The organism is Streptomyces sp. AK010 (assembly GCF_014207295.1).
GTDB classification, from domain to species: Bacteria; Actinomycetota; Actinomycetes; order Streptomycetales; family Streptomycetaceae; genus Streptomyces; species Streptomyces massasporeus.
This window is the reverse complement of the sequence record NZ_JACHCX010000027.1, coordinates 1-57,671: the sequence shown is the minus strand read 5'-3', so window position 1 is coordinate 57,671 and position 57,671 is coordinate 1. Positions and strand designations below refer to the sequence as shown.

Here is a 57,671-nt window from a genome sequence, read left to right as displayed (position 1 = left end):
CCGATCGGGGCGCTCGTCCACCGCGCCGTCGACGGGGACGAGCAGGCGACGCACGACCTGCTCGCCCATGTCCACCCCCTGGCCCTGCGCTACTGCCGCACCCGTCTGTCCCGTCTTCCGGGCGACGCGCGGCACTTCGTGGAGGACCTCGCGCAGGAGGTCTGCGTGGCCGTGCTTCTCGCACTGCCCCGCTACCGGGACACCGGGCGTCCCTTCGAGGCGTTCGTCTTCGCCATTGCCGCGCACAAGGTCGCCGACCTGCAGCGCGCGGCGATGCGGCACCCCGGTTCGACGGCCGTCCCCTCCGACGAGATGCCCGAGCGCCCGGACGACTCCCTCGGTCCGGAGGAGCGCGCCCTGCTCAGCAGCGACGCGGAATGGGCCAAGAAACTCCTGGCCAACCTCCCCGAGAACCAGCGGGAACTGCTGCTGCTGCGCATCGCGGTGGGGCTCACGGCCGAGGAGACCGGCCAGATGTTGGGAATGTCACCCGGTGCGGTCCGGGTGGCTCAGCACAGGGCGCTGAGCCGGCTGCGGGCGCTGGCCGAGCAGTAGCCCTGCTTGAAGAACCCCTCAGTTGAACAGGCGGTGCGCCGCTTCCGTACGAAGATACGAAGCCCGGAGCGGGGCGGAACCGTGGAATGAGACAGCCGCGCTTCCCGTTAGCATGGACATCCGCACCGATCAAGGCCATTTGGGGAAGGTGTCATGACTGCCAACGTCGACGGAGTGCCCGGTAAATTCGCGACACTCGGGCTGACCTACGACGACGTGCTGCTGCTTCCGGGTGCATCCGAGGTGCTCCCCAACGCGGTCGACACCTCGTCCCGCATCTCCCGCAACGTCCGGGTCAACATCCCGCTGCTCTCCGCGGCGATGGACAAGGTGACCGAGTCCCGCATGGCGATCGCGATGGCCCGCCAGGGCGGCGTCGGCGTGCTGCACCGCAACCTGTCCATCGAGGACCAGGTCAACCAGGTCGACCTGGTGAAGCGCTCCGAGTCCGGCATGGTCACCGACCCGATCACGGTGCACCCCGACGCGACGCTGGCCGAGGCCGACGCCCTGTGCGCCAAGTTCCGCATCAGCGGCGTCCCGGTCACCGACGGCAGCAAGAAGCTGCTCGGCATCGTCACCAACCGCGACATGGCCTTCGAGACCGACCGCACCCGTCAGGTGCGCGAGGTCATGACACCGATGCCGCTGGTCACCGGCAAGGTCGGCATCTCCGGCGCCGACGCCATGGAGCTGCTGCGCCGCCACAAGATCGAGAAGCTTCCGCTGGTCGACGACGCGGGTGTCCTCAAGGGCCTCATCACGGTCAAGGACTTCGTCAAGGCCGAGCAGTATCCCAACGCGGCGAAGGACTCCGAGGGCCGGCTGCTCGTCGGTGCGGCCGTGGGCGCCAGCCCCGAGGCGCTGGAGCGCGCCCAGGCGCTCGCCGGTGCCGGTGTGGACTTCCTGGTCGTCGACACCTCGCACGGCCACAACAGCAACGCCCTCGGCTGGATGGCGAAGATCAAGTCGAGTGTGGGCGTCGACGTGATCGGCGGAAACGTCGCCACGCGTGACGGCGCCCAGGCGCTGATCGACGCCGGCGTCGACGGCATCAAGGTGGGCGTGGGCCCCGGCTCGATCTGCACCACCCGCGTGGTCGCCGGCATCGGCGTCCCGCAGGTCACGGCCATCTACGAGGCGTCCCTCGCGGCCCGTCCGGCGGGCATTCCGCTGATCGGCGACGGTGGCCTGCAGTACTCCGGCGACATCGGCAAGGCGCTGGCCGCCGGTGCCGACGCGGTGATGCTCGGCAGCCTCCTCGCGGGCTGTGAGGAGTCCCCGGGTGAGCTGCAGTTCATCAACGGAAAGCAGTTCAAGTCGTACCGCGGCATGGGCTCGCTCGGCGCGATGCAGTCCCGCGGCCAGGCCAAGTCGTACTCCAAGGACCGCTACTTCCAGGCCGAGGTCGGCTCCGACGACAAGCTCGTGCCCGAGGGCATCGAGGGCCAGGTGCCCTACCGCGGCCCGCTGGCCAACGTGCTGCACCAGCTCGTCGGCGGTCTGCGCCAGACCATGGGGTACGTGGGCGCCGCCTCCATCGACGAGATGGAGACCAAGGGCCGCTTCGTCCGGATCACCTCCGCGGGCCTCAAGGAGAGCCACCCGCACGACATCCAGATGACGGTCGAGGCGCCGAACTACAGCCGCAGCAAGTAGCGGCCCGGCCTTCCGAGGGCGGCCCTGGGCATCCGGGGCCGCCCTCGTCGTGCCCGTCGGCGATACTGGAAGACGCTGCAACGCATCAGGGAAAGGCCACAGACGTGACTGAGATCGAGATCGGGCGCGGCAAGCGCGGCCGCCGGGCGTACGCCTTCGACGACATCGCCGTCGTCCCCAGCCGCCGTACGCGGGACCCGAAGGAGGTCTCGATCGCCTGGCAGATCGACGCCTACCGCTTCGAGCTGCCGTTCCTGGCCGCCCCCATGGACTCGGTCGTCTCCCCGGCCACCGCCATCCGGATCGGCGAGCTCGGCGGCCTCGGCGTGCTGAACCTCGAGGGCCTGTGGACGCGCCACGAGGACCCGCAGCCGCTGCTCGACGAGATCGCCGGGCTGGACTCGCAGACCGCGACCCGCCGTCTGCAGGAGATCTACGCGGCCCCCATCAAGGAGGAGCTGATCGGGCAGCGCATCAAGGAGGTGCGCGACTCCGGCGTCGTCACCGCCGCCGCGCTCTCCCCGCAGCGCACCGCCCAGTTCTCCAAGGCCGTCGTGGACGCGGGCGTGGACATCTTCGTCATCCGCGGTACGACGGTCTCGGCGGAGCACGTCTCCGGGGCGTCCGAGCCGCTGAACCTGAAGCAGTTCATCTACGAGCTGGACGTCCCGGTGATCGTCGGCGGCTGCGCCACGTACACGGCGGCCCTGCACCTGATGCGCACCGGCGCGGCCGGCGTGCTGGTCGGCTTCGGCGGCGGCGCGGCGCACACCACGCGCAACGTCCTCGGCATCCAGGTCCCGATGGCCACGGCGGTCGCGGACGTGGCCGCCGCCCGCCGTGACTACATGGACGAGTCCGGCGGCCGGTACGTGCACGTGATCGCGGACGGCGGTGTCGGCTGGTCCGGCGACCTGCCCAAGGCGATCGCCTGCGGCGCCGACGCGGTCATGATGGGCTCCCCGCTGGCGCGCGCGACCGACGGTCCGGGCAAGGGGCACCACTGGGGCATGGAGGCCGTGAACGAGGAGCTGCCGCGCGGCAAGAAGGTCGACCTCGGCACGGTCGGGACCATCGAGGAGATCCTCACCGGCCCGTCCCACACCCCTGACGGCTCCATGAACCTCTTCGGTGCCCTGCGCCGCGCCATGGCCACGACCGGCTACAGCGAGCTGAAGGAGTTCCAGCGCGTCGAGGTGACGGTGGCGGACTCGCAGCACCGGCGGTAGTCCGCTTCAGCTTGAGAAGGGCCTGGTCACTCGGGGGAGTGGCTGGGCCCCTTCGCATGCCCAGGTGGGCGTGAAGGCGTGGGTTGCCGTTGGAGGGCGCACGGGTGCTTTCGGGTCGTTCGGCCCCGTTGAGGGTGGTTTCGAGGCACTGGTGTCCTTGATCGGCGCCCAGGTTCTTCTGGGTGCCCCCTTCCAAGGACACGGTCCGGACCCCGCCCTCGGGGCCCGGACCGAATTCCGACGTGCCGTCTACCGGGTCAATGGGCGGCGTCGTGGAAGGGGGCGCCGATGGGACGTCACCGCAAGCCCACGCGCTGGGACCGACTCCGTCTTCGGACGGTGCAGTGCCGGAGGAGGTGGATCTTGCGGGTTTTCGGATGGTGAGCGGCCGCCCCCAAGAGGAATAGGGGCGGACACTCCGTGATCCGTCCAGGAGCCTGCCGCAGTGACCGCTGCGGCGGGCTCCGCCTTGTTTCGGATGGGTGAGCGGCCGCCCCCAAAAGAACCAGGGGCGGACACTCCGTGACCCATCCAGGAGCCTGCCGCAGTGGCCACTGCGGTGGGCTCCACCCGTGTCCGTAAGGTACCCGCGCCGCGTGCCTCATGCCACCAGTCGCCTGGGCTCACGCACCCCGTGCGCCTTCTCTCACAACCGATGCGCCGCCCCTGTGGGCGCCGCCCCGCGCGTGTCGAGCAGCAGCTGCGCCTTCACCGACAGGCCCTGGAGGTCGTACGTGCGGTGCTGCTGGAGCAGGATGGTCAGGTCCGCGTCGGCTGCCGCCTCGTAGAGGGAGTCAGCGCGCGGGACCGGGTGGTCGTGCACGCTCCAGGACGGGACGTACGGGTCGTGGTAGCTGACCGCCGCGCCCAGCTCCCTCAGGCGCAGCGCGATCTCGCGGGCCGGGGTGCCCTGGAGGTCTGCGAGGTCGGGCTTGTAGGTGACGCCGAGGAGGAGCACGCGGGCGCCCCGTGCCGACTTGCCGTGTTCGTTGAGGAGCGTGGCGGCGCGCTGGACGACGTAGCCCGGCATGCGGTTGTTGACCTCCTGGGCCAGTTCCACCATGCGCAGGCCGCGGCCGCCTCCGGCGGTCAGGTCCTGGGGGACGGAGTGGCCGCCGACACCGGGGCCCGGGCGGAAGGCCTGGAAGCCGAACGGCTTGGTCTCCGCGCAGCGGATGACGTCCCACAGGTCGACGCCCAGGTCGTTGCAGAGGACGGCCATCTCGTTGACGAGGGCGATGTTCACGTGCCGGTAGTTGGTCTCCAGCAGCTGCACGGTCTCCGCTTCGCGGGGTCCACGCGCGCGTACCACCTTGTCGGTCAGCCGCCCGTGGAACGCGGCGGCCGACTCGGTGCAGGCCGGGGTGAGGCCGCCGATGACCTTGGGCGTGGTCGCCGGCGTGACGTCCCGGTTGCCGGGGTCGACGCGGCTGGGGGAGTACGCGAGGTGGAAGTCGCGGCCCGCGCGCAGCCCGGAGCCCTCTTCCAGGAGCGGACGCAGGAATTCCTCCGTGGTCCCCGGGTACACAGGTGACTCCAGGATCACCGTGGTGTGCGGGCGCAGGTGGGCGGCCAGGGTACGGGCGGCCGCCTCGAGCTGGCTCAGGTCGAGCCCGCCGTCCGCGCCCCGCGGGGTCGGCGCGCAGATGACCGCGGTGCGCACCCTGCCGAGCTCGGCCGGGTCGGTGGTCGGCCGGAAGCCCCCCGAGAGCATCCGGCGCAGTTCGGCGGGGCTGAGCGAGCCCGCCTCGGGTCCGGTCCGGTAGCCGAGGGTGGAGATGCCTGCACCGACGGCGGCCTGGGCCAGGGGCAGGCCGTACGCGCCGAGTCCGATGACGGCGAGATCTGCGGGCATGGCGTGGCCGTCCTTCCCGATAGCCGAAGTGGAACAGGTGCGCAAGCCCTGTGGACAGGACGGGCGAGCGCAATGTCAGACTAGGAGTAAATATGACCGATATGCGGGATTGGCTGGCCGAGTTTCGGTGAGTGTTCCGTGAGCGTTGTCCACAGGCTGAGGGTCCGTGGTGGCTGAAGTCGGGCAACCCGGTCAGAATCTGGGCAGGGGGATACGGGCGGGGTCTCACCCGACGGGTGCGGCCCGCGCGACCGATGAGCGGGAGGCAGTGGTGAGGACAGCGACACTCGGACCGGCGCAGCGCGCCGAGTCACTCGCATCTATGGCCGAGCGCGAGCTGGACGTGCTGGTCGTGGGTGCAGGCGTGGTCGGTGCGGGCACCGCGCTCGACGCCGTGACTCGGGGCCTGTCCACAGGTCTGGTCGAGGCGCGTGACTGGGCGTCCGGCACCTCCAGCCGGTCCAGCAAGCTCATCCATGGCGGCCTGCGCTATCTGGAGATGCTCGACTTCGCGCTCGTCCGCGAGGCCCTGAAGGAGCGCGGCCTGCTGCTGGAGCGGCTCGCCCCGCATCTGGTGAAGCCCGTGCCGTTCCTGTATCCGTTGCAGCACAAGGGCTGGGAGCGGCTGTACGCCGGTTCGGGCGTCGCCTTGTACGACGCCATGTCCATGGCCCGCGGTCACGGCCGGGGCCTGCCGATGCACCGCCACCTGACGCGCTCTCACGCCCTGCGCGTGGCCCCCTGCTTGAAGAAGGACGCCCTGGTCGGGGCGTTGCAGTACTACGACGCACAGATGGACGACGCCCGATATGTGATGAACCTGGTGCGTACGGCGGTGGCGTACGGCGCGAAGGCCGCCAACCGGGCGAGGGTGACGGGCTTCCTGCGCGAGGGCGAGCGGGTCGTCGGTGCCCGGGTGCAGGACGTCGAGGCGGGCGGTGAGTACGAGATCCGTGCCAAGCAGGTCGTCAACGCGACCGGCGTGTGGACGGACGACACCCAGGCGATGGTCGGGGAGCGCGGCCAGTTCCACGTCCGTGCGTCCAAGGGCATCCACCTGGTCGTGCCGCGCGACCGCATCCACTCCACGACCGGGCTGATCCTGCGCACGGAGAAGTCCGTGCTGTTCGTCATCCCCTGGGGCCGGCACTGGATCGTCGGCACCACGGACACCGACTGGGACCTGGACAAGGCCCACCCCGCCGCGTCCAGCGCGGACATCGACTACCTGCTGGACCATGTGAACTCGGTGCTGGCGGTGCCCCTCACCAGGGACGACGTCCAGGGCGTGTACGCGGGCCTGAGGCCGCTGCTCGCGGGTGAGTCCGACGCGACCAGCAAGCTGTCCCGCGAGCACACCGTGGCGCATCCGGTGCCCGGGCTGGTCGTCGTGGCGGGCGGCAAGTACACGACGTACCGGGTCATGGCCAAGGACGCGGTGGACGCGGCGGTGCACGGGCTCGACATGCGGGTCGCCGAGTGCGTCACCGAGGACGTGCCGCTGCTGGGCGCCGAGGGCTACCGGGCGCTGTGGAACGCGCGGGCGCGGATCGCCGCCCGGACCGGGCTCCACGTGGTGCGGGTCGAGCACCTGCTGAACCGCTACGGGGCGTTGACCGAGGAGCTCCTCGACCTCATCGCCGAGGACCCGTCGCTGGGCGAGCCCCTGGCGGCGGCCGACGACTATCTGCGCGCCGAGATCGTGTACGCGGCCTCCCACGAGGGGGCGCGGCATCTGGACGACGTGCTGACCCGGCGGACGCGCATCTCGATCGAGACCTTCGACCGGGGCGCCCGCAGCGCACGCGACGCCGCGCAGCTGATGGCGTCGGTGCTCGGCTGGGACAAGGGCCAGATCGAGCGCGAGGTCGAGCACTACCAGAAGCGGGTGGAGGCCGAGCGGGAGTCGCAGCGGCAGCCGGACGACCTGACGGCGGACGCGGCGCGGCTGGGGGCGCCGGACATCGTGCCGTTGTAGTCGGGCAGTGGCGCGGCAGGGGCTTTGGGTGGGCTTCGGAGGGCTTGGCAGGGGCCTGGTGGGCCCTGTCGGGTCGCCGGGCCCTGTCGGGTCGCCGGGTTCTGCGTGTTCCGGGGTTCTGCTGGTTCGGCGTTCTGCTGGTCCGGGGTTCTGCTGGTTCGGGGGTCTGCTGGGTCCCGGATTCTGCCGGATGTCACCCGAACGAGTGTCGGGGGGCGGGATCTTCGTTCGGGTGTGGGTCGTTCTACGAGGTGCGGGGGCAGAACTCGGCCGCGAGCATCGCGGGTTCGAGGCCGGGATCTGCGATCGCGTCCGTGTTCACGCGGAAGGTGAGGACCCGACGGCCGTCGACGGTGGCCGCGGTGCGCACGTAGCTGCCGGATATGTGCCCGTTGTGCCCCCACACCCGCGTGCCGCACGGAAGTTTCTCGGGGAACAGCCCCATGCCGTACGCGCCGTGTGCGGCACGGGTGTCGAGCATCTCGCGCAGCCAGTGCGGGGGCAGCAGCCGGCCGCCGAGCAGGGCCGCGTAGAAGCGGTCGAGGTCGGCGAGCGTGGACACCAACTCGCCCGCGGCTCCGGCCACCCGCGGGTCGAGTGCGGTGACGTCGGTTCCGTCGGCGGTGTAGGCGCGGCCGTGCGGTGAGGGCAGCGTGGATCGGGATCCGGGGAAGGAGGTGCCCGTCAGACGCAGGGGAGTGATGATGCGGCGCTCGGCCTCCGTGGCGTACGAGTGGCCGGTGACCTGCTCGATGACCAGGCCGAGCAGGACGTAGTTGGTGTTCGAGTAGGAGAAGTGGCCGCGTTCGGCCGGGGGGTGGGTGAGAGCGATGTTCAGGGCCTGACGGGGTGTGACGGGGGCGGCTCCGTCGGTGTCCGTGGTGAAGTCGGGCAGGCCGCTGGTGTGGGTGAGCAGGGAGCGCAGGGTCAGCGCGCGGCCGTCGTTGCCGGCTCCTCGCACCAGGCCCGGCAGGTGCTGCTCCACCGTGTCGGCCAGCGACAGCCGGTGCGCGGCGGCCAGTTGCAGCACGACCGTCGCGATGAACGTCTTCGTGATGCTTCCGGCACGGAAGTGGTCCGACCGGGCGATTCCCGGTCCATCGGCGGCATAGCGGGTGGTGGTGCCCTCCTGGGCGAGCAGGGCCGCGGCCGGGGCCCTGCCCTGCGTCACCAGGAGCGGCAGCACCGCGTCGACCGGCGGCATCGAGAGGGCCGACGAGTCGGCCGGGGGCAGAGCGAGGAGCGCGGCGGCTGCGGGCAGCGCCAGCAATGTCCGAAACGGCCGCATGCGGACTCCTCCCTGGTCAGGGCCCATCATGCAAGGCCGCGCGGGCCGCGCCGCACCCGGGTGTCCGGGGGCCGGGACCGCCGGGGCGCGCCAGGGGGCCCCTGGGCGCCGGGCACTTGTCGGGTGAGAGACAATGGAGGCTCTGTCAGGGCGGGTTGTATGAGGGGACGCATGTCGGAGGCGGAGCGGGCGGGCACATCTCGTCAGGACACTCGTCAGGACACCAGGGAGCGTCTCCTCGCGGGGCGTTACCGGCTGGGCAAGGTGCTCGGCCGCGGGGGCATGGGCACGGTGTGGCGCGCCGAGGACGAGATGCTGGGTCGGACGGTCGCCGTCAAGGAGCTGCGGTTCCCGACGAACATCGACCAGGAGGAGAAGCGGCGGCTGATCACGCGGACGCTGCGCGAGGCCAAGGCCATCGCGCGGATCCGCAACAACAGCGCCGTGACGGTCTTCGACGTCGTCCAGGAGGACGACCGGCCCTGGATCGTGATGGAACTCGTCGAGGGCAAGTCGCTCGCCGAGGTCATCCGGGAGGACGGCCTGCTCGAGCCCAAGCGTGCCGCCGAGGTCGGGCTCGCCGTCCTCGACGTGCTGCGGTCCGCCCACCGCGAGGGCATCCTGCACCGTGACGTGAAGCCGTCGAACGTCCTGATCTCCGACGACGGCCGGGTCGTGCTCACCGACTTCGGCATCGCCCAGGTCGAGGGCGACCCGTCCATCACCTCGACCGGCATGCTCGTCGGCGCGCCCTCCTACATCTCCCCGGAGCGGGCGCGCGGGCACAAGCCGGGACCGGCGGCCGACCTGTGGTCCCTCGGCGGGCTGCTGTACGCGGCGGTGGAAGGCGCGCCGCCGTACGACAAGGGGTCGGCCATAGCGACTCTCACGGCGGTGATGACCGAGCCGCTGGAGGAGCCGAAGAACGCGGGTCCGCTGAAGGACGTCATCCACGGGCTGCTCACCAAGGACCCCGCACAGCGGCTCGACGACGCGGGTGCCCGGGCGATGCTGAATTCGGTTCTGCACGCGCCCGAGACCCCCGAGCCGCGCCCGATGGACGCCACGAAGGTCGTGCCGTTGCCGGCGCAGCCCGACAGGTCCTCGCGCAAGGGGGGTTCGTCGGGGTCCGGCGGCAAGCGCGGCGAGGAGGCCGGGGAGCGGTTGCGCGGGGCGCTGCGCTCCGTGCGCAAGGCCGCCTCGGGATCGGCCGCCGCGGGCGCCGCCGCGTCGACCAAGTCCGGTGCCGCCGAGGCCTCTTCCGGGTCGGCCGGCACGGCCTCCTCCGCGTCGGACAGTGGCGCCGACCGGAGCGGGACCGCGGGTGCGTCGCCGGTGAAGCCGGGCTCGGGGGCGGACGCCGCCGGTGAGCGTGGTGCGGCGGAGACGAAGACGGCCTCCGGGGGGCGGAGTTCGGGATGGCCCGTGGTGCCGCCGCCGGACCTGCCGCCGAGGTCCGTGCCCCGGGCGCCGCTCACCGACGTGGTGCCGCGCCGGACCCTGATGATCATCGCGGTGATCGTGGCGCTCGCCGTGATCGGCACCGTGCTCGCCATCGCGCTCAGCGGTGACGACAAGGGCTCGAAGGGCGCCTCCGGCGAAGGCGGCGGGAAGTCCGTCGCCACGGCGTCGGACGGCGCCGACACCAAGGGCGACGAGAGCGACGGCACGCGCACCGACGGCGCCGCCCCGTCCGGGCCCGCCTCGAACAGCACACCCACCGGCCAGTCGGGCGGTTCCTCGGACGAGGGCGGGTCCGGCGGCGGGAAGGGCACCGCGGCGGAGTCGACTCACCAGGGGAACCAGGGGTACTCGATCGGTCTGCCCAAGGGCTGGAAGTACCAGTCCACGGCCACGGCGGGCGACCGCTTCACCGGGCCCGACGGGCAGAAGCTGCTCGTCGCCTGGACGTCCACGCCCAAGGGCGACCCGGTCGCGGACTGGAGGAACCAGGAGCGCTACATGGTGCGCTCGCAGTACAGGAAGATCCGTATAGAGAAGGTCGACTACCGCGGCTGGAACACCGCTGACTGGGAGTTCACCTACACGGACGGCGGCACCAAGTACCGCACCATCGACCGGGGTTTCGTGGTCGACGGCACGTACGGGTACGCGCTGATGTACACGGCCAAGGCGGCAGGCTGGGGCGGCGACTTGCGCAAGGAGACGTGGCGGACGCTCACGCAGACCTTCGAACCCAAGTCCTGAGCATGGGGCGCCCCGGGATTGGGGAGTGAGATCTGGCATCCCCGCATTGCGGGTTGCCTGCGGCACGTATCGTAAATGTTTGCGGACCGTGCGCAGCCGAAACGGACCGCGGGGCGAACGGATGTGACCGACGGGCTGCCGGGGGAGGCAACGTGGACGACTACGCGGGTCGGGTGCTGGCCGACCGCTACCGCCTGCCACTGCCGCCGTCCGACGAGTACGAACTCACCGAGACCCGGGCCTTCGACACCTACAGCGGACAGGAAGTCCTGGTCCGGCAGGTGCCGTTGCCCGAGGTGGTCGAGGCCGAGGTCCTCGACGCGGAGGGGCTGCCCGACGGCTTCACGGCACGTGACGGTGGTGCCCGGCGGTCCGGCACCCGGGCGGGCGCGGGCCCCCGGCGGCCCGCGGATCCGGTGGTGCGACGTGCGGTGGAGGCGGCGCAGGCCGCTGCGGCGATTCCCGACCACCCCCGACTCGACCAGGTCTTCGACGTGTTCGCCGAGGGCGGTTCGCTGTGGATCGTCAGCGAGCTGGTGGCCGCGCGCCCGCTGGCCGCGCTGCTCACCGAGAAGCCGCTGACGCCGTACCGGGCGGCCGAGGTGGCCTCCGACGTCCTGATGGCCCTTCGCGTGCTGCACGCGCACGGCTGGGTGCACCGGAACATCACCGCACGGACGGTGCTCGTCTGCGACGACGGCCGGGTGATGCTGACCGGGCTGGCGGTGGGCGCGGCCGAAGAGGCGCTGTGCGGGTACGACCCGGTGCCCGAACCGCCCTTCGAGGAGTCAGGGCAGGAGTCCGGGCCGGAGCCGGGGTCGCAGGGCGGCGGTGCCGGGCGGGCCCGTGGCGTCGGCGGCCCGGGCGGTTCCGGGCCGGGCGGCGGCATCGGCGGCGCGGGTGATCCCGAGGCGGCGCGGCGCGCGGCCATAGAGGCCCGGGAGGCCAGGGGAGTGCCCTCGGCCGGGGGCGAGACCGCGGGCGGCGGTTCGGTCGTACCGGTGCGTGGGCTGGTGGAGGGCGGCGGGGACCCGCGGGCGGCGCGTGCGGGAGCGATCGCGGCCTACCGGGCCGGTGCCCGGGCCGCCGCACGGGTGCAGGAGGCACAGCAGGGCGGGCGGGCGGCACTGCCCGGAGCCCGCACCGAGCCGGATGCCGGCGCAGGCGGTTCGGCGCAGTCGCCGTACATCCCCGGACAGGGCACCGCCCCCGGGGCCGTGCCGCCCGGGCGGATCGCCGACCCCTACAGCGTGGGCGGCCCTCCACGGACGACGGCCTGGCACGGTGCGGCGCCCCGCGGCACGGCCGGCGGGGCGACGGCGGCGCAGGGCCGCGAGCAGGCGGCGCTCCCTCCGGCCCCGGACACCGCGGCCCACGGCGAGCCCACCCGGTGGGACGACCTGGTCGCCGACCCCCCCGCACCCCGGCGCGGTCCGGCCACGGCGCTGGCCGCCGAGCGGGCGCGGCAGGCGCGGATGGCCGTGGTCGGGCCCGTGACCGAGCGCTGGGCGCCCGAGCAGGCGGGGCCGGTGCACGAGAACTGGCAGCTGGCCGCGCCGATCGGTCCCGCGACCGACCTGTGGGCGCTCGGCGCGCTGCTCTTCAGGGCCGTGCAGGGGCATGCGCCCTACCCGGAGGAGTCGACGGCCGAGCTGGTGCAGATGGTGTGCGCCGAGCCGCCCGCGTACGCCGAGGAGTGCGGGCCGCTGCGGCCGGTCGTGGAGTCGCTGCTGCGTCAGGACCCGACCGAGCGCCTCGACTTCGAGGAGGTGCGCGGCTGGCTGCGCTCGCTGGTGCGCTCGGCGCCCGAGCCGGAGGCCGGGATACACGTGGTCGCCGCGCCGCCCGTCGACGCCCGGCGGCTGCCCGTCGTCCGGCGCCGCGGTGAGCTCGTGCGCCGGCGGAAGGCGGGGCTGCCCGCGCACCACGGGCGGCACAAGCGGGCCAAGCAGGAATCCGGTTCGTCGCGCCGCCTGGGCCGCACCCTGCTGGTGCTGGTCCTGCTCGCGATGGCCGCGGCGATCGCCTACGCCATGCTCTTCATGCCCAAGGCGAAGAACGAGGGCGCGGACGGGGCCGACCGCACCGGAGCCGCCGGCGAGGTCAGCCAGGCGCCCGAGCCGGACGCCAGCAGCGAGCCCCGGCCCGACCAGACCTCGCCCGGCCGGGAGAAGAGCCCGTCGTCGTCGGCCGGCACCACCGAGACCCAGACCACCGGCCCGGGCGTCGCCGACGGCTTCACCCTGCGCAAGGACTCGGCGGGCTTCCAGGTCGCCGTCGCCAAGGGCTGGGACCGCACTCCACGCAACGGCAGCGGCCAGGTCGTCTACTCCAAGGGCGACTTCGAGCTCATCGTCGTGGCGGGCCGGGACAGCGCGTCGTCGTACGGCAGTGATCCGATGGACTACCAGCGGGAGAGGGAGCGCGAGTTGCAGCCGTACCGCGACTCCAGCTGGGCCACCTCCACCGGGCTGAAGACGATCGAGGTGGGCGGACGGACCATGGCCGAGGGGCAGTTCACCTGGACCGGCGGCGACGGGGGCGAGCTGTATGTGCGCAACCTGGCGATGCTGGTCGAGGGGCGCTACCACGTGGTCCAGGTGCGCGGCCCGGAATCCGAACGGGACGAGGTGACGCGGCTGTACGAGCAGGCGGCGGCGACGTACAAGGCCACGAAATGAGCGGCCGACGCGCCGCCTGTACGCCGCAGTTCACACTCTGGTTGCCTCACGTCCCGGCAGGCGACAACCGTCACAGTGCGGTCACCGTGGTACCCCGCTTGTTCCCTGGTTGAGGGCGGGTCCTTACGCTGACCCTGTCAAGACCATTGCGGGGCAACGTGAATCAGATGCAGGGCCTGCTCGTCGCGGGCCGCTACCGGCTGGCCGAATCCATCGGCAGTGGCGGCATGGGCCGGGTCTGGCGTGCACATGACGAGGTGCTGCACCGGTCCGTCGCCATCAAGGAGTTGACGGCCGCCCTCTACGTCTCGGAGAGCGAGCAGGCGATCCTGCTGGCGCGCACCCGGGCGGAGGCCAGGGCGGCGGCGCGCATCAACCACTCCGCGGTCGTCACGGTGCACGATGTGCTGGAGCACGACGGCCGCCCGTGGATCGTGATGGAGCTGGTCGAGGGCCGCTCCCTGGCCGACGCGGTCAAGGAGGAGGGGCGCGTCGAGCCGCGCGAGGCGGCGCGCATCGGCCTCTGGGTGCTGCGGGCCCTGCGTGCCGCGCACACCGCCGGCGTCCTGCACCGCGACATCAAGCCGGGCAACGTCCTCCTCGGCCGCGACGGACGCGTACTGCTCACGGACTTCGGCATCGCCCAGATCGAGGGCGACACGACCATCACGCGCACCGGAGAGGTCGTCGGGTCGGTCGACTACCTGGCGCCCGAGCGCGTACGCGGCCACGACCCGGGCCCGTCCTCCGACCTGTGGGCCCTGGGCGCGACGCTCTACACGGCGGTGGAGGGCCGGTCGCCGTTCCGCCGCACCACGCCGCTGACCACCATGCAGGCCGTGGTGGAGGAGGAGGCCGCCGAGCTCCAGCACGCCGGTCCGCTCACGCCCGTCATCATCTCCCTGCTGCGCAAGGACCCCAGCACCCGGCCCGATGCGTCCGAAGCGGAGCAGATGCTCGCCGAGGCGGCGGAGGGGCGGCGGCCGAACGGGGCGCAGGCGTACGTGCCCACGCAGTACGGCGGGCCGACGCCGTACCGGGACTCCCACAGCGGCACGGGGACGGCCGCCACCGGCACCGGCCCCGTCGGCACCGGCTCGGGTTCGCACACCCGGACACCGCTCCCGCCGCTGGCCGGCACCCCGGCCACCGGGACGTCCACCGCCGGCACTCCGCCGTACGGCCCCACCGGCCCCACCACGATCGGCCCGGCGGCGACGGGCCCGCAGCCGACCGGCACGGGCAGGCGCCGCAGGCTGCGCACCCTCGCCCTGGTCGTCGCGCTCGCGGCCATCATCGGCGGGGGCACGGCCGTGGTGCTCCAGCAGTGGCACCAGAACCGGCAGGGCGACTCCGGCGCGTCGGTCTCGACGACGAAGGGGCCGGGGGGATCGGTTCCGGACAGCTGGATCCGCTACGACGACCCCGCCGGGTTCAGCCTCCATCTGCCGAAGGGCTGGAAGCGCACGCCCTTCGGCCCGCAGGGCGAACTCAAGCAGATCGACTACTCACCGGACGGCGGACGGCACTTCGTCCGGATCGCCATCGACGCATCACCGGACTTCGCCGACCCCTACGCCCACCAGCTCGACCTGGAGCAGCAGCTTCAGCGGCTGGTCGACTACAAGAGGGTCACGCTGGAGCGCAACGTCTACCGGGACCGGGAGGGCGCCCGGTGGGAGTACACCTGGACCGCGCAGCCCAAGGACATCAAGTTCCCCGGCCCGCGCCGGGCCGTCGAGGAGACGTACGTGGCCCGCGACGGCACCGAGTACGCGCTCTACATGTCGTCCCCCGCCGCGGACTGGCCGACGGCGAGCAAGCAGTTCACCGCGTTGCTGCAGGGCTGGCAGGAGAAGACCTCCTGAGGCCCGGGCACTTCTGGCGAGGGCCGGTCCGGCGAGGGCCGGTCCGGCGAAGGCCGGCGTAGGCCGGTGAGGGGCTGTCTGTTTCGGCCACCGGCAGCTCACCGTCCCGGAGTGGTTCCGTCCGTTGGGGCATGATTGCCGCATGGGGACCGAGGGGCACAACAGGCGTGTCATCGCGGGCCGGTACCGGCTCGAGGAGAAACTCGGGCGCGGTGGCATGAGCGTGGTCTGGCGGGCGACCGACCGGTTGCTCGGCCGGAGCGTGGCCGTCAAGGAGCTCCCCTACGACGAGACGCTCTCCGCGGCGCAGGCCCGCCGGCAGCGGGACCGTACGCTGCGTGAGGCCCGGGCCGTCGCCCAGTTGAGCCACCCGCACATCATCGTCGTCCACGACGTCGTCGAGGACGACGAACGCCCCTACATCGTCATGGAGCTGATCGAGGGCGGCTCGCTCGCCGACCGGCTCGCCCACCGAGGTCCCGTCGACGCCGCCGAAGCGGCCCGCATCGGCATCGCCCTGCTCGGCGCGCTGGGCGCCGCGCACGCGGCCGGGGTGCTGCACCGTGACCTCAAGCCGGACAACGTGCTGCTGGAGACGGGTACCGACCGGGTCGTCCTCACCGACTTCGGCATCGCCCAGGTCGCGGGCACCCCCACGCTCACCGAGAACGGGTCCTTCGTCGGCTCGCCCGAGTACACCGCGCCCGAGCGGATGTCGGGATCCAGGACCGGGCCCGAGTCCGACCTGTGGTCCCTGGGCGCGCTGCTGTGCGCCGCTCTCAGCGGGGAATCGCCGTTCCACCGCGACTCGTTGGGCGGCATCCTGCACGCGGTCGTGGTGGGCGATATCCAGCCGCCCGCGCAGGCGGGGCCGCTCATGCCCGTCGTACGCGGTCTGCTGGAGCGCGATCCGGACCGGCGGCTGGACGCGGACCGGGCGGAACGGATGCTCCGGGCCTTCCGCGACACGGGCCGCACACCCATGTCGCCGCCGCCCGACTACCCGCCGACGGTGGGGGACGTGCCGCGGCGAAGGCCGCTGGATCGCATCGTCCGGCAACCGTCCGCGTCGCCGGTCGAGCCGTCCGGCCCGGCCCGGACGGAGGAACCCTTCCTCCGGCAGCCCACCCGGCGCGTGCTCATCGCGGCGCTGCTGGTCGCGGCGACGGCGGGAGCGGGGGTGTCCGCGGCGGCGCTGCTCGCGGGAGAGGGCGACGGTGACGGCGGCCCCGTGCCGACGAGTTCCGCACCGACGCCGCCGAAGACGCCGAAGGCGCCGACGACCCGGCCGGTCTCCCCGAGCGTGCCCGCGCCCACCCCGTGACGCGACGACCGAGCCCACCCTCGTGACGACGGCCGAGCCCCGCACCCCACCGCGACAAAGAGGGCGACAAGCCCCCTCCGACGTCACGGGTCGGTGACCGGCTCGCGTCCTTTGTGGATCCGCGGGCGGCTGGCACGGTATGGATGAACCCATGAGCAACAACGGGGGAGCCCGATCCGGGGCCGACGAGCCGACGAGTTTTGTACTGCAACCGCCGAACCAGCAGGGGCCGGTGCCGGGCAATCCCTACGCCACGCCGGCCGCGTCACCCACCCAGGTCGTGCCGCCCCAGGCGCCCCGTCGGCCCAGGCGGCCCGGATGCCCGAGGACCCCGGTGCGGGGCGGCTCATCGCCGGACGCTATCGGCTGCTGACCAGGCTCGGACACGGCGGCATGGGCACGGTGTGACGCCAAGGACGAGACGGTGGACCGCGAGGTCGCCGTCAGGGAACCTCGCGTCCCCGAGCATCTTCCCGAACGCGAACGCTCCAACGCCTCCAGGGCCCGCTCGCCGAGGCCGTCAACGGCCTGCTGCACAAGGACCCGGCCCGCCGCGTCGCTCGCCGTCCCCGCCGAGTACCAGCGGACGGTGCCCGACCGGAAGTCCGACCAAGAGCACTGGGTCACGTACACCGACTGGAGCGGCAGCATCTGGATCGGCCTGAGGCTGGAGAAGAAGGCCGAGGACACCGGCGGCAACATCGCGGGTTCCGCGGCCGCCGAGATGTACGACGACGACACCCGGTTCGGTTCAAGGAGAGCGGCAGCTACGAGCTCGACATGGACGAGGGGCCGAAGAAGTCGGACCCCAAGGTGACCACGTAGCGGGACAAGAAAGCCGCCCGGAACACCGTCTTCTTCAAGACCGACGACAGCGAGAACCCCCGCCCCCGGGAACTCCAGATCCTCTACTACCGGACCCCCGGCGGCGACATGTACAAGCTCACCGTGAGCTACCCGGGCAAGGGCGACTTCGTCGAGCGCGGACGCGAGGTGGCGAGCGCGGCCATCGCGAACCTGGACATCGACAAGACCTGATCCCGGTCCGTCCAACTGCCGTGAAAGCGACCCGCGTCGACAATCAGGCGCCGCGCGGGGTACTGATGGGGCATGAGCAACGACGGGGGCGGGACGGATGACGCCCGGGGCAGGCTGGTCGGCGGGCGGTACCGGCTGATCGAGCGCATCGGCTCCGGCGGCACCGGCACCGTCTGGCGGGCCCACGACGACCTCGCACAGCGTGAAGTCGCCGTCAGACAGCCCCGGTTGCCGGGCGGCCCGGACGACGAGGGCCACCGGCGCGCGGCCCACCGCCTTCACCGTGAGGCCCGGGCCGCAGCCCGTGTAGACCATCCCGCCGCCGTCACCATCCACGACGTGGTCGTCGAGGCGGAGCAGAGGGACGAACGCCCCGGTCCCACAGGCCCCGACGAACTCGACGCGGCCGAGGCGCTCGACGGTCTGCCGTGGATCGTCATGGAGTGGGTGCCCGGGGAGTCCCTGCGCGAGGCACTCCGACGCGGCCCGGTCGACGTGCGCGAGGCCGCCCGGATCGGTCTCGCCGTGCTCGGTGCCCTGCGCGCCGCGCACTCCGTCGGCATCGTGCACCGGGACGTGAAGCCCGCCCATGTGCTGCTCGGCCCGCACGGGCGGGTCGTCGTCACCGACTTCGGCATCGCCCACGTCCAGGGCGAGGGCCGCCTCACCGCGGGCGGGGAGTCAACCGCGGACTCGCTGGAGTTCGTCGCCCCCGAGAGGGCGTCCGGCCGCATCGCGGGGCCCGCGTCCGACCTGTGGTCGCTGGGTGCCCTGCTGTACACGGCAGTCGAGGGCTCGTCCCCGTTCCTGCGGGCCACGCCGGAGGCCACGCTCGCCGCGATCCTCGCGGCCGAGCCGCCCGAACCGACGCGGGCCGGCCTCCTCGGGCCGCTGATCGCACGACTGCTGGTGCCGGACCCCGAACAGCGGCCGGCCGCCGACGAGGTCGCGAAGGTCCTGGAGGCGGCGGCGGCACCGACCCCGGCACCGACCCCGGCATCGACACCGACCCCGACACCGACCCCGGCATCGGCACCGACCCCGGCCGAGCGGCCGCAGCCGGCCGAACCCATACGCACCCCTGACGCCCCGGTGTCCGCTGCGGTGCCCGCCGTTCACCCCGCCCCGGTGCCGGCTGCCGTGCCCTCCGGACAGCTCGACCCCGTGCCCGCTGCCGCGCCCTCCGAACAGCCGGAGGAGGAAGGCGCCTCGGTGTTCGAGGGGGCCCGGGCGCGGCTCGGCAGCGCCCCGGGATCGTAAAGGCCGAATCACCTCAACCGGTCACCGCACAACGTCCTGATCAGCGCGTTTGTTGCCAGCAGTCACTGGCGTCGTGTGTGCACTCGGTGAAGCCGTATTACCGACGGGTACCCAAAGCCTGCGTCGCGGCATACTCTGCGCCTCATGACGGACGCGCAGGCCGCCGAGAAGACGGCAGAGACCGGCAGGGCACAGACCGGCACGAACCCCCTCGCCCCCGCCCCGGAGGGCGCCCGCACCGCGGCGGACGTGGTCACGCCCGAGCTGGTCGCCCAGCTCACCAAGGGCGTCGCCGGCTCCGGCCGGACCGCCAACCACACGCCGTTCACCGGTGAGAAGCTGGCCGACCTCCCCGAGTCGACGCCCGAGGACGTGGCGAAGGCCTTCGAAGCGGCCCGGGCCGCCCAGGCCGTGTGGGCGCAGACCCCCGTACGGCAGCGCGCCGCAGTCCTGCTCCGCTTCCACGACCTGGTGCTGGAGCGCCAGGCCGAGGTGCTCGACCTCATCCAGCTGGAGACCGGCAAGGCCCGGCTGCACGCCCACGAGGAGGTCCAGGCCGTCGCGGTCGCCGCCCGGCACTACGGCCGCAAGGCCCCCGCCTACCTCCGGCCCAAGCGGCACGCAGGCGCCATGCCGACCCTGACGAAGGTCACCGAGCTGCGCCACCCGCGCGGTGTCGTCGGCCAGATCGCCCCCTGGAACTACCCGTTGGAGCTGTCGGTCGGCGATGCGCTCCCGGCCTTCGTCGCGGGCAACGCCGTCGTCATGAAGCCGGACACGGAGACCTGCCTGACCGCCCTGTGGGCCCGTGACCTGCTGATCGAGGCCGGACTGCCCGCCGACGTCTTCCAGATCGTCCTCGGCGACGGCCCGGTCGTCGGCCCCGAGGTCGTCCGGCACGCCGACTACGTCTCCTTCACCGGCTCCACCCGCACCGGCCGCGAGGTCGCCCAGGGCGCCGCGGCCCGGCTGGTGGGCGTCTCCCTCGAACTCGGCGGCAAGAACGCCATGCTGGTCCTTCAGGACGCCGACATCGAGAAGGCCGCGGCCGGCGCCGTCCGCGCCTGCTTCTCCTCCGCCGGCCAGCTCTGCATCTCCATCGAGCGGCTCTACGTCCACGAGTCCATCGCGGACGCCTTCCTGGAGCGCTTCGCCGCCCGCACGAAGGCCATGCGCCTCGGCACGTCCCTGGCGTACGGCGCCGACATGGGTTCCCTGGTCGGCGAGCGCCAGCTCGAGACGGTCACGCGGCACGTGGAGGAGGCCGTCGCCAAGGGCGCGAAGGTCGTCGCGGGCGGTGTGGCCCGCCCCGACATCGGCCCGTACTTCTTCGAGCCCACGATCCTGGACGGCGTCGTCACGGACATGTCCGTCTGCGGCGAGGAGACCTTCGGCCCGGTCGTCTCCGTCTACCGCTTCACGAGCGAGGACGAGGTGATCGAACGCGCCAACGCCACGGCGTACGGCCTCAACTCCTCGGTCTGGACGAAGAACGGCCGGCGCGGCCAGGAGGTCGCCGCCCGCCTGCGCACCGGCACGGTCAACATCAACGAGGGTTACGCCCCCGCCTACGGCAGCGTCCAGTCCCCGATGGGCGGCATGAAGGACTCCGGCCTCGGCCGCCGCCACGGCTCCGAGGGCATCCTCAAGTACACCGAGGCCCAGACGGTCGCCCACCAGCGCGTACTCCCCATGGCCCCCTCGCTGGGCATGGACGACGAGAAGTACGCCCGGTTCATGAGCAGGAGCCTGCGCCTGATGAAGGCGTTCCGGTTCCGGTAGACGACCCTCGCTTCAGCCACTCAAAGGGGAGACGGCACGTGCCTCAGGACGCTTACGACTACGACGTCATCGTCGTGGGTTCCGGCTTCGGCGGCTCGGTGAGCGCCCTGCGCCTCACGGAAAAGGGATACAAGGTCGGCGTCCTGGAAGCCGGCCGACGCTTCACCCGCGAGACCCTCCCGAAGAACTCCTGGGACCTCAGGAACTACCTCTGGGCCCCGAAGCTCGGCATGTACGGCATCCAGCGCATCCATCTGCTGGGCAACGTCATGGTCCTGGCCGGCGCGGGCGTCGGCGGCGGTTCCCTGAACTACGCCAACACCCTCTATGTCCCGCCGAAGCCGTTCTTCGAGGACCCCCAGTGGCGTGACATCACCGACTGGCAGGACGAGCTGGCGCCGTACTACAACCAGGCCCGGCGCATGCTGGGCGTACGGCTCAACCCGACCATGACACCCTCCGACGTGCACCTGAAGGCCGCCGCGGAGCGCATGGGGTGCGGCGACTCCTTCCACATGGCCCCGGTCGGCGTCTTCTTCGGCGACGGCGAGGACGCCGACGGCTCGGCCAAGGCCAAGCCGGGCCAGGAGGTGCCCGACCCGTACTTCGGCGGCGCGGGCCCGTCCCGCAAGGCGTGCTCGGAGTGCGGCGAGTGCATGACCGGCTGCCGCCACGGCGCCAAGAACACCCTCAACGAGAACTACCTGCACCTCGCCGAGAAGGCCGGCGCGGTCGTCCACCCCATGACCACGGTCGTGTCGGTCACCGACGACTCGCGCGGCGGCTACGCCGTCGCCACCCTGCCCACCGACGACCGCGGCAAGAAGAAGGGCCGCACCTACACGGCCCAGCGGGTGGTCCTCGCCGCCGGCACCTACGGCACCCAGACCCTGCTGCACCGCATGAAGGCCGGCGGCCAGCTGCCGTACCTCTCGGACAAGCTGGGTGAGCTGACCCGCACCAACTCCGAGGCCCTGGTCGGCGCCCAGACCGATGACCGGCGCTACCGCAAGGCGCACGGCGCGCCCAAGGCCGACTTCACCCGGGGCGTGGCCATCACGTCCTCCATCCACCCCGACGCCAACACCCACATCGAGCCGGTCCGCTACGGCAAGGGCTCCAACTCGATGGGCGGCCTGTCCATCCTCCAGGTGCCGTACGCGGGGACGGACTCGGGCAGCTCGCGGGTCCTGGGCTTCCTCGCCAACGCGGCGAAGCACCCGCTGCTGGTGCTGCGCTCGCTGTCGAACCGCCGCTGGTCGGAGCGGACCATCATCGGCCTGGTGATGCAGTCGCTGGACAACTCCCTGACGACCTACGTGAAACCGTCGGGTGTCGGCCGCGGCCTGCTCACCGCCCGCCAGGGCCACGGCGCCCCCAACCCCAAGCAGATCAGGGCCGCCACGGAGGGCGCATCGGCACTCGCCGCCGAGATCAACGGCTTCGCGGGCTCCAACGTCGGCGAACTGATGGGCACCCCGCTCACCGCCCACTTCCTGGGCGGCTGCCCGATCGGCGACTCCCGCGAGTCGGGCGTGATCGACCCGTACCACCGCCTCTACGGCCACCCCGGCATCTCGGTCGTCGACGGCGCCGCGGTCTCCGCCAACCTGGGCGTCAACCCGTCCCTCACCATCACCGCACAGGCCGAGCGGGCGATGTCCTACTGGCCCAACAAGGGCGAGGAGGACCCGCGCCCGCAGCAGGGCACCTACGAGCGTCTCCAACCCGTCGAGCCCAAGTCCCCGGCGGTCCCGGCGGAGGCGTTCGGCGCGCTGAAGCTGCCGTTCCTCGGCATGCCGGCCGTACCGCCGAAGAAGTAGCCGGACCCTTCACAAGGAAGCCGAAGAAGTAACCGGGACCCTCACCAGGAAGCCGGCACAGAAGAGGGACCTGCGCCCCCCTCCGAGCGCAGGTCCCTCTTCTGCTTGTGCAACGGCCTTTCGGCCGCCACGGCTTACGCCTGGACGCCGGCCTTGCGGCGACGGACCACGAAGATCGCGCCGGCACCCGCGACGACCGCGGCACCGCCGACGAGGCTGATCATCGGCAGGGCGGAGCTGGAGCCGGTCTCGGCGAGGTTGCCCTCGACCTCGATCGGCTTGGCCCCACCCTGCGGCTTGATGTCCTTCGGCGGCTTCTGGCCGGACGGCTTGGCGTCGCCCACGTCGCCGGGCTTCGAGCCCGGCTTGAGGATCTGGAACGGGTAGACGTCGCCGTTCTCGAAGCAGCCGCCATCGCTCGTGTCGTAGCCACCGGCGGCGATCGCCAGGCTGTCGCCCACGGGCGCGCCGGCGTCCATCTTCACCCGCAGGTCGATGCTGACCTTCTGGCCGGCGTCGAGCGGGAACTCACCGAAGAAGACCCCGTTGTTGATGCCCGTGTCCGCGAAGTCGTTGGTCCACTTGCCCGTGCTCGGGTTGCGGTACTCGAAGTGCGCGTACCTGTCGAAGAGCTGGTCCTCCTCGGAGTCCAGGTCCCCGAAGGAGAACGCGGTGGCCATGACCTGCAGGGACTCGATGTCCGTCGTGCTGGCGTTCTTGACGTTGAACTTGAACGTCTTCCAGCCGCTGCCCGCGACGATCTTCTCCGGGAAGCCGGACAGGCCTACGGAGATGTTCGCCTCCTCGCAGTCCGGGAACTCCTCGTCGTCACCGTCGCCGGGCTCGCTCGGAGAGGCGGAGGCGGACGCCGAGGGGCTGGCAGACGTCGACGCAGTGGCCGACGCGGACGCGGTGGCCTCGGGAGCCGACTCGCTCACGGACGCGCTCGGGCTCGGCGTCGTCTCGGCGGGCGTGGACTCGGTCGCAGACGGCGAGGGCGACGTCTCGGGAGCGGACTCGCTCACCGACGCGCTCGGCGCGGGTGTCGTTTCGTCGGTCGCGTACGCGACCGGTGCCGCGAGCAGTGCCACCGGGGCTATGACCGCCGTAGCGGCCGCTGCTGCCATGGCGCGGCGAAGCTTCATGAAGACCTCGGAGAGTCCGGGCGTACCGCAGATGCGATACGAACGTTGGGGGAGGCCTCCGCGTGTGGGGCGCGGGTGTGGCCCTTGGTTCGCCGTGTTTGATCAGTGAAACCTGTGAATGGTTGTGCTGGCATTCACAGAATTCTTATGTGGTCTGAGTCACACACGAGACCTTCTTGTGAAGGTGCTTACCAGCCGCTTAGATCTTTGCTTCGTGCCTGAAAAGCCGTCCGACGATCAGCCGCCGGCCTCGGAGATCCCCGACGACGTCTGGGAGCAGTTCACCCGCGACACCGAGCGGGACATCCGTTCCTCCGCCCCGAAGGAGCCGTCCGCGCGGGCCCGGATGGTGACCGAGCGGCTGCGTGAGCAGGACGCCCGGGGTGACGTGCCTCCCGGGTGGCGAACGGGCCCCGCGCGGCAGGAGATGAACGGGCGTGCCGCCCGGCGCCGCAAGCTGTGGGCCGTCCTCGGTATGACGGTCACCGCAGCCGTGGCGCTGGTGGCCCTGAAGCCGTCGCTGCTGCCCGGCGACCCCTTCGGCACCGGGGAGCCCGGGGCCGCTGAGGCCTCACCGCTGCCCGACGAGACGGCGGCCCCCACCGCCGCGCCCGGCGCGTCGGACGCCGAAACCCCCACCCTGGACCGGCCCTTCGCCGGCTCCCCGGCCGAGCGCTGGGCCGACGGCGAGGCCGGCATCGTCCTGCCGGAGGCGAAGGCCGTCGGCGCGCTCTCCGCGGACCGGGTGGAACAGGCGCTGAAACTGACGAAGAAGCTGCTGGTCGGGGCGAACCTCGACCCGAAGGCCGTACGCGGGGCCCGCCCCGAGGCCGCGCTCTCCGTGCTCGACCCCAAGCAGCCCGAGCTCCTCGACGACCTCGGCACCGGGCTGCGCTCCCCGAGCAGGAAGCACGACCCGGTGACGCTGTTCAGCCGCTTCGACCCCGACGAGGTGCGACCGGCCGGCGACGTGATCAAGACCCGAGGGCGCATGACGTTCGAGAAGGGCACACAAGGAGGCGTGGCGGTGCGCGCCGACTACACCTTCGTCTACCCCGTCGTCCGGGCGGACGGCCCCACCGAGGTCACCCGCACCATCGTGCGCCGCGTCCTCGACGTCGAAGTCGCCGACCCCGCCCGCTACCAGGTCACCCCCGGCCGCCTGCTCCTGATGAACTACGACCAGGAGATAGGCAACTCCTCCTGCTTCGCCTACGACGGCTACCTCCACCCGGAGTTCCCGTCGAGCAGGTCCGCGGACCCCGACCCGAGCGGCCCGGCGACGGACCCGTACGACCGGAGCAAGCCCATCGAGCACGGCGACGGCGGCGACTGCGGCACGGTGAGCCGCACCTGAGCAGCGTGGCGCCCGGCGTCTGGGCAGAGCGAAGGGCCCTGCGGGGTGGAGCCGCAGGGCCCTTCTTCTCGTCAGCACCGACGTCAGGGCAGCGCCGGTGCGTGGAAGCGGCGCCGGGGGGTAGCGCCGCTGGTCCGTACCTTTGGCAATGTGGGCAATGCGGGTGTCCGCGGGGGGACTTGGGCTGTGTACGCATCGTGCTGGATGAACGCGGCGCCCGCAACCGTTTGACCCAGACTTGTGCATTTATGCAAGGTCCGCCGGCCGGCCCCGGGCGTCCCCGGAGCCGACCGTTCTCTTGGGTGACCGGGCTGCTGTCCCCTGCCGTCCGGTCACTTCCCTGGAGCGAGGTCCCACGACGCACGGCACGATCCGTGCGTCTCATCGCCCCAGTGAGCCACGCGTGGTTCTCTCGGGCCCGCGCCTGGCTGGCACGGACACCGGGACCAACGAAAGGGTCCGGGGGCGGTCACGCGCCGTACGGGTGAGAGGGATGCGCACGTCTGTCCCGGGAACACGCTTCACCGGTCCGTCGGCCCTGCCGGGCTCGACCGGGCCGCTTCAGATCTTGCCGCGGCACAGCTCCAGCAGGGTCATCGCGAGCGCGGTGCCCGGCTTGCCCAGTGCCTCCCTGTAGTGGCCGAGGACGTCCATCTCGCGGGAGAGGTTCACGCGCCGGCCGCCGGAGGCGATCCGCGCCTCCTGGATGACGGCGGACACGGCCACCCGTTCCTGGATCAGGCCGATGATCCTGTCGTCGAGCGCGTCGATCCGCTCGCGCGCTCCGCTGATCACGCCGGCGGCCTCGGGGGTACGGGCGCCGGTCACGTCGATGGTGGTCACAGGGGGCTCCTCGTGATGTGAGGCTGCCCCGGGGCGGCCGGGCCCGGACGACGACAGGCGCCCCGGGCCTTGTCGGCCCGGGGCGCCTGGGAAGTCGCTTGTCAGTTGCTCAAGCAGCACGACCATGGCGTCCGGCGGGCCGGATGCCATAGGTAAAGACCAACGTCTGCTGCGTGAACACGGGGGCAAGTATGCACCGCCTCCGGGGGCCGTCCAAGCCGGTTCGCATCCTGAGACGGGGTGGTCGCCCGGTGCACGGAAGGAGCCCGGCGGCCCCCCGGTAGAATCGGGTGGCACAAGACCCCCGCCCCACCGCCGGAAGGCACCCCGTGTCATCAGCGACTCCCGCTGCCACCGCCGCCGACACCGTCCTGGTCGTCGACTTCGGCGCGCAGTACGCCCAGCTCATCGCCCGTCGTGTCCGCGAGGCGCGGGTCTACAGCGAGATCGTGCCGAGCACCATGCCGGTTCAGGAGATGCTCGCCAAGAACCCCGCGGCGATCATCCTCTCCGGCGGCCCCTCGTCGGTCTACGCGGAGGGCGCGCCCAGCCTGGACCGCGAGATCTTCGAGGCCGGCGTCCCCGTCTTCGGCATGTGCTACGGCTTCCAGCTGATGGCGAGCGCCCTCGGCGGCACCGTCGACAACACCGGCGCCCGCGAGTACGGCCGCACCGACCTGCACGTCTCCAAGGTGTCCTCCACCCTCTTCGAGGGCACCCCCGCCGAGCAGCCCGTCTGGATGTCGCACGGCGACGCCTGCTCCGCCGCCCCCGAGGGCTTCTCCGTCACCGCCTCCACGGACGTCGTGCCGGTCGCCGCCTTCGAGAACGACGAGAAGAGGCTCTACGGCGTCCAGTACCACCCCGAGGTGATGCACTCCACGCACGGACAGCAGGTGCTGGAGCACTTCCTGTACCGCGGCGCCGGGCTCACGCCGAACTGGACGACCGGCAACGTCATCGAGGAGCAGGTCGCCGCCATCCGCGAGCAGGTCGGCGACCGGCGCGCCATCTGCGGCCTGTCCGGCGGCGTGGACTCCGCGGTCGCCGCGGCCCTGGTCCAGAAGGCCATCGGCTCCCAGCTGACCTGCGTGTACGTCGACCACGGCCTGATGCGCAAGGGCGAGACCGAGCAGGTCGAGAAGGACTTCGTGGCCGCGACCGGCGTCCAGCTGAAGGTCGTGGACGCCGAAGAGCGGTTCCTCAAGGCGCTGGCCGGGGTCTCCGACCCCGAGGAGAAGCGGAAGATCATCGGCCGCGAGTTCATCCGGGTCTTCGAGCAGGCCCAGGCCGAGATCATCGCGGACGAGGGCCCGGCCGTGGAGTTCCTGGTCCAGGGCACGCTCTACCCGGACGTCGTCGAGTCCGGCGGCGGCACCGGTACGGCCAACATCAAGTCCCACCACAACGTGGGCGGCCTGCCCGAGGACCTCGAGTTCCAGCTGATCGAGCCGCTGCGCAAGCTGTTCAAGGACGAGGTCCGCATGGTCGGGCAGGAGCTCGGCCTGCCGGAGGAGATCGTCCAGCGCCAGCCGTTCCCCGGCCCCGGCCTCGGCATCCGGATCGTCGGAGAGGTCACCAAGGAGCGCCTGGACCTGCTGCGCGAGGCCGACGCCATCGCCCGCGAGGAGCTGACCGCGGCCGGCCTCGACCGCGACATCTGGCAGTGCCCGGTGGTCCTGCTCGCCGACGTCCGCAGCGTCGGCGTCCAGGGCGACGGCCGCACCTACGGCCACCCCATCGTCCTGCGCCCCGTCTCGTCCGAGGACGCCATGACGGCCGACTGGTCGCGCCTGCCGTACGAGGTCCTCGCCCGGATCTCCACGCGGATCACCAACGAGGTGAAGGACGTCAACCGCGTCGTCCTCGACGTGACCTCGAAGCCGCCGGGCACCATCGAGTGGGAGTGATCCCCCAGCTGACTCCTAAGGGGTCCTTTCACTATGCCCGTCCGGGTCGCGCGGCCTGGCACCGCACCTCGCCGCGTTGCCGAAAAGCCCTAGTAGCTCCGCTACGAGGGCTTCCCGGCGCCTTGCGACGCACGGCACCAGACCACGCGCCCTGATCGGACGCTCATAGTGAAAGGACCCCTAAGTGCGCTTGATCGTGCGCAGCGGAGTGCCGGGCGTCCAGATCTGGACGACGAGATACGTCTCGTCCTCGACGTAGGTCCTCACGACCTCCGTCAGCTCGGTGCGGAAGAGGTGGAACGGCTCCGGCGGTTCCACCTCTTCGACGTATCCGGCCTTGGTCTCCACGTCGTCGACCTCGACCGCCCGGCCGCTGATCCGGACGTCGCCGCCGCCCATGCCCGTGCCCTCCCCGGGGTTCGCCTGGAGCGCGAAGCGCGGGTCGCGGCGCAGGTCGAGGGCCTTGAGCGAGTCCGGCATCATGCCGAGCCACAGTTCGCCGTTCAGGAACCGCACCTCCAGGCCGCTGGTGCGGGGCGAACCGTCCTTGCGGAGGGTAGCGAGGATGTGGTGGGTGTAGGTGCCGAAACGCTTCTCGACGGTGCCGGCCAGATCCGGTTCGGCGGTGACGAAAGCCGCCCAGTTCGCTGTCATGACACGAGTGTCGCGCCGAAACCCGACATCTTCTGTCGGCTATTCGTGGGGTCGGGGAGCCAGGGGGCACACGAGTGGGCACAGGGTGCTCCAAGGGGCGCTCGTGTCATCTTCACGATTCGCTTCTGTTCTTCCCGGCCTCACGGACGGTAATTTCCGCCCGTACGAAGAACCAGTGCTGGAGGACCTATGAGCGGGCCCACCCCGCCCCTGCCGCTGCCCACCGACCGGTTGCGGTTCGCCATGCCGCCGATGCACGAGTCGGTCGAGGACGAGCGCCGGCACCGCAAGGAACGGCTCGCGGGCGCCCTGCGGATCTTCGGCCGGCTCGGCTTCGAGGACGGCGTCTCCGGGCACATCACCGCCCGCGACCCGGAATTCACCGACTGCTTCTGGGTCAACCCCTTCGGGATGCCCTTCCGGCACGTCACCGTGAGCGACCTCGTGCTCGCCAACCAGGACGGCCAGGTCGTCGAGGGCGGCTACCACGTCAACCAGGCGGCCTTCACCGTGCACGCCCAGGTGCACGCCGCCCGGCCCGACGTGGTCGCCGTCGCCCACTGCCACTCGGTGCACGGCCGGGCGCTCGCGGCCCTCGGCGAACTGCTGGAGCCGATCACCCAGGAGAGCTGCGCCTTCTACGAGGACCACGCCCTCTACGACACGTACACGGGCGTCTCCGTCGACGCGGAGGAGGGGCGGCGCATCGCGGCCGTCCTCGGCTCCCGCAAGGCGCTCGTGCTGCGCAACCACGGGCTGCTGACCGTCGGCGACTCGGTGGACGCGGCGGCCTGGTGGTTCGTGTCGATGGAGCGCTCCTGCCAGGTGCAGCTGACGGCGCAGGCGGCCGGGCGGCCGGTCCGGATCGATCACCGGATGGCCGTGGCGACACGGGAACAGCTGGGCGGCGACCTCGTGGCGTGGATCAACTACCAGCCGATGTGGGAGGACGTCAGCCGCAGTGAGCCGGGCCTGCTGAGCTGACGCGGGTGAGCTGACGCGGGGTCCGCCGAGCTGACGCCGGGTCCGCCGAGCCGGCTCAGAAGCCGCGCAGGACCACCGCCTTCGTCCTCGCGAACTCCTCGTCCGTGAGCACCCCCTCGTGATGGAGCCGGCCCAGCTCGCGCAGCCGGCGCAGGAGCACGTCCTGGTGGTCGGAGGCCGGGGGCGGCACGGGGGCGCGGGAGGGGAACTCGCCGTTCCCAAAGGCGGCGCGCGTGGACGGGTGCGGCAGCCGGGCGGTGACCGCCGTGGCGACGAGCGCGGTGAGCAGATCCCGGCGGGCGCTGCCCCACAGGTCCAGGGCGTACGGGTCCTTCTCCGGCGGCAGCTTCGAGAACTCCGTCTCGCGGGTCACGAAGCGCAGCGAACCGTCCTCGTGACCGCTGTGCGGCAACCACTCGACCTGCACGAGGTCGCCCATGCCGATGATCCGCGGGCCGGTGGCGCGCTTCACCCGCTCGGAGGTGTCGGCCCAGTCGATCCGCACCCGGGTGCCGTCGAAGGAGACCGTTCCGTCCGAGGTGCGCACCGAGACCGGAACCGGCGGACCGGGCAGCAGATAGGCCTTCGCGGGCTCCCTCGGGATCCGGTCGAGCAGCAGCGCGCGGCGGATCTCCTCGGCGATGTACTCGGCGGCCCCCGTCCGGTCGGCGTCCACCGTCAGCCGGTAGGGGTCGGCCGCCTCGGGCAGCCGCCCGCAGGTCGCCTGGAGCAGGGGGTCGGCGCCCTCCCGCAGCCGCAATCGCAGCCGCCCACCCCTGCGTTCAGGCTCCAGCACGATGCCGGAGACCGCCGCGATCGGCACGGCGATCTCTCCGTACGTCTGCCGGAACAGCGGCACGGAGCGGTGCAGACCGGGCGTGATCCGGACCGTGTCGCCGTCGAAGGCCCAGGTCCCGTCCCGCTGGATGATCTCGGCCATAGGGAAATTCTCCCAGTCGGGTCAACACGGCACGCCGAACTTCACCCGTGTTGACCACAGGGGGCGGACGCGAACCGGGTGGTGTAGGGCACAATTCGCTGTCGTCGCAGGGGAGTTGTGCAGCGGTGTTTCCGGGGTCCGGAAGACCGGCGGTGGTTGGGTCGCGGGAAGGCGGGCGTCGGGCGTGGCGGTGCGGGAGGCGGGACAGGGCGGCGCGGACGCGGGCGGGTACGCGGGCGCGCGTGCGGGGGCCTATGCCGAGGGGTACTCGGGGCGCTACGCCGGTGGTCACACCGGCGGGCACCAGGGCGGTCTCGGTGGCGACCACGCAGGCGGGTGCGCCTGCGGGGACTGCCCGCACGGTGCGCGTGAGGGGCACCGGCGGGCCGTCGCCGCGTTCCTGCGCCGGCGGGACGAGTTCGCGGCCGGGCAGGGGCTGCCGGCCGCGGTGGCCCACTCCGCGTCGGCCTCCCGCCAGTGGATCTCCGAGGAACTGGCGCAGTCCGCCGAGCACGTCGCCGAGCGGGGGCGGGCCGAGGGGCAGGCCTGGCTGTCGGGCCTGTGGCGCCGCACCACGGCGGTGGTCTGGGCCGCCGTGGTGCTGTTGCTGCTCGGCCAGGCCCTCACGGCGGTCGGCGCGGGCTGGACGGCGGCGCGCTCGGCCGGGCTGGCCGCGGCCCTGGTGATGGCCCTGTCGCTGACCGCCGCCTCCTCGTTCCACCGGGCGAAGGGCGGGGTGCTGGCGCCGGTGATCGGCGAGGACAACCGGCTGTCCACGTCCCGTACGGTCGCCGCGGCATGGGTGCTCTTCGTGGCCTACTCGGTGCTCGTCCTCGCGGGACGGCTGGCCGCCGCCTCCCGGCAGCGGGAGCGGGACGCGCTGATCTCCGGGCTGGATCTCGCTCGGGGCGCCGGGATCGTGACCGTGCTCGCCGTGCTGTGCGGGATCGCCGTGCTCGTGCGGCGGGTGGTCGGGCTGCGGGTGCTGGGGCAACGGCTGCAGAAGGTGCGCGCCGACCGGCCCCGGGCCGCCGACCTGCTGACCGACGACGCGGGGCGGGGCACCTTCGCCGACATCCAGTACGTCGTGATCAGCGGTGTCGCCCTGGTCTTCGCGGCGGTACGGCTGGCCCGGCGGCCGGAGCAGCTGCCGGACCTGCCGTGGGGGCTGGCGGTGGTGGTGCTGGTGTCGGCGGCGACGTATCTGGCCGGCAAGTACGCGGAGGGCGGCCGGCCGGTCATCCTCTCCGTGGTCCGGGCCCGCGAGGCGGGCGACCTGGACGGGCCGATCCGCACCGGGGACGACATCGAGATCCGGGGTGCCGGATTCGTGCCGCCGGGAGCGCAGGGCGCCGACCGGCTGGCCCGGATGGTCGTGCGCGTGGGCACGGTGCACGTCCACGTGCCGTTGGTCCCGGTCTCCGGCGGGTTCCGCAACCCCACGGACGCCCTGCTGACGGTGCCGGTACCGGCGGATGTGGAGCCGGGGAGGGTGGAGGTCCAGGTCGTCACGGCGGCGGGAGTGGAGACGAACCGCTACGCGGTCGACGTGACGGAGTGAGTGACGGCGCCTCCGCAACGCCCTGACGCCCCCGATCCCACCGGCGGGACCACAAAAGCAGCTCGCGGAGGATTGAGCGCGGTCCGTTCGTCGTACGTATGGTCTGTCGAGGGGGTCCCGGCACCGGCGAGAGGCGGCTAGCGGCGATGACTCACAGTATGCGAACGGACACGCACTCCCCCCATTTCGGAGAGGGAGGAGGCCGGCGGGACAACGCCGCCCGCTACGCCCTGCTGCCGCTGCGCATCTTCCTCGGCGTCACTTTCATCTACGCCGGCCTGGACAAGCTCACCGACAGCGCCTTCATGAAGGACTCCGGGGCGGGCTCGATCGGCGACATGATGCGTGCCGTGCGTGACTCCTCCGCCATCCCCGCCCTGGTGGACCTCTCCCTCAAGAGCCCGGTCGGCTTCGGCTACGCCATCGCCTTCGGGGAACTGGCCGTCGGTATCGGGACCCTGCTCGGCCTGCTCGCCCGGCTGGCCGCCCTCGGCGGAGCGCTGATCTCCCTCAGCCTGTGGCTCACCGTGAGCTGGGCCTCCGACCCGTACTACTACGGCAACGACCTCGCCTACCTCATGGCCTGGACCCCGCTCGTCCTGGCGGGCGCGCCCCTGCTGTCCCTCGACGCCGCGCTACGGTCGCGGCGACGGCAGAGGAGCGGCGGGTACCGGTAGCGGGCCGCTCACCGTCAGGCCTGTTCCGGGCCCGTACGACCTCCCTGGCGGCGCCGGCGTGCGCGGCCCGTCAGGAACGCCACCGTGCCCGCGAGGCACAGCCCGCCGGTGACGAGGGGGATCGCCACGAACCACGGGGTCTCCCAGGCGCCACCCGCGTCACCGGCGTAGAGCACGCCCGTCACGATGAGGACGCTGCCCGCGAGCAGCTTTCCGGGCTGGACTTCATGACGAAGCACGGGTCACCTCCGCCTGTCCCATGCCGACCTGGAGGTCCAGGTCGATGGTGCCGGACTTCTCGACGCCCTCCGCGGGGGAGAGGGTGATCTCCTTGTGCCGTCCAGGCTGCACGTCCACGTCCTTCGGGTCGTCGCCCGGCAGTTGGAGGTCGCCGATGCCCACCTCGACGTCCAGCCGCACCGTCACGTCCTGGGGCACGAGCACTCTGAGCTTGCCCATGCCGACCTCCGCCCCTGTCGTCACCGTCTGCTTCCCGGACACGTCCAGCCTGCTCAGGTCCAGTGTGCCGACACCGGTTCCCAGGTCGTATCGCGGCCGTACGTCCGCCACCGTGGCGGGCTGCCAGGTGGTGCGCGCCCAGTGGGTGTCGATGTCCTTGGGCAGGGCCGCCGCGCCGGCGAGCAGGCCGGCTGTGAGGATCGCCAGGAAGATCGAACCGGCGCCGGTCCGGCCCAGGAAGGCGCTGACGGCTATGCCCAGGCCCAGGACGGCGAGCGCGCAGGCCAGTCCCGTCTGCAGGCTGGTGCCGAGCGGATGCCCGTCCCAGGTGCGGCTCGTGCCCAGGGCTCCCGCGAGCAGGGCCAGCAGGAAGACCCAGCCGCCGATCCACCGCGGGCCGCTCGGCCGGGGCGGCTGGGGCGGCTGGGGGCGCCGGGCCGGTATGTCCGCGCGGGCGCCGGGCCGGATGCCGAGGCTGATGTTGACGGCCGCGGCGACATCGAGGTCCTGGGTGCCGCGAGGGCCCCACAGATAGCCCGTGCCGCCGATGTGGGTGCCGTCCTTGACGATCGGGTCGCGCCACCAGGAGGGCGTGGTCAGGAGCACCGGCGGCGCCTGGGGCTCCGGCGGGGCGTCGGCCGCGGCCTGCGCGGCCAGGGGGTCGGGGCTGGGGGCGCCGCGCTGACGCGACCAGTAACCGGCGCCCGCGAGGAGGAGGGAGAGGACGACGGCGAAGGTCAGCACCCCGCCGTTGTTCAGCATGGTCAGGAACACCCCGCAGCCGACCAGCGCGAACAGCACGGCCGCCAGGGCCTGGCCGTCGACCCGGCCGGTGAGCAGCTTGCGGACCTCGTTCTCCTCCTCGTCGTCGGACGGGACGAAGAGCCAGGCGAAGCCGTAGAAGATGAGGCCGATGCCGCCGGTGGCGGAGAGCACGGCGAGGGTGATGCGGAAGATCACCGGGTCCATGTCGCACTGCCGCCCGAGCCCGGCACAGACGCCGGCCAGGGTCTTGTGGCGGCGGTCGCGGCGGAAGGCGTGGGGCGGGCCGGCCGGGGCGGCGTCCTCGGCGGGGCCGGCCGTACCGGGTGCTCCTCCCTGTTCTCCCGCGCCCGCCCGCCCGGGTGCGGAGCCCGCGGCGGGCGCGGCATCCTGCGGCCCGGCGCCCTGAGCGGGGCGTGGGCCGGAGCCGGGTCCCGGACCCGTCGCGGCGTGCTCGTGATCGGTCATGGGTCCATGGTGACGGGCGCGGCGCCCGGGCGGGAGTCGGAACGACCCTGGCCGGACCCTGATATCGGCCCTGAGAGACCGCTCGGGAAGCGTTCGAGAGGCGGTCCGCGGAGATCAGGGGAGCTCTAGGGGTCGACCCTGATGCTCCGGCCTTCCGCACGTGTGACCATCAATGGCATGTCGGAAGCCGCAGCAGCGCCACTCGCCGAACCGCGGCCGCCGCGCAAGCTCTACCGCAGCAGTGACGGACGCTGGCTCGGGGGCGTGGCGCGGGGCCTCGCCGGGCATCTCGGGCTGCCCGTGATCTGGGTGCGACTGGTCTTCGTCGGCCTGTTCATGGCCGACGGCCTCGGCGCGCTGCTGTACGCCGCGTTCTGGTTCTTCGTCCCGCTCGGCGTCGGCGGTGTCGAGGCGCAGAAGCCGCCGTCGCCCCTGACCGCGGAGACCTCGTCCGACGGCCGCCGCAGGCTCGTCGCGCGCAGACCCGACAAGGGCCAGATCGTGGCGCTGCTCCTCATGGTCGTGGTGGCCATGGTCTTCGTGGGCAACGTGAACCTCAGCGGCGGAGCCAGGGCGTACCTCTGGCCGATGGTGTTCGTCGGCGCGGGTGTCGCCCTGGTCTGGCGGCAGGCGGACAACGCCCGCCGGGCCCGCTGGGCCGAGGTCGGCCGCCGCCGGCGCACGGTCACGCTGCTGCGCTCGGTGGGCGGCGTGCTGCTGGTGACGGCCGGCGTCTCCGGCATCTTCGTCCTGCAAGGGTCCGCGGCCCACCTCGGATCGGTCCTCCAGGCGGCCCTCGCGGTCCTGGTCGGGATAACGCTGCTCGCGGGGCCGTATCTGGTGCGCATGACGCAGGACCTCTCCGAGGAGCGCCTGATGCGCATCCGTGCCCAGGAGCGCGCGGAGGTCGCCGCCCATGTGCACGACTCGGTGCTGCACACCCTCACCCTGATACAGCGCAACGCGGAGAACGCGAACGAGGTCCGCCGCCTGGCCCGCGCCCAGGAGCGCGACCTGCGCACCTGGCTCTACAAGCCCGAGGGCACCGGCAAGGACGAGGCCGACGAGCCCACCGCCCTCGCCGACGCCGTCCGGCGCAACGCGGCCGAGGTGGAGGACAAGCACGGCGTGCCCATCGAGGTCGTGGTCGTGGGCGACTGCCCGCTCGACGAGAGGATCTCCGCGCAGATGCAGGCCGCGCGGGAAGCAATGGTGAACGCCGCCAAGTACGGTGGCGAGGGCGGCGCCGTACAGGTCTTCGCCGAGGTCGAGGGGAAGACGGTCTTCGTGTCCGTCCGGGACCGCGGCCCCGGCTTCGACCTCGGCTCGATACCCGCCGACCGGATGGGTGTCAGAGAATCGATCATCGGCCGCATGGAGCGCAACGGCGGCACGGCCCGGCTGCGCGCGGTGCCGGACGGCGGCACGGAGGTCGAACTGGAGATGGAGAGGGCGGAGAAGACGTCATGAGCGACCCGACCGAGGCGAACGGTACGGCGGGATCGGCGGAGGCGGCGGGACCCGCGGAGTCGGGCGGCGGCCCCGGGCGTCACGTGCGCGTGGTCCTCGTGGACGACCACCGCATGTTTCGCACGGGGGTCCAGGCCGAGATCGGACAGACCGAGCAGACCGGAGTCAAGGTCGTCGGCGAGGCCGCGGACGTCGACCAGGCCGTCACGGTCATCACCGAGACCCGGCCCGAGGTGGTCCTGCTCGACGTGCACCTGCCGGGCGGGGGCGGCGTGGAAGTGCTGCGCCGCTGCGCCCCGTTGATGGGCGACACCGAGCAGCCGGTCCGCTTCCTCGCGCTGTCCGTGTCGGACGCGGCGGAGGACGTGATCGGCGTGATCCGCGGCGGGGCCCGCGGGTACGTCACCAAGACGATCACCGGTACGGACCTCGTGAACTCCGTCTTCCGTGTCCAGGAGGGCGACGCGGTCTTCTCGCCGAGGCTGGCCGGCTTCGTCCTGGACGCCTTCGCCTCCACGGACGCGCCGCCGGTCGACGAGGACCTGGACCGCCTGACCCAGCGCGAGCGCGAGGTGCTGCGGCTGATCGCGCGGGGCTACGCGTACAAGGAGATCGCCAAGCAGCTGTACATTTCGGTGAAGACGGTCGAGTCGCACGTCTCGGCGGTGCTGCGCAAGCTCCAGCTCTCCAACCGGCACGAGCTGACGCGCTGGGCGACGGCTCGCCGGCTGGTGTGACGCGGGGCGGGTGGGCCCACGCGCTCCAGCTCTCCAACCGGCACGAGCTGACGCGCTGGGCGACGGCTCGCCGGCTGGTGTGACGCGGGGCGGGTGGGCCCACGCGCTCCAGCTCTCCAACCGGCACGAGCTGACGCGCTGGGCGACGGCTCGCCGGCTGGTGTGACGCGGGGCGGGTGGGCCCACGCCCGGCCCGCCCGCTCACACCACCCGGACCGCCCCCCGCTCACACCACCCGGACCGCCCCCCGCTCACACCACCCGGACCGCCCCCGCGAACGGCATCTCGTCCAGCGGGGCGACCCGCACCGGCGCGGAGGGGTTCGGCGCGTGGATCATCCGGCCGTTGCCGACGTAGATGCCGACATGGCTGATGCCGGCGTAGAAGAACACCAGGTCGCCGGGGAGGAGTTCGGAACGGGAGACGCGGCGGCCGGCGGCGATCTGGGAGTACGTCGTGCGGGGCAGGGAGACGCCCACGGCGCGGTACGCGGCCTGGGCGAGGCCCGAGCAGTCGAAGGCGTTCGGGCCGGTGGCGCCCCAGACGTAGGGGCTGCCGAGCTTCTGGTAGGCGTAGGAGACGGCCGCGGCGGCGCGGGAGTTGGGCGCCTGGGCCGAGGCGGAGCCGGGGGCCGCGAGGGTGTCCCGCGCGCCCGTCGAGCGCGAGGCGCGGTCGGACGATGAGCCCAGCCGGGAACGTTCCTGCACGCTGAGCCGGGACAGCAGCCGCCGTGCCGAGCCGAGTTTGCCGGTGATCGTCTTCTTGTGCCGCTTCAGCTCCGTCTGCCGCGACTTCAGCGAGGTCAGCTCGATGCGGGCGGCCCCGCGCAGCTGCTCGATCTCCCGTAGCTGCTTGCGTACGCCCGCGACGGCGGCGTTCTGCCGGTTGCCGGTCCGCTCCACGAACTCGGCGTTCTCTAGGTACCGGTCAGGATCGTCGGACAGGGCGAGCTGCACCGCGGGGTCGAGGCCCCCGGCGCGGTACTGTGCGGCGGCGACCGAACCGAGGGCGTCGCGGGCGGAGTTGAGCCGCTCCTCCTTACGTGCCGCCTGGTCCTGGAGGTCCTTCAGCCGCTGCCCGGCCGCCTCGGCCTTCTCCTTCGCGCCGTTGTACTTCTCGGTGGCGACCTCCGCCTCCTGGTACAGCTCGTCCACCTCGGCCTTGACCTGGGCGGGGCTGAGCTGTGGTTCGGCGTGTCCGGTGCCGTCGAAGCCCGTCGCCGTCGCCGCGCCCGCGAGGGCGATCGTGGCGGCCGTACGGGCCTTGCTGCCACCCATCGAGCGCTGTCGGGGCTTGCGGTGCGCTGCCACCTGGAGGCCACGTCCTTTCCTCGACCGCCGGGGGTGCGTGCGGCCGCCGTGGGGAGCGGACGGGCGGCCTGCGCGTCCGGCGACGGCCCGCACAGGGGGAGCGGATCGCCGCCGGACTATTCGGCGGTGGTGTCCGACTGCCGCCCCTGGCCCGGGCGGCGGTGGGGAGCCGGGCACCTGGTGGAGGACGCTAAATGTCGCCGTACCGGGCCCGTGGCGGGTGTGCGGAAGTGACGTGAGAGGACCGACGGTGACCGTATGCGACCGTGGGCCCACCGATGCGCCGTCCACTTCACTCAGCGTGATGACCGATACGCCGGATTCCGAGCGAGTGACCGTGATCGGGTGCTATGAGGCGCATTTATGCATCAGTGGGCCGGTGTCGGGTGCCCCCGGAGCCCCTGATTAGGCTCCGGCCTCATGGACGTACTCATCCACCTCTTCGTCGGCCTCCACATCATCGGCATCGCCTCGCTTTTGGGTGGCTTCCTCACCCAGATGAAGGCGATGGGCGAGGGTACCGCCCGCTTCACCCCCGCGATGCTGCACGGCGCCTTCACGATGCTGGTCACCGGGGTGATCCTGGTCGGCCTCAACCAGGCCGACGACCAGTCCGTGAACAACCTGAAGATCGGCGTGAAGCTGGCCCTGCTGATCGTGATCCTCGGCCTGGTCTACGTGAAGCGGGACGACGAGAAGGTGGACAAGGGCCTCTTCGGCCTGGTGGGTCTGCTGACCACGGCGAACATCTTCATCGCCGTGCTCTGGACCTGACCCGGGAGCGCCGGGCGCCGGCCCGGGCGGAGGCGAGAGCCCAGGCGGTGCACCCGAGCCAGGCGGCCACCGCGATCCACAGCAGCACCTCCCCGGCGGCGTCGAGCCAGGCGACGTCGAGCGCGGCGGCGACCGCCAGGGTGGCCGCCGCCGTCACCACCGCGGCGAACACGGTCGCCCAGCGCCGCACGTCGTAGTCGTGCCGGGGCCAGAACAGCTCGGCGACGAGCAGGGCGACGCAGGCGATCAGCGCGAGCACGAGCAGCGTGACGGTCGTCGTGCGCAGGGTGCTGGTGTTCTCCTCGTTCCACAGGTACAGGCGCGAGCTGTCGGCGCTGAGGAGTTTCGCCCCGGCCAGGGAGGAGACGGCGAGGGCGCCGGCCGCGAGCCAGTGGTCCCCGCGCCCCTCCTCCACCTGCCGGGGCTGGAAGCGGAACAGGGCGAAGCAGTAGAGGGCGAGCCCCAGCCAGAACAGCACCAGGGCCGCGTGGGCGAGCCAGGCCGCCGAGTCCGCCGCGGCGAGCGTCGCGCCGAGCACGGCGAGCCCTTCGGTGGCCACGCAGCGCAGGAACACCGTTCCGCGCCGCCCCTGGGCCTCCGCGGTGAGCAGCACCGCCCAGAGCAGCATGGCGAGGGCCAGCAGGGCTTCGGCGAGGGCCTGCAGGCCTGCCGCGGAGAAGCCGGTGCCCAGGACGGCGGTCGCCGCCACGGTGGTGAGCGCGGCCGGCGTCTCCGCCCGCCACGCGCCGTGCCTCCGCTGGGCGAGGCCCGCGGCCGCCACCAGCCAGGCCGCGCAGGCCAGGCCGAGGGCGATGCGGGAGAGGACGTCGTATTCCGCCGAGTCGAGACCGACCGACACGATGCCGGTCGCCAGCGCATACGTCGCCCACCAGGTGGCAAACGGGGAGGGACCGGGCATAGCGCCGATGCTAGAGAGCGCCGCGCGGGTTACGGGAGGGGCACGCGCGTGTGCCCCTCAAAAACGTGGCGGGACTTCTCAGGCCGGGCGCACCACGCTGTGGATCGCGGACTCGCCGTCGTAGTAGATCGACTCCTCGCGCACGTACGTGCCGGGCTTCGGGGCGTGGATCATCATGCCGTTGCCGATGTAGATCCCGACGTGGGTGACGTCGTCGTAGAAGAAGACCAGGTCGCCGGGCCGGGCCTGGGAGAGCGGGACCGTGGTGCCGGCGTTCACCTGGTCGTAGGTCGTGCGCGGCAGGGTGACGCCCGCGGCCTTCCAGGCGGCCTGGGTGAGGCCGGAGCAGTCGTAGGAGCCGGGTCCGACCGCGCCCCACACGTACGGCTTGCCGATCTGGGCCCGGGCGAAGGCGAGCGCCTTGTCGGCCTTGGTGGCGTACGAGGAGTCGGCCGGTGCCGTCGAGGGGGACGAGCCGGAGCCAGACGAGGAGGGCCCGCTGTCCTGCTGCTGAGCCGCCTCCTCCTGCGCCTTCTGCTGCGCGGCCTGCTGCCGGGCCAGCTCGTCGGCCTTGCGGGCGGCCTCCGCCCGCTTCTCCTTCTCGATCGCCGCGAGCCGGGCCTTCTCCTCAACGGTCAGCTTCGACATCAGCTCACGCGCGTCGGCGAGCTTGCGCTGGACGGTGGCCTTGGCCGTCTTCAGGCCGTCCTGCGAGTCGGTGAGCGTCTCTAGGCTCTCGGTGGCCTCCTGGCGCTTCTTCATCGTCTCGGACTGCTGCGTGACGTAGTCGTCGACCGCGACCTTCTGGCGGCCGGTCATCCGGTCCATCAGCTGGGTCTGGTCGAAGTAGTCCTGCGGGGTGTCCGCGAGCAGGAACGTCGCGGTGTCCGGGGCGGCGGCGCCGGTGCGGTACTGGGCGGAGGCGAAGGAACCCAGCTCCTCGCGCGCCTCGTTGAGCTTCTGGGTGCGCTCGGCGACGTCGTCGAGGAGGGTGTCGGCGCGCTTGCGCTGCTTCGCGGTCTTCTCCTTGGCCGCGTTGTACTTGTCGGTCGCCGACTCGGCCTGGCGGTACAGGTCGTCGACCTTCTTCTCGACTTCCTCCAGGCTGGGCTTGTCGTCGGCCGCGGGGGCGGCGTTGGCCGACTGGGACAGCAGGGCCACGGAGGTGAGGGCCGCCGTGGCGAGGGCGGGGGTCCGTATGCCTGCCACGCGCGTACCCGTAGGACGCGACTTGCGGTGCGACGCCAAGGGAGGCGACTCCTTCCACGTTCCGCCTACCGAGTTAGCTGTCGGGTTCGGGCGGGTGGTTCGGAAGGTTTGCCCTACGGCCGTCTCCGTACAGGGAGTCGGGCCGATTCACCCCAGGTTCACGGTTGGGTCCCCGGCTCCGGCTGCCGCTGCGGCGTGCCGGACTCGGCGGAGGCCGCGCGGCCCGGCGACGTTCGCCGGTGGGGGTCATGCGGCCTGGTCGCACGGTAGCCAACTCGTGTGGCCCCTGTGAAGGTTGATGGGTGATATGCCCGATACATTTTCGTGACCTTACTCAAGAGCCTTGCCGATAGTGAGCGATCGAGGGGGATTGGTCGCGATTCATCCGCAATTGCGGGGGGCGTAGCAGTCCGTGATCATGCGGTCATGGAGGGCGACAAGAAGCCGTCGGTCGGTCGGCGGGAGCCCCGGCGCGGGGGCGATGTTCTCAGGGCGGCGGCGGGCTGTCAGTGGGGCGCCCTAGACTCGGAGAGCGATGAGCAGCCTCTTTGACGACAACTTCCTGGCGAACCTCCAGGCCCAGCGGGGCCCGGCCGACGAGCCCCCGCCGCCACCCGAGGACGATCACGTACCGGAGCCGATTCCGGACGATCTGTTCGGCGGGAAGTTCGACGCGCCCCCGGACCGGGACGCCTACTACCGCGACGGCGCCCCCCGCCCGGTGATCGACTCCGCCGCGCTGCTGGAAGGGCTGAACGACAACCAGCGCGCCGCCGTCGTCCACTCCGGCTCCCCCCTGCTCATCGTGGCCGGAGCCGGTTCCGGCAAGACCCGGGTGCTCACGCACCGCATCGCCCACCTGCTCGCCGAGCGGGACGTGCACCCGGGCCAGATCCTCGCGATCACCTTCACCAACAAGGCCGCCGGCGAGATGAAGGAACGCGTCGAGCAGCTCGTCGGCCCGCGCGCCAACGCCATGTGGGTCATGACCTTCCACAGCGCGTGCGTGCGCATCCTGCGCCGGGAGAGCAAGAAGCTCGGCTTCACCTCCTCCTTCTCGATCTACGACGCCGCCGACTCCAAGCGCCTGATGGCCCTGGTCTGCCGCGACCTGGACCTCGACCCCAAGCGCTTCCCGCCGAAGTCCTTCAGCGCCAAGATCAGCAACCTGAAGAACGAGCTGATCGACGAGGAGGACTTCGCCGCCCAGGCCACCGACGGCTTCGAGAAGACCCTCGCCCAGGCCTACGCCATGTACCAGTCGCGGCTGCGCGAGGCGAACGCCCTCGACTTCGACGACCTGATCATGACGACGGTCAACCTGCTGCGCGCCTTCCCGGACGTCGCCGAGCACTACCGCCGCCGCTTCCGCCATGTGCTGGTGGACGAGTACCAGGACACCAACCACGCCCAGTACGCCCTCGTCCGCGAGCTCGTCGGCACCTCCGAGCACCCCGTCGACGTCCCGCCCGAGGCGGAGGTCCCGCCCGCCGAGCTGTGCGTGGTGGGTGACGCCGACCAGTCGATCTACGCCTTCCGCGGCGCGACCATCCGCAACATCCTCCAGTTCGAGGAGGACTACCCGGACGCGACGACGATCCTGCTCGAGCAGAACTACCGCTCCACGCAGACGATCCTCAGCGCCGCCAACGCCGTCATCGAGCGCAACGAGTCCCGCCGCCCCAAGAACCTGTGGACCAACGCGGGCGCCGGTGCGCAGATCACCGGCTACGTCGCCGACACCGAGCACGACGAGGCGCAGTTCGTCGCCGAGGAGATAGACCGCCTCACCGACGCGGGCGACGCGAAGGCCGGCGACGTCGCGGTCTTCTACCGCACCAACGCCCAGTCCCGTGTCTTCGAAGAGATCTTCATCCGCGTCGGCCTGCCCTACAAGGTCGTCGGCGGCGTCCGCTTCTACGAGCGCAAGGAGGTCCGGGACGTCCTGGCCTACCTGCGCGTGCTCGCCAACCCCGAGGACTCGGTGCCGCTGCGCCGGATCCTCAACGTCCCCAAGCGGGGCATCGGCGACCGCGCCGAGGCGATGATCGACGCCCTGTCCCAGCGCGAGAAGATCAGCTTCCCGCAGGCGCTCAAGCGCGTCGACGAGGCGTACGGCATGGCCGCGCGCTCCACCAACGCCGTCAAGCGGTTCAACACGCTGATGGAGGACCTCCGCACCATCGTCGAGTCCGGCGCCGGACCGGCCACGGTGCTGGAGGCAGTCCTGGAGCGCACCGGCTACCTCGCCGAGCTCCAGGCCTCCACCGACCCGCAGGACGAGACCCGGATCGAGAACCTCCAGGAACTCGCCGCCGTCGCCATGGAGTTCGAGCAGGAGCGCGGTGAGGACGAGCAGGCCTCGCTGTCCGACTTCCTCGAGCAGGTCGCGCTGGTCGCGGACTCCGACCAGATCCCCGACGAGGAGGACGGCGACGGCGTCATCACCCTCATGACCCTGCACACCGCCAAGGGCCTTGAGTTCCCCGTCGTCTTCCTGACCGGCATGGAGGACGGCGTCTTCCCGCACATGCGTGCCCTCGGCCAGACAAAGGAGCTGGAGGAGGAGCGGCGCCTGGCCTACGTCGGCATCACCCGCGCGCGGGAGCGGCTCTACCTGACCCGGTCCACGCTGCGCAGCGCCTGGGGTCAGCCCTCGTACAACCCGCCCTCCCGGTTCCTGGAGGAGATCCCGCCGACCCACGTGGAGTGGAAGCGGACGGGAGCGACCACGCCCGCATCCTCCGGGCCGGTCTCGGCGGTGGCGGCCTCGCTGTCGTCGTCCCGCTCGCGCTCGTCGGCGTCGGGCGCCTCCGGGTTCGCCACGCGACGCACCTCCGAGAAGCCCGTGGTGTCACTGGCGGTCGGGGACCGGGTCACGCACGATCAGTTCGGACTCGGGACCGTCGTCGGAGTCAAGGGCACGGGCGGCAACGCCGAGGCGACGATCGACTTCGGCGACACCAAGCCGAAGCGGCTGCTCCTGCGGTACGCGCCGGTGGAGAAGCTGTAGCGCCCTGAGATGTGCCGGTGGGCCCCTGTCCGCTCGACGGACGGGGGTTGCCGGGACGTTACATCGGGTCGATGCCGTGGCTGCGCAGCCACGGGAGCGGGTCGATCGCCGAGCCGCCGCCCGGGCGCACCTCGAAGTGCAGGTGCGGGCCGGTGGAGTTGCCGGAGTTGCCGGAGCGCGCGATCGGATCGCCGGCCTTCACGGTCGTACCCGAGGGGACCGTGTAGGTGGAGAGGTGGCAGTACCACGTCTCCGTGCCGTCCTTCGCGGTCAGGATCAGCATGTTGCCGTACGCGCTGTTCCACTGCGTGCGGACGGTGCCGTCGGTCGCGGCCATCACGGTCGTGCCGTACGAGACGGGGAAGTCGATGCCGGTGTGCAGGGACATCCAGTTGATGCCGGACTGGCCGTAGGTGGCGCTGAGTCCGTGCCGCGCGACCGGCAGGGCGAACTTGGGGCGCATCCGCTCCTTGCGGGCCGCCTCCTCCGCCGCCCTCTTCTTCTCGGCCGCCTGCTGGGCCTTGAGGTCGATGCGCTCCTGCGTACGGCTGGCCCGGTCGGCGAAGTCGTCGGCGCCGGCGGACAGGCTCTGCAACTGCGTGTCCAGCTTGTTGTTGGCGGCGGCCGGCTTGACCGGCTGCACGTCCGCCGCGGTCGTCTGCGCCTCCGCGGCGCTGTCGTCGGAGAACGTGCCGACGGAGGCGGCGGCGATCCCGGCGACACCCATCACACAGGCCGAGGGCACCGCGATGGTCATCAGCGCCGAGCGCTTGGGGGGCGTACGGCGGCGGGAGCGGGACCCGGCGCGCGCGGCCGCCCGGGAGGACCGGGCCGGAGTGACGTCCTCCTGGCCGTCCAGCAGCGAGGCGACGACGGGCAGTTCGCCGGTGGCGGTCGGCTCACCGCCGTCCGCGGCGGGGTCACGGTAGTCCGTCCCGGCGGATTCGTCGTAGGTGACCTGGTCGAACGTCGCGGTCTCGAGCTGGTCGAACGGCGTGGTCTCGTGCTGGTCGAAGGTTTCGGCGGGGTGTTCGTACGCGTCGGGGGCCGACACGGCGGTGCCGTCGGAGTTCCACTGCGTCGCGTCGTAGGCGCCCGTGTCGAAGGTCTGCGTGCCCCACTCCCATTGCTGGGTGTGGTCGGCGGGGTTGCCGCCCTGGTCGGGCTGGAGCCAGGTGCCCGCGTCCCACTGCCCGGTGGCGTCGGGGGACGGGGCCTGGGAAGGGATGGCCGACATCGGCTGCTGCTCGGCCGTCCAGGACGTCGTGTCGTAGACGCCGGTGTCGTAGGCGGCGTGGTGCTGGGCCGCGTAGGCGTCGTAGTGCACGTTGTCGTGCGTGCCGGTGGGCCAGTGACCGGTGTCGTAGGTGCCCTCCTGGCCGCTGCCCGGCATGTCGCCGAAGAGGGGGTCGGTCGCGAAGCTCGCGGTGGCGTGCCCGGTGGCGTCGAAACCGGCACCATGGGTACCGGTGGCGTGGGCACCGGTGGCGTCAAAACCGGTGGCGGCGTACTCGCCGTAGGTGGTGAAGTCGCCGTACTGGGCTTCCTGCGTGCCGTACGACGCGTAGTGCGCGGAGGCGGCGTCGGAAGCCGGAGCCGGGGTCATGGTCCCCGACGGGTGACGGTCGTTCACCAACTTCTCTTTCGCCTCGACAACAGGGGCTGCCAGAGCAGTGCGGCGACTGTACCCGGCGGTACGCGGGCACGACAATCTTCGGCAGGTTTCGCGCGCGCAGGAAACGGGCATTCGGCCGTGTTTTGGCGGACGGCGGGCACGGGTTTGGCTCTGTGTTCGAAGTTTGTTCGAGCTTGATCGGTGCTGTGGTGCCGAGTGATCGCTGTATGACGAGTCTCAGGCGACTGTGAGACCGGCGCTGTGTTCGGTCGACGGTTCACCCGGCTGGGCCGTGTCGAGGACCTGCCGTATGCCGTTGGCGACGGCGGGGTGCACGGGCAGGGCGAGATGACCGATGCCGGTCACGCGCACGTTCTGCGCCATCAGGTCGGGATGGTCGATGCAGGCCGTCTCCGGCGGGTCCATCACATGGTCCAGGTCGCTCCAGAAGCCGACGAAGTGCGTACGGCAGTCAGGGGCGGGCAGAGTGAGCTCCTCGAGCACCGGTGAGCCGGGGCGCATCTGGCGCACGATGGGGTGCGCGTTCGCCACGGGCATCACTCGGGTCCCCGAGTGCGGCGTGCCGAGCGTGACAAGGGTCCGCACGCGTGCGTCGCCGCCGAGCCGCTGCACGTAGTAACGCGCTATCAGGCCGCCGAGACTGTGCCCGACGACATCGACCTGCCCGGCCCCCGTGCGCTCGCAGATCTCCTCGATACGACGGCCGAGCAGTTCGGCGGCGGCGCGTATGTCGCAGGTCAGCGGCGAGTAGTTGAGGGACTCGATCTGCTGCCTGCCGTGCTGGGCGAGGCTGCGGCGCAACAGGACGAAAACCGAGCGGTTGTCGATGAAGCCGTGCAGCAGCAGGACCGGAGGCTTGGCCTCCGTGGGCAGTTGGGCGGCGCCGTCCGCGGGCAGAGCCGGAACGGGAGCGCGCCGCTCCTGGGCGATGCCGGACGGATAGAGGAGGAGATGCCCGGCCAGGATCGCGATCTCCAGTGCGGTGGCCTTCAGGAGAGCCAGGGAGAGTCCCGCCAGCCTGCCCGGCAGCAGGCGCTCGCAGAGCGGAAGAAGGGGCAGAGCCGCCCTGGTGACCTTCATGGCCGACCTCCTGTCGGCACGCGGGAGGACGCCTTCGCCCCCCGTGTGCCCTCGTGGAAAGCAGCTGCGAAGACGGCCGGCGATGACCGCGAGAGCGGCGTGAGCCGCGTGAGCAGCGGGGGCAGGGCGCGGCGTGTGGCGGGCGTGACGCCGGTGGTGCGACGGAGGTCCCCGATCGGTGGGGTGACGAGGTTCCCCGCTGGTGCGCCGTGTCTGCCCTGCGTGCCCTGCGTGCGGTGCGTGCCCTGCGTGCGGTGCGTGCCCTGCGTGCCTTCGCCGAGGCGCCGTCCCACCGCGGTGTGTGGTGGATGCGGCGATACGACGGCCTCGGTGCCACTCCCCTTGCGCTTGTCCCATCGTGTGATTTCCCCCTCGCTATCCACCGCGAAACTGCCGGTTGCGGGATCCTGGAGATAACGTTCGTTCACTTGCCCGGACGATTCGGGGCGGGGTGTCCGTGCGGTGCGGCGTGTACGGCTTGCCCGATGTGTGCGGTACTTGTCGGTACGGATGGATGTAGTCGCTTCATGGAGGCAGTGATGGGTGTGGCAGCCGGTCCGATCCGCGTGGTGGTGGCCAAGCCGGGGCTCGACGGCCACGATCGCGGGGCCAAGGTGATCGCGCGGGCCCTGCGCGACGCCGGTATGGAGGTCATCTACACCGGCCTCCACCAGACTCCCGAGCAGATCGTCGACACCGCGATCCAGGAGGACGCCGACGCGATCGGGCTGTCCATCCTCTCCGGAGCGCACAACACGCTCTTCGCCGCGGTGATCGAACTGCTCAAGGAGCGGGACGCTGAGGACATCCTTGTCTTCGGCGGCGGGATCATCCCCGAGGCGGACATCCCCCTGCTGAAGGAGAAGGGCGTCGCGGAGATCTTCACCCCGGGCGCGACGACGGGGTCGATCGTGGACTGGGTCCGGACCAACGCCCGCCAGCCCGCGCAGGCGTAGGACTCCGGCGGTCCGGCCCGGGCCCCCTTGTCCGGCCGGGGCCGGTGCGCCCCCGGTTCGGCGGGGCGCGACGGCTGTTTCCCGAGGCCGCCCAGGTCGTCGGCGTGCTCCACAGCGGGCGGCTGCCGGGCGGCGCTTGGTTCCGGATGCCGTGTGGAGAGACTCGGGCAGCGGGTTGCGGCGCGCCTCGCCGAAGCCGCGGACTGGGGTCAGGCCCCTCCCAGCTCCTCGGTCATCGCCGCGCGCAGACGCAGGGTCGTGACCAGACGCTGGAAGGCCTCCGCCCAGTAGCCGCCGGCTCCCGGAGACGCGTTCTCCGGCTCGTCGGGCACGGCCAGCAGGGCGTCGAGCCGGGAGGCCTCGGACGGATCGAGGCAGCGCTCGGCCAGGCCCATCACTCCGCTGAAACTCCATGGATAACTCCCCGCGTCCCGAGCGATGTTGAGCGCGTCCACCACCGCCCGGCCGAGCGGCGCCGCCCACGGCACCGCGCACACTCCGAGCAGCTGGAAGGCCTCGGACAATCCGTGGGCGGCGATGAAGCCGGCCACCCACTCGGCACGTTCGGCGGCGCCCAGCGTGCCGAGTAGCTTGGCGCGTTCGGCCAGGGACACCGCTCCCGGGCCGCCCGCGTCCGGCGCCGACGGCTCGCCGAGCAGCGCCCGTGACCATTCGGCGTCCCGCTGGCGCACGGCCGCCCGGCACCACGCCGCGTGCAGTTCGCCCTGCCAGTCGTCCGCCACCGGCAGCGCCACGATCTCCCGGGGTGTGCGCCCGCCGAGCCGCCGCGGCCAGGTCGCGAGCGGGGCCGCCTCCACCAACTGACCGAGCCACCAGGACCGTTCCCCGCGCCCCGCGGGGGCCCTCGCCACGACGCCGTCGCGTTCCATGCCCGGATCGCACTCGTGCGGGGCCTCGACGGCGATCGTCGGAGCGCTCTTCGTGGCTCCCGCGGGTTCCGCGTCCTCGACGCCGGTCCCTCCGGGCTGCGCGGTCCGCATGTGGTCGATGGCCACACACGCCCCCGCCCTGACCGCCATCCGCGCGGCCAGCGCCGAACCGGGCAGGGTGGACAGCAGTTCCGCCGCGGTCGCCCGGACGTTGCGGCTGCGGTCGGCCAGGGACTGCTCCAGGAACGGCTCGTCGTCCGGGCCGAGGCCCGCGCGCAGGGAGTCGAGGAACATCAGCCGGTCCTCGGCCCGTTCCGTCGCCCAAGTCGTCGCGAGCAGGTCGCGGGCGGCGGCCGGTTCGCGGGAGCGCAGGGCGGACAGCAGGGCGACACGTTCGGCGAACAGGCCCTCCTGCCAGAGCTGCTGGACCCTCTCGTCGTCCTCCGGGTGCGGCAGGGCCGCTCCGCCGCCCGGGGTCGCGCGCAGGGCGAACCGCCAGTCCGGGTTCAGCCGGGCCAGCCACAGGGCACGCGGCCCCGCGAACTGCAGTGCCGCCGACCGCAGATCGGTACGGCCCCGGGCCGCGTCCAGCAGCGCCGGGAGCACCTGCGGAGGCGGTGCGAACCCACGGGCGTTCGCCACCGCGAGCCACTGCGGCAGCAGCTCCGTCAGATCGGGTGCGGCGCCCCGCCGGCCGCCGCCGGACGGGCCGGGACGGTCGGCCAGCAGCATCGCGAGTCTGCGGGCTGCGGCCGGGGGCAGGGCCGGACGCGACTCCTCCGGGGCAGGCTGCGGACGCTCTGCCGCCCGCGCCGGACGCCGACCGGCCCGGCGCCGTACGGTCTCCACGGCCGCCGCGTCCAGCAGGGCCGCGGGTGCGTCCCGACCCGGCGCGGTGCCCGGCGGAGTGCGGCGGTCGGTGCCCAGCAGCGCGGTGGTGACGAGCCCCTCCCAGACGTCCGCGCCGGGCGCGTCCACAGGAGCGGAGGTCCTGGTCATGAGGTTCCTTTCCGCGGGGCGCCCGGTGGTTGAAGGCTCGCCCTTATCGGTTGTCCCGTGATGCCTGAAAGATTCTTGGATCTGGGGGATGGGCGTGAGCGGTCGCAGCGCCCTGGGCGAGACCGGCGTCGGCTCAGACGTCGGCTCAGCACAGCGCGACCGTGTCACCCGGGCCCTCGGGCCAGGCGGTCAGCGGCGTGAAGCCCTGGTGGCCGTATTCGCCGAAGACTCTGACCGGGGCACCGCCCGACAGGGCGACGAGCCGCCACAGGCCCGGCCGGGAGCGCGCGGCGGGAGTGAGCGGCAGCGCCGCGTCCTCGTCGGCGTCCGCCAGCTGCCAGGAGTCTCCGTCCGGGGCCGGAACGACCCGGTCCAGCGTCACCGGGACGGACTCCAGCCACGGATCGTCGCGCAGGGCGTCGCCGTAACGGGCCGCCGCCTGGGACGTCGTCATCCCCGGCGGACGTATCACCGCCGGCGCGGGCGGGGCGAACTGCTCACCCAGGGCCACCCGCGGCTGCCCGGCACCCGGATACGCGGACACCTCCGCCTCCAGGGCCAGCCCCACCGGCAGCGCCAGTTCCGGGGCGCGGCCCGCGGCGCCATAGGAGAGGAGCAGGACAGTGCGGTGCGAGTCGGCGCCGTGCAGCCAGATCCGGCGGGTCGTCAGGCGCGGGTCCGTCGTGTCGTACTGGGCGAGGACCAGCCAGTGGTCGCGCAGCGGCGGGCCGTCCGCGGAGGCCGGGAGGCCCATGCGGGAACGGACCGTGGCCGCCAGGCCGTCCGGGAGCCGCTCGCGGCGCAGCCAGCCCTGACCGAGGAGATGCAGCAGTGCGCACTCCTCCAGCAGCCGCACCGGCCAGCCCGCGCCCGTGGACGGGATCGCCCCCAACTCCCGCACCCGGCCCGCCAGACCCTGGGCCTGGGCGTCGACCATGCGGGCCGCCGTCTCCTCCCAGAGGCCGTACCCCGACTGCTCCGCGGTCGCCAGGCCGCCGCGCAGCAGATCGGCCAGACGCTGCTCCAGCTCCACCGCGCCCGACGTGACCCGCTCGGCCCGGCGCTCCGCCCGGCGCCGCGCCGCCTCCGGATCAGCGGACCCGGACGGCGCACCGGAGACGTCCCCGGCCTTCTTCTCCACGCGCCTGCGCCGCCCCGCCGCCCACTCCTCGGCCCACTCCGGCGCCTGCCCCGGCGGCACGGCCGCGTCGGCGGCGGCCCAGAGCAGAAGCAGCCCGAGAGCGTGCTTGCACGGGAACTTGCGGCTCGGACAACTGCACTTGTACGCGGGGCCGGCGGCGTCCGCGATGTCCACGACCGTCTGATACGGCTTGCTTCCGCTGCCCTTGCACTGCCCCCACACCGTCCCCTCGTCGGAACTCCCCGCCTCGGACCACGGCCCTGCCGCGCCGAGTTTGCATCCCGCTTTGCGTGATGCGGCGTCAGGCGCCAGTGCCAGCACCTGGTCCGCGGTCCAGCGCACCCCCTGCTGAGTCATGCCATCGAAGGTAGATCCCGCCACTGACAATCGGGTCCGCGAGCGGCCTCGGCAGGGCGTTCTCGCAGGTCGGAACGCATTGTCAGTGGTGTGGTGCAACGTTGGTGCCAGATCCGAACCGGCCGAGCTGGAGGGGGACTTTGCCATGACTGTGTCCGTGGAGCCGACGTCCGTCGAAGCGGGGGAGACGGAAGCCGCCCAGGCGTTGCGACCGCACGCCGAGGACGCCTTCGCGCAGGAACTCGCCGCGCTGGCCGCCCAGGACGACCGGCCGCGCCCGGCCCGCTGGAAGCTGTCGCCGTGGGCCGTCGCGACCTACCTGCTCGGCGGCACGCTGTCGGACGGCACGGTGATCAGCCCCAAGTATGTCGGCCCCCGCCGCATCGTCGAGGTGGCCGTCACCACGCTCGCCACCGACCGCGCCCTGCTGCTGCTCGGCGTGCCGGGCACGGCGAAGACCTGGGTGTCCGAGCACCTGGCCGCGGCCGTCAGCGGCGACTCCACGCTGCTGGTGCAGGGCACCGCCGGCACCCCGGAAGAGGCCATCCGCTACGGCTGGAACTACGCGCAGCTGCTCGCCCACGGCCCGAGCCGCGACGCCCTCGTACCCAGCCCGGTGATGCGGGCCATGGCGGAGGGCATGACGGCCCGCGTCGAGGAGCTGACCCGGATCCCGGCCGACGTGCAGGACACGCTCATCACGATCCTGTCGGAGAAGACGCTGCCGATACCGGAGCTCGGCCAGGAGGTGCAGGCGGTCCGCGGCTTCAATCTGATCGCCACGGCCAATGACCGCGACCGCGGGGTCAACGACCTGTCCAGCGCCCTGCGCCGCCGCTTCAACACGGTGGTGCTGCCGCTGCCCGAGAGCCCCGAGGCCGAGGTCGACATCGTCTCGCGGCGCGTCGACCAGATCGGCCGCTCCCTCGACCTGCCGGCCGCGCCCGACGGGCTGGTCGAGATCCGCCGGGTCGTCACGGTCTTCCGCGAGCTGCGCGACGGGGTCACGGCCGACGGCCGGACGAAGCTGAAGTCGCCCAGCGGCACGCTGTCCACGGCCGAGGCGATCTCCGTCGTCACCAACGGGCTCGCCCTGGCGGCTCACTTCGGTGACGGCGTGCTGCGGGCGGGCGACGTCGCCGCGGGCATCCTCGGCGCGGTGGTCCGCGACCCGGCGGCGGACCGGGTCATCTGGCAGGAGTACCTGGAGACGGTGGTCCGCGAGCGGGACGGCTGGAAGGACTTCTACCGGGCCTGCCGTGAGGTGAGCGTGTGAGCGACACGGGGCCGGAGCCTCGGGAGGTGGGACGGTGGCCCCGAGCGGCGGTGGGACGGCGGTCGGCGGCTGGTTCGGGTGGGGACGTGCGGGACGGTAGGGGGATGAAGTGACCGGTGTGGGAAGCGTCGTGGGCCAGAGGCCCGGGGCGGGGCCGGTGCTGCTCGGGGTGCGGCATCACGGGCCCGGGTCGGCGCGGGCGGTGCGGGCGGCGCTGGAGGAGGTCCGGCCGCGGGTCGTGCTGATCGAAGGGCCGCCCGAGGCCGACGCCCTGATCCCGCTCGCCGCCGACGAGGAGATGCGGCCACCGGTCGCCCTGCTCGCCCACGCCGTGGACGAGCCCGGCCGCTCGGCGTTCTGGCCACTGGCCGGGTTCTCCCCGGAATGGGTCGCCCTCCACTGGGCCCTGGACCACGACGTCCCGGCCCGCTTCATCGACCTGCCGGCCACGCACACGCTGGCCTGGGGGAGCCAGGAGGACGCACAGGCGCCGGAGGGCGGACGCCCGCCGGACGCCGAGACGGCGACGGTGGAGGGAGACACCGGCCCCGGCCCGGCCGCCCTGTGGATCGATCCGCTCCGCGTGCTCGCCGAGACCGCCGGCTACGACGCCCCCGAGCGCTGGTGGGAGGACGTCGTGGAGCACCGGGGTGCGGAGGAGGGCGACGCGCTCGCGCCGTTCACCGCGCTGGAGGAGGCCATGGGCGCACTCCGGGAGACGTACGGCAGCGGCGGTCACGACCGGGACCTGGTGCGGGAGGCGTACATGCGGCTCCAGGTGCGGGCCGCGCAGCGGGAGTTCGACGACGCGGTGGTCGTCGTCTGCGGGGCCTGGCACGTGCCCGCACTGCGGCGGAAGTCCACGGTCGCCGCCGACAAGGCGCTGCTCAAGGGGCTGCCCAAGGTCAAGACGGACCTGACCTGGGTGCCGTGGACGCACCGGCGGTTGTCCCGGAGCAGCGGGTACGGGGCCGGCATCGACTCGCCCGGCTGGTACGGGCACCTGTTCAGCGCCCCCGATCGGCCGGTGGAGCGGTGGCTGACCAAGGTGGCGGGGCTGCTGCGCGCCGAGGACCGGATCGTCTCCTCCGCCCATGTCATCGAGGCGGTACGGCTGGCCGAGACCCTCGCCGCGATGCGCGGCCGTCCGCTGCCCGGCCTGAGCGAGACGACCGACGCGGTGCGGGCCGTGATGTGCGAGGGCTCGGACGTGCCGCTGAAACTGGTGCGGGACCGGCTGGTCGTGGGGGACGTACTGGGGGAGGTGCCGCCGTCGGCGCCGGCGGTGCCGTTGCAGCGGGACCTCACCCGGCTGCAACGCCGGCTGCGGCTGAAGCCGGAGGCGCTGGAAAGGGAGCTGGAGCTCGACCTGCGAAAGGAGAACGACGCCGACCGCAGCAGACTGCTGCACCGGCTGCGGCTGCTCGGCATCGCATGGGGCGAACCGGCCGCCTCGCGGGGCAGCACGGGCACGTTCCGGGAGACGTGGCGGCTGCGCTGGGAGCCCGAACTGTCCGTTCGGATCGCCGAGGCAGGAGTGTGGGGCACGACCGTGCTGTCCGCCGCGACAGCCAAGGCCGAGACGGACGCTGTCACCGCGCAGGGCCTCGCCGACGTCACCGCGCTCGCCGAGCACTGCCTCCTGGCCGAACTGCCCGGCGCGCTGCCGACGGTGATGCGGATCCTCACCGACCGGGCGGCCCTCGACACGAACGTCGGCCATCTCGCCCAGGCACTCCCGGCCCTGGTCCGATCCCTGCGCTACGGCGACGTGCGCGGCACGGACACCGGTGCCCTGGCAGCGGTCGCCGCGGGACTGGCCGAGCGGGTCTTCGTCGGGCTGCCCCCGGCCTGTGCCGCGCTCGACGCGGACGCCGCCGAGGAGATGCGACGCCATGTGGAGGCGGTGCACCAGGCCGTGGGCCTCCTGGGCGACGCGCCCGCGACGGGACACGGCCGACTGAGAGGCCGCTGGCAGTCGGTGCTGCGGGTGCTGTCCGGGCGGGACAGTGTGCCCGGGGCCATCCGGGGGCGGGCCGTGCGGCTCCTGCTCGACGACGGGGAGCTGGCCCATGACGAGGCGGCCCTGCTGATGGGACTCGTCCTGTCTCCGGGCACACCGCCGGCGGACGCGGCCGCGTGGATCGAGGGCTTCGTCGGAGGGGGCTCCGGCGGCGGGTTGCTTTTGGTGCACGACGAGCGGCTGCTCGGGCTGGTCGACGCGTGGCTGACCGGGGCTCCCGCCGAGGCCTTCACGGACGTACTGCCCCTGCTGCGGCGGACGTTCTCGGCGTATGAGCCCGGGGTGCGCCGGACCCTCGGTGAACTGGTCCGGCGTGGGCCGGGGGCCGCGGGTGGCGCGATCGCCGCCAACGCGGGGATACCCGGCTTCGCGGCCGACTTCGACCTGGAGCGTGCGGACGCCGTGCTCCCGGTCGTGCGGCTGCTGCTCGGGCTGGACGAAGTGGACGAGAACACGAACAACGACCTGGCGGGGGTGACGGGATGACGACCGTGGCACCGAGGGAGCGGACCACGACGCAGACGGCGGGGGGCACCGCGACGGGCGGACTCCGGGCGGAAGTACGGCCCGCGACGACCGTGCCGGTGATCCCGCTGTGGGAACGGCCTCGCGAAGGAGGACGGGGATGACGGCCGAGGTGACGGACCCGGCGCAGGAGCGGCTGCGGCGCTGGCGGCTCGTGCTCGGAGGGGACTCCGCGGACGGCACCGGCTGCGTGCTGTCGGGACGGGACGCGGCGATGGACGGGGCGCTCACCGCGCTCTACGGCAGAAAGGACGCCAGGTCACAGGGGGGCCGGGACCGTTCGGCGGGGCTCGGGGCGTCGGCGCCGTCGGTGGCGCGCTGGCTCGGGGACATCCGCACGTACTTCCCGTCCTCCGTCGTGCAGGTCATGCAGCGGGACGCCATCGACCGGCTCGGTCTCGCCACGCTGCTGCTGGAGCCGGAGATGCTCGAGGCGGTCGAGGCCGACGTGCATCTCGTCGGCACGCTGCTGTCGCTCGACAAGGCGATGCCGGAGACGACGAAGGAGACGGCCCGGGCCGTCGTGCGCAGGGTCGTCGAGGACCTGGAGAGGCGGCTGGCGACCCGCACCCGGGCCACCCTCACCGGCGCGCTGGACCGCAGCGCCCGGATCAACCGGACCCGCCACCACGACATCGACTGGAACCGCACCATCGCGGCCAACCTCAAGCACTACCTGCCCGAGTACCGAACGATCGTGCCGGAGCGGCTCATTGGGTACGGGCGGGCGAACCGGTCCACCAAGAAGGAGGTCATCCTCTGTATCGACCAGTCGGGATCCATGGCGGCATCGGTGGTGTACGCCTCGGTGTTCGGGGCGGTGCTCGCCTCGATGCGGACGATCTCCACGCGACTCGTCGTCTTCGACACGGCGGTCGTGGACCTCACGGACCAGCTGGACGACCCGGTCGACGTGCTGTTCGGCACGCAGCTCGGCGGTGGCACGGACATCAACCGGGCGCTCGCCTACTGCCAGTCGCAGATCACCCGGCCCGCGGAGACGGTGGTCGTGCTGATCAGCGACCTCTACGAAGGCGGCATCCGCAACGAGATGCTCAAGCGGGTCTCCGCGATGAAGACGGCGGGCGTGCAGTTCGTGACGCTGCTGGCCCTCTCGGACGAGGGGGCACCGGCGTACGACCGGGAGCACGCGGCGGCGCTCGCGGCGCTGGGGGCACCGGCCTTCGCCTGCACGCCCGATCTGTTCCCGGAGGTGATGGCGGCCGCGATCGAGAAGCGGCCGTTGCCGATACCGGACGCGGCGTGAAGGGCCTGTCGGGAGGGGGCAGATGACGCCGTGTCGACGTGCCGTCGTCCGACTTGGAGCTGCAAAACGGACATGACGGGCCATCGGTAAGCAAGGGCTTGCGCAACCTCCGCACTCCCGTGCGAGGATCGGCGCCTGCTCGGCCGTGCGTGCTGCCTGCCGGGCAGTACCGCTTCCGTCGCACGGGAGGAAGCTCCCTCTCTTGACCTGGTCAGCAGCTCTGCCCGATGCCGCGTTGCGCGCGCCGCACACAGCGGCCGGGCGGCGTGCGCTCCAAGTGGCGCTGCTGGTGGGTGGGTTGCTGGCCATCGGGCTGCTGTGCGGGGAGCGGGCGTATGCGGAGAGCGGCGTAGGGGCGCTGCGGGAGGGGCGGGGCGGGCAGGTCGTCGGCGGCGTTCACGTCCCGGGGGGTGCGCGGGACCGGCTCGGGCGCTCTGCCGGTGACATGGAGGACGCTGCGAGCGAGGGGGTGGCCGACGGCCGGGTGAAACCGCCGTCGCTGTCGCCACCACCGTTGTCGTCGCTGCCATCGTCCTCGCAGCCGCAGCCGCAGCCGCAGCCGCAGCCGCAGCCGCAGCCGCAGCCGCAGCCGCAGTCGCAGCCGCAGCCGCAGTCGCAGTCGTCCGAGCGGGCGTCGCACGCGGGGCGGCCGAAGCCGCCGGGGGAGCTGTCGCACCCGGCCCTGCCCAAGCCTTCGTCGCACCCTGTGCTGCCCGACCTCCCGGCTCTGCCGAACCGCTCGACTCTGCCCGACCTCCCCGTGCTGACCGACGCCCCGGCTCCGCCGAACCCTCCGGCTCTGCCGAACGCTCCGGCTCTGCCGAACGCTCCGGCTCTGCCGAACGCTCCGGCTCTGCCGAACGCTCCGGTTCCGCCGAGCCCCCCGACTCTGCCAAACCTCCCGGTTCCAGCCGCCTTGCCGACACCGCCCCCTTTGTCAGGGCTCCCGGCCTCACCCTTGCCAGGGCCCCCAGACGAACCCGCCCTGCCTGCACTGCCCACCTCGCCAATGCTCCCCGATACACCCGCCCTGCCGAGCCTGCCGAGCCTGCCCGGTCTTCCGGCCCTGCCCGCACTCCCGGGCAGCGACACCGCGCTCCCAGGCTCGCCTCCCCTCCCCGCTCTCCCCCTCCCCGCTCTCTCCCTCCCCGCTCTCTCCCTCCCCGCTCTCTCCCTCCCCGCTCTCTCCCTCCCCGCTCTCCCCCTCCCCGCCCCGGTCACGGCCGGCCCGCAGCCGGGTGGGGCGACGACGCCGGTGGTGGACGGGACCGGACCGTCGCGGCAGGTCGGGACACCGGGCTCCGCCGCCCACGGCAACGAGCACCACGCGGCACCCGTAGGCGGCCCGGTGGCTTCCGGCATTCACACGCACCACGTCAGACGCGCAGATGACACCGGCCACATCACCCACCCCGGGCCGTCCCCCCACCCCGGGCCGTCCCCCCACCCCGGAAAGCCCACCCGCGTCGGACCCACCCCGGCACATCACCCGCCCGGTGGTCGTCCCGACGGTGCGCTCGGCAACCGGTCCCTGGCCGACGGCGGCTCGTCGCGACACGGCCACGTCCACGCCGTCGCCCCGGGCCTGCGAGCGCCGCTGACGCTCGTAGCCGGGCTCGTGGCCCGTACCGACGCGGCCGATGCCCGGGGCAGCCACCAGGACATCCCCCTCTTCCCCGGCTAGTACCAAGGCCGTTCAGTTTGCGGTTGGGGGAGGTTGTCAAGGGCCTGCGGGTGCGAGGATTTCGATGCCGGTGGTGGCTTTGTAGCTGGTCCGGTCG

40 protein-coding genes, 1 pseudogene and 1 riboswitch (1 of these 42 running past the window's edge) are annotated in these 57,671 nt (G+C 72.3%); of the genes and pseudogenes, 25 read left to right on the top strand and 16 right to left on the bottom strand.

Going from position 1 to position 57,671, the window contains the following annotated elements:
- The 3 genes from HDC93_RS34165 to HDC93_RS34155 all read left to right on the top strand — a co-directional run.
- On the top strand, positions 1–555 hold the 3' portion of the coding sequence (locus tag HDC93_RS34165) for a sigma-70 family RNA polymerase sigma factor (RefSeq protein WP_185014700.1). The gene continues 33 nt to the left of window position 1, outside the view; 555 of the gene's 588 nt are visible here — the last part of the coding sequence; its start codon lies beyond the left edge, outside the window; the stop codon is at positions 553–555.
- Between the two features lie 153 nt (positions 556–708).
- Entirely contained in the window at positions 709–2,214 is a 1,506-nt protein-coding gene (gene guaB / locus HDC93_RS34160; protein ID WP_185014699.1) for an IMP dehydrogenase, read from the top strand.
- Positions 2,215–2,318: 104 nt separating this feature from the next.
- Positions 2,319–3,443 carry a GuaB3 family IMP dehydrogenase-related protein gene (locus HDC93_RS34155; RefSeq protein ID WP_185014698.1) on the top strand — a complete coding sequence of 375 codons (1,125 nt, stop codon included), beginning with the start codon at positions 2,319–2,321 and terminating at the stop codon, positions 3,441–3,443.
- A 646-nt stretch (positions 3,444–4,089) separates the two neighbouring features.
- On the opposite strand, the gene HDC93_RS34150 is transcribed toward HDC93_RS34155, so the two are convergent.
- Entirely contained in the window at positions 4,090–5,298 is a 1,209-nt protein-coding gene (locus HDC93_RS34150) for a nucleotide sugar dehydrogenase (protein WP_185014697.1), read from the bottom strand.
- Positions 5,299–5,569: 271 nt separating this feature from the next.
- On the opposite strand from HDC93_RS34150, the gene HDC93_RS34145 reads away from it, so the two are divergent.
- Positions 5,570–7,276, top strand: coding sequence for a glycerol-3-phosphate dehydrogenase/oxidase (locus HDC93_RS34145; protein ID WP_185014696.1), 1,707 nt, complete (start codon positions 5,570–5,572; stop codon positions 7,274–7,276).
- Between the two features lie 244 nt (positions 7,277–7,520).
- On the opposite strand, the gene HDC93_RS34140 is transcribed toward HDC93_RS34145, so the two are convergent.
- Positions 7,521–8,564, bottom strand: a complete 1,044-nt coding sequence (locus HDC93_RS34140; RefSeq protein ID WP_185014695.1) for a serine hydrolase — start codon at positions 8,562–8,564, stop codon at positions 7,521–7,523.
- 171 nt (positions 8,565–8,735) lie between these two features.
- Between HDC93_RS34140 and HDC93_RS34135 the strand changes: the two genes are divergently transcribed.
- From HDC93_RS34135 to HDC93_RS34100, 8 genes and pseudogenes are all read left to right on the top strand, one after another.
- The gene (locus tag HDC93_RS34135; RefSeq protein ID WP_185014694.1) at positions 8,736–10,772 is read left to right on the top strand and encodes a serine/threonine-protein kinase; all 2,037 of its coding nucleotides are present in this window, start codon (positions 8,736–8,738) and stop codon (positions 10,770–10,772) included.
- A 152-nt stretch (positions 10,773–10,924) separates the two neighbouring features.
- On the top strand, positions 10,925–13,453 hold the full coding sequence (locus tag HDC93_RS34130; RefSeq protein ID WP_185014693.1) for a protein kinase: 2,529 nt from the start codon (positions 10,925–10,927) through the stop codon (positions 13,451–13,453).
- Positions 13,454–13,620: 167 nt separating this feature from the next.
- Positions 13,621–15,321: a serine/threonine-protein kinase gene (locus HDC93_RS34125; RefSeq protein ID WP_185014728.1), complete on the top strand. Its 1,701-nt coding sequence runs from the start codon at positions 13,621–13,623 to the stop codon at positions 15,319–15,321.
- Between the two features lie 142 nt (positions 15,322–15,463).
- Positions 15,464–16,645 carry a serine/threonine-protein kinase gene (locus HDC93_RS34120; RefSeq protein ID WP_185014692.1) on the top strand — a complete coding sequence of 394 codons (1,182 nt, stop codon included), beginning with the start codon at positions 15,464–15,466 and terminating at the stop codon, positions 16,643–16,645.
- Between the two features lie 151 nt (positions 16,646–16,796).
- Positions 16,797–17,683: pseudogene (locus HDC93_RS34115) on the top strand (hypothetical protein).
- A 72-nt stretch (positions 17,684–17,755) separates the two neighbouring features.
- The gene (locus HDC93_RS34110; RefSeq protein WP_398987483.1) at positions 17,756–18,943 is read left to right on the top strand and encodes a serine/threonine-protein kinase; all 1,188 of its coding nucleotides are present in this window, start codon (positions 17,756–17,758) and stop codon (positions 18,941–18,943) included.
- A 144-nt stretch (positions 18,944–19,087) separates the two neighbouring features.
- Complete coding sequence (locus HDC93_RS34105) at positions 19,088–20,725, top strand: succinic semialdehyde dehydrogenase (RefSeq protein ID WP_185014691.1); 1,638 nt, start codon at positions 19,088–19,090, stop codon at positions 20,723–20,725.
- 38 nt (positions 20,726–20,763) lie between these two features.
- Entirely contained in the window at positions 20,764–22,548 is a 1,785-nt protein-coding gene (locus HDC93_RS34100; protein WP_185014690.1) for a GMC family oxidoreductase N-terminal domain-containing protein, read from the top strand.
- 134 nt (positions 22,549–22,682) lie between these two features.
- Here the strand turns inward: HDC93_RS34100 and HDC93_RS34095 are convergent, their stop codons facing one another.
- Complete coding sequence (locus HDC93_RS34095) at positions 22,683–23,693, bottom strand: LAETG motif-containing sortase-dependent surface protein (RefSeq protein ID WP_185014689.1); 1,011 nt, start codon at positions 23,691–23,693, stop codon at positions 22,683–22,685.
- Positions 23,694–23,907: 214 nt separating this feature from the next.
- On the opposite strand from HDC93_RS34095, the gene HDC93_RS34090 reads away from it, so the two are divergent.
- The gene (locus HDC93_RS34090; RefSeq protein ID WP_185014688.1) at positions 23,908–25,050 is read left to right on the top strand and encodes a hypothetical protein; all 1,143 of its coding nucleotides are present in this window, start codon (positions 23,908–23,910) and stop codon (positions 25,048–25,050) included.
- Positions 25,051–25,611: 561 nt separating this feature from the next.
- Here the strand turns inward: HDC93_RS34090 and HDC93_RS34085 are convergent.
- On the bottom strand, positions 25,612–26,019 hold the full coding sequence (locus HDC93_RS34085) for a chorismate mutase (protein ID WP_221517482.1): 408 nt from the start codon (positions 26,017–26,019) through the stop codon (positions 25,612–25,614).
- Positions 26,020–26,222: 203 nt separating this feature from the next.
- Here HDC93_RS34085 and guaA point away from each other — a divergent pair, with 203 nt between their 5' ends.
- Positions 26,223–27,803: a glutamine-hydrolyzing GMP synthase gene (gene guaA, locus HDC93_RS34080; RefSeq protein WP_185014687.1), complete on the top strand. Its 1,581-nt coding sequence runs from the start codon at positions 26,223–26,225 to the stop codon at positions 27,801–27,803.
- Between the two features lie 180 nt (positions 27,804–27,983).
- On the opposite strand, the gene HDC93_RS34075 is transcribed toward guaA, so the two are convergent.
- A complete protein-coding gene (locus HDC93_RS34075; RefSeq protein ID WP_185014686.1) occupies positions 27,984–28,457 on the bottom strand; it encodes a pyridoxamine 5'-phosphate oxidase family protein in 474 nt (157 codons plus the stop codon).
- A 189-nt stretch (positions 28,458–28,646) separates the two neighbouring features.
- Here HDC93_RS34075 and HDC93_RS34070 point away from each other — a divergent pair, with 189 nt between their 5' ends.
- Positions 28,647–29,441 (top strand): class II aldolase/adducin family protein, encoded by a 795-nt coding sequence (locus tag HDC93_RS34070; RefSeq protein ID WP_031108514.1) that lies wholly within the window; start codon positions 28,647–28,649, stop codon positions 29,439–29,441.
- A 55-nt stretch (positions 29,442–29,496) separates the two neighbouring features.
- Here the strand turns inward: HDC93_RS34070 and HDC93_RS34065 are convergent, their stop codons facing one another.
- On the bottom strand, positions 29,497–30,381 hold the full coding sequence (locus HDC93_RS34065; RefSeq protein ID WP_185014685.1) for a DUF4429 domain-containing protein: 885 nt from the start codon (positions 30,379–30,381) through the stop codon (positions 29,497–29,499).
- 184 nt (positions 30,382–30,565) lie between these two features.
- Here HDC93_RS34065 and HDC93_RS34060 point away from each other — a divergent pair, with 184 nt between their 5' ends.
- Positions 30,566–31,942 carry a hypothetical protein gene (locus HDC93_RS34060; protein ID WP_311774702.1) on the top strand — a complete coding sequence of 459 codons (1,377 nt, stop codon included), beginning with the start codon at positions 30,566–30,568 and terminating at the stop codon, positions 31,940–31,942.
- 146 nt (positions 31,943–32,088) lie between these two features.
- The gene (locus tag HDC93_RS34055) at positions 32,089–32,619 is read left to right on the top strand and encodes a DoxX family membrane protein (protein WP_185014684.1); all 531 of its coding nucleotides are present in this window, start codon (positions 32,089–32,091) and stop codon (positions 32,617–32,619) included.
- A gap of 14 nt (positions 32,620–32,633) precedes the next feature.
- Here HDC93_RS34055 and HDC93_RS34050 read toward each other — a convergent pair whose 3' ends face one another.
- Together HDC93_RS34050 and HDC93_RS34045 are read right to left on the bottom strand one after the other, a co-directional pair.
- A complete protein-coding gene (locus HDC93_RS34050) occupies positions 32,634–32,858 on the bottom strand; it encodes a hypothetical protein (RefSeq protein WP_185014683.1) in 225 nt (74 codons plus the stop codon).
- Positions 32,845–34,308: a PspC domain-containing protein gene (locus HDC93_RS34045; RefSeq protein WP_185014682.1), complete on the bottom strand. Its 1,464-nt coding sequence runs from the start codon at positions 34,306–34,308 to the stop codon at positions 32,845–32,847. The genes HDC93_RS34050 and HDC93_RS34045 overlap by 14 nt, the downstream gene beginning before the upstream one ends.
- Before the next feature lie 177 nt (positions 34,309–34,485).
- Between HDC93_RS34045 and HDC93_RS34040 the strand changes: the two genes are divergently transcribed.
- Both HDC93_RS34040 and HDC93_RS34035 read left to right on the top strand, forming a co-directional pair.
- Positions 34,486–35,778 carry an ATP-binding protein gene (locus HDC93_RS34040; protein WP_185014681.1) on the top strand — a complete coding sequence of 431 codons (1,293 nt, stop codon included), beginning with the start codon at positions 34,486–34,488 and terminating at the stop codon, positions 35,776–35,778.
- Positions 35,775–36,515 carry a response regulator transcription factor gene (locus tag HDC93_RS34035; RefSeq protein WP_185014680.1) on the top strand — a complete coding sequence of 247 codons (741 nt, stop codon included), beginning with the start codon at positions 35,775–35,777 and terminating at the stop codon, positions 36,513–36,515. Before HDC93_RS34040 ends, HDC93_RS34035 begins: the two co-directional genes overlap by 4 nt.
- 251 nt (positions 36,516–36,766) lie before the next feature.
- Here the strand turns inward: HDC93_RS34035 and HDC93_RS34030 are convergent, their stop codons facing one another.
- Complete coding sequence (locus HDC93_RS34030; protein ID WP_185014679.1) at positions 36,767–37,825, bottom strand: C40 family peptidase; 1,059 nt, start codon at positions 37,823–37,825, stop codon at positions 36,767–36,769.
- Positions 37,826–38,245: 420 nt separating this feature from the next.
- Here HDC93_RS34030 and HDC93_RS34025 point away from each other — a divergent pair, with 420 nt between their 5' ends.
- Positions 38,246–38,599, top strand: coding sequence for a hypothetical protein (locus tag HDC93_RS34025; protein WP_185014678.1), 354 nt, complete (start codon positions 38,246–38,248; stop codon positions 38,597–38,599).
- Here the strand turns inward: HDC93_RS34025 and HDC93_RS34020 are convergent.
- Entirely contained in the window at positions 38,577–39,518 is a 942-nt protein-coding gene (locus HDC93_RS34020; protein WP_185014677.1) for a hypothetical protein, read from the bottom strand. The genes HDC93_RS34025 and HDC93_RS34020 overlap by 23 nt on opposite strands.
- Positions 39,519–39,596: 78 nt before the next feature.
- Positions 39,597–40,766, bottom strand: coding sequence for a C40 family peptidase (locus HDC93_RS34015; RefSeq protein ID WP_185014676.1), 1,170 nt, complete (start codon positions 40,764–40,766; stop codon positions 39,597–39,599).
- Between the two features lie 7 nt (positions 40,767–40,773).
- A riboswitch (cyclic di-AMP (ydaO/yuaA leader) is annotated at positions 40,774–40,947 on the bottom strand.
- 315 nt (positions 40,948–41,262) lie between these two features.
- Here HDC93_RS34015 and pcrA point away from each other — a divergent pair.
- Entirely contained in the window at positions 41,263–43,740 is a 2,478-nt protein-coding gene (gene pcrA, locus HDC93_RS34010) for a DNA helicase PcrA (RefSeq protein WP_185014675.1), read from the top strand.
- A gap of 58 nt (positions 43,741–43,798) precedes the next feature.
- Here the strand turns inward: pcrA and HDC93_RS34005 are convergent, their stop codons facing one another.
- Together HDC93_RS34005 and HDC93_RS34000 are read right to left on the bottom strand one after the other, a co-directional pair.
- Positions 43,799–45,487: a M23 family metallopeptidase gene (locus HDC93_RS34005; RefSeq protein ID WP_185014674.1), complete on the bottom strand. Its 1,689-nt coding sequence runs from the start codon at positions 45,485–45,487 to the stop codon at positions 43,799–43,801.
- A 105-nt stretch (positions 45,488–45,592) separates the two neighbouring features.
- Complete coding sequence (locus HDC93_RS34000; RefSeq protein ID WP_185014673.1) at positions 45,593–46,456, bottom strand: triacylglycerol lipase; 864 nt, start codon at positions 46,454–46,456, stop codon at positions 45,593–45,595.
- A gap of 539 nt (positions 46,457–46,995) precedes the next feature.
- On the opposite strand from HDC93_RS34000, the gene HDC93_RS33995 reads away from it, so the two are divergent.
- Positions 46,996–47,412 (top strand): cobalamin B12-binding domain-containing protein, encoded by a 417-nt coding sequence (locus HDC93_RS33995; RefSeq protein ID WP_185014672.1) that lies wholly within the window; start codon positions 46,996–46,998, stop codon positions 47,410–47,412.
- Between the two features lie 209 nt (positions 47,413–47,621).
- Here the strand turns inward: HDC93_RS33995 and HDC93_RS33990 are convergent, their stop codons facing one another.
- Positions 47,622–49,301 (bottom strand): DUF5691 domain-containing protein, encoded by a 1,680-nt coding sequence (locus HDC93_RS33990; protein WP_185014671.1) that lies wholly within the window; start codon positions 49,299–49,301, stop codon positions 47,622–47,624.
- A gap of 145 nt (positions 49,302–49,446) precedes the next feature.
- Positions 49,447–50,799: an SWIM zinc finger family protein gene (locus HDC93_RS33985; protein WP_185014670.1), complete on the bottom strand. Its 1,353-nt coding sequence runs from the start codon at positions 50,797–50,799 to the stop codon at positions 49,447–49,449.
- A gap of 145 nt (positions 50,800–50,944) precedes the next feature.
- Between HDC93_RS33985 and HDC93_RS33980 the strand changes: the two genes are divergently transcribed.
- From HDC93_RS33980 to HDC93_RS33970, 3 genes are all read left to right on the top strand, one after another.
- Positions 50,945–52,075 carry an AAA family ATPase gene (locus HDC93_RS33980; RefSeq protein ID WP_185014669.1) on the top strand — a complete coding sequence of 377 codons (1,131 nt, stop codon included), beginning with the start codon at positions 50,945–50,947 and terminating at the stop codon, positions 52,073–52,075.
- 130 nt (positions 52,076–52,205) lie between these two features.
- Positions 52,206–54,584: a DUF5682 family protein gene (locus tag HDC93_RS33975; RefSeq protein ID WP_185014668.1), complete on the top strand. Its 2,379-nt coding sequence runs from the start codon at positions 52,206–52,208 to the stop codon at positions 54,582–54,584.
- A 139-nt stretch (positions 54,585–54,723) separates the two neighbouring features.
- A complete protein-coding gene (locus HDC93_RS33970; RefSeq protein ID WP_185014667.1) occupies positions 54,724–55,890 on the top strand; it encodes a VWA domain-containing protein in 1,167 nt (388 codons plus the stop codon).
- A 211-nt stretch (positions 55,891–56,101) separates the two neighbouring features.
- Here the strand turns inward: HDC93_RS33970 and HDC93_RS33965 are convergent, their stop codons facing one another.
- Positions 56,102–56,530 (bottom strand): hypothetical protein, encoded by a 429-nt coding sequence (locus HDC93_RS33965; protein WP_185014666.1) that lies wholly within the window; start codon positions 56,528–56,530, stop codon positions 56,102–56,104.
- Positions 56,531–57,671 lie beyond the last annotated feature (1,141 nt).

Bases quoted from the DNA above. Each gene is read 5' to 3' on its own strand.
- guaB (WP_185014699.1), top strand. From the start codon at position 709: ATGACTGCCAACGTCGACGGAGTGCCCGGTAAATTCGCGACACTCGGG.
- HDC93_RS34150 (WP_185014697.1), bottom strand. From the start codon at position 5,298: ATGCCCGCAGATCTCGCCGTCATCGGACTCGGCGCGTACGGCCTGCCC.
- HDC93_RS34140 (WP_185014695.1), bottom strand. From the start codon at position 8,564: ATGCGGCCGTTTCGGACATTGCTGGCGCTGCCCGCAGCCGCCGCGCTC.
- HDC93_RS34135 (WP_185014694.1), top strand. From the start codon at position 8,736: ATGTCGGAGGCGGAGCGGGCGGGCACATCTCGTCAGGACACTCGTCAG.
- HDC93_RS34125 (WP_185014728.1), top strand. From the start codon at position 13,621: ATGCAGGGCCTGCTCGTCGCGGGCCGCTACCGGCTGGCCGAATCCATC.
- HDC93_RS34120 (WP_185014692.1), top strand. From the start codon at position 15,464: ATGGGGACCGAGGGGCACAACAGGCGTGTCATCGCGGGCCGGTACCGG.
- HDC93_RS34110 (WP_398987483.1), top strand. From the start codon at position 17,756: ATGAGCAACGACGGGGGCGGGACGGATGACGCCCGGGGCAGGCTGGTC.
- HDC93_RS34105 (WP_185014691.1), top strand. From the start codon at position 19,088: ATGACGGACGCGCAGGCCGCCGAGAAGACGGCAGAGACCGGCAGGGCA.
- HDC93_RS34095 (WP_185014689.1), bottom strand. From the start codon at position 23,693: ATGAAGCTTCGCCGCGCCATGGCAGCAGCGGCCGCTACGGCGGTCATA.
- HDC93_RS34085 (WP_221517482.1), bottom strand. From the start codon at position 26,019: ATGGTCGTGCTGCTTGAGCAACTGACAAGCGACTTCCCAGGCGCCCCG.
- HDC93_RS34075 (WP_185014686.1), bottom strand. From the start codon at position 28,457: ATGACAGCGAACTGGGCGGCTTTCGTCACCGCCGAACCGGATCTGGCC.
- HDC93_RS34070 (WP_031108514.1), top strand. From the start codon at position 28,647: ATGAGCGGGCCCACCCCGCCCCTGCCGCTGCCCACCGACCGGTTGCGG.
- HDC93_RS34065 (WP_185014685.1), bottom strand. From the start codon at position 30,381: ATGGCCGAGATCATCCAGCGGGACGGGACCTGGGCCTTCGACGGCGAC.
- HDC93_RS34055 (WP_185014684.1), top strand. From the start codon at position 32,089: ATGACTCACAGTATGCGAACGGACACGCACTCCCCCCATTTCGGAGAG.
- HDC93_RS34045 (WP_185014682.1), bottom strand. From the start codon at position 34,308: ATGACCGATCACGAGCACGCCGCGACGGGTCCGGGACCCGGCTCCGGC.
- HDC93_RS34040 (WP_185014681.1), top strand. From the start codon at position 34,486: ATGTCGGAAGCCGCAGCAGCGCCACTCGCCGAACCGCGGCCGCCGCGC.
- HDC93_RS34035 (WP_185014680.1), top strand. From the start codon at position 35,775: ATGAGCGACCCGACCGAGGCGAACGGTACGGCGGGATCGGCGGAGGCG.
- HDC93_RS34025 (WP_185014678.1), top strand. From the start codon at position 38,246: ATGGACGTACTCATCCACCTCTTCGTCGGCCTCCACATCATCGGCATC.
- HDC93_RS34020 (WP_185014677.1), bottom strand. From the start codon at position 39,518: ATGCCCGGTCCCTCCCCGTTTGCCACCTGGTGGGCGACGTATGCGCTG.
- pcrA (WP_185014675.1), top strand. From the start codon at position 41,263: ATGAGCAGCCTCTTTGACGACAACTTCCTGGCGAACCTCCAGGCCCAG.
- HDC93_RS34005 (WP_185014674.1), bottom strand. From the start codon at position 45,487: ATGCCCGTTTCCTGCGCGCGCGAAACCTGCCGAAGATTGTCGTGCCCG.
- HDC93_RS34000 (WP_185014673.1), bottom strand. From the start codon at position 46,456: ATGAAGGTCACCAGGGCGGCTCTGCCCCTTCTTCCGCTCTGCGAGCGC.
- HDC93_RS33995 (WP_185014672.1), top strand. From the start codon at position 46,996: ATGGGTGTGGCAGCCGGTCCGATCCGCGTGGTGGTGGCCAAGCCGGGG.
- HDC93_RS33990 (WP_185014671.1), bottom strand. From the start codon at position 49,301: ATGACCAGGACCTCCGCTCCTGTGGACGCGCCCGGCGCGGACGTCTGG.
- HDC93_RS33985 (WP_185014670.1), bottom strand. From the start codon at position 50,799: ATGACTCAGCAGGGGGTGCGCTGGACCGCGGACCAGGTGCTGGCACTG.
- HDC93_RS33980 (WP_185014669.1), top strand. From the start codon at position 50,945: ATGACTGTGTCCGTGGAGCCGACGTCCGTCGAAGCGGGGGAGACGGAA.
- HDC93_RS33970 (WP_185014667.1), top strand. From the start codon at position 54,724: ATGACGGCCGAGGTGACGGACCCGGCGCAGGAGCGGCTGCGGCGCTGG.